The following is a 56,319-nucleotide window of genomic DNA, read 5'->3' as shown; positions in this document are numbered from 1 at the left end:
ATGGGCTTTGGCAGCGCCGCGTACTTCTCGACGCGCTTTCGTGCGTTCGTCGGCGTGGCGCCAAGCACCTACCGCCGCATGCGCTGAACCGCGCAGCGACTTGCGCAAAAGCGCGCCACTTTCGACATCCCGTGCTTCGTTCGGGCCAACAGGCCATGGCGTGAGAAGCCGCTCCTAGACTGGCTTCGCAGGCCGATCCCGGCCGCATCACCCACGGAGACACCATGACCCTGACCGCCCTGAAAGCCACGCCGCCCGCCAGCGCCGCCCACGCGCGCATCACGCTGCCGTACCCGCATTTCCAGAAGCTCGAGCGCTATCCGTGGAAGCCGTGGGTCATGCCCGGCGTGGCCTACAAGCTGCTGAGCATCAACCGGCGCAGCGGCGGTTTCACCTGCCTGCTGAAGGTCGATCCCGGCACCGAGGCGCCGGTGCACCACCACCTGGGTGCCATCGAGGTGATCGTGCTCGAAGGCGACATCTACTACGAGCGCAACGACATCGGCCGCCCGGGCGACTACATGCACGAGCCCGCCGGCGACATCCACCAGCCGCGCTCCGACGGCGGCTGCGTGCTGTTCTGCGTGTTCGAGGGCGCCATTGCCGGGTTGGGCGAGGACGGCAACGTCGTCGGCATCGTCGACGGCCGCAGCATGCTGGAGATGGCCACGCGCGACGGCGCGGCGCAGCACGTGCACAGCTGAGGCCCGGCCCGCGGTGCGGGCTAGAGGTCGCGCAGGCGGTTGGCCAGCTCCACCGCCGACTTCACTTCCATCTTCTCGAACACGCGCGCCCGGTGGACCTCCACCGTGCGCACGCTGATCGCGAGCTGGTCGGCGATGAGCTTGTTCGGCAGGCCCTCGACCACGAGGCGCATCACGTCGCGCTCGCGGTCGGTCAGCTCGGCGATGCGGTCGGCCAGGCCGCGGCGCACGCGCTGCACCTCGAGCGCGCGCTGCGACATGCCCAGCGCCTGCTCGATGCGGTCGACCAGCGCGTTGTCCGAGAACGGCTTCTCGCAGAAGTCGAAAGCCCCGCGCTTGACCGCCTCGACGGCGGTGGGCACGTCGGCATGGCCGGTCAGGAAGATCACCGGCATCTCGGCCAGCAGGCCGCGTTCGGCCAGCCGGTCGAACAGCACCAGCCCGCTCATGCCGGGCATGCGCACGTCCAGCAGCAGGCAGCGCGGCTGGTCGGGCAGCGGCGCCTCGTCCAGGTACTGCTCGAAGGCCTCGGCGCTGCCGAAGTGCTCGCTGGCCAGGCGGCGCGAACGCAGCAGCCAGGCCAGCGCCTCGCGCACGCTGGCGTCGTCGTCCACGATAAAGATCAAGCCATCGATCAGCGGTTGCATGCCATGAGGTCCAGCGGAACAGAGAAAACGAAGAAGAAGAAAAAGGCGGCTATCCCGCAGCCGGGAGCGTAAACCTGAAGACGGTGCCCCGGGGGCGGTTGGGCTCGAACATCAGCGCGCCGCCATGCTGCTCCACCACGGTGCGGCACAGGCTCAGGCCCAGGCCCATGCCGTCGGGGCGCGTGGTGAAGAAGGGCGTGAACAGGCGCGCCGCCACTTCCTCGCTGATGCCGCAGCCCAGGTCGGCCACGGAGAACTCGAGCCAGCGTCGGCCGTCGGCCGGCACGGTGGCGCCCACCGGCAGGGCGCGCGCCACGCGCAGGCGCAGCACGCGGCTGCCGGGCGCGTGGTCGGCGCCGTCCATGGCCTGCATGGCATTGCGCGCCAGGTTCAGCAGCACCTGCTCGACCAGCGTGCGGTCGCACACCACGGCGGGCAGGCGCTCTTCGCACACGATCTCGATCGTCACGTCGAGCTTGCGCGCCTGCAGCCGCACCAGCGGCAGCACGGCGTCGATCAGCGCCTGCGGCGCCACGGCCTCGCGCATGCGGTCGCGCCGGCGCACGAAGTCGTGCACGCTGCGGATCACCTGGCCCGCGCGGTCGGCCTGCTCGGCGATGCGCTTCACGGCCATGGCCACCTCGGCCTGCTCGCCGCGCGCCTCGGGCCCGATCAGGTTGAGCGAGCCGGTGGCGTAGCTGGCGATGGCGGCCAGCGGCTGGGTGAGCTCGTGGCTCAGCAGCGAGGCCATCTCGCCCACGGTGGCCAGGCGTGCGCTGGCCTGCAGGCGCTCCTGGCTGGCGCGCGAGAGTTCCTCGACACGGCGCTGCTCGCTCACGTCGATGAAGGCGCTCATCCAGCCGGTCTGCACCTTGTGCGCGTTGATCAGCGGCGCCTCGAAGATGAGCACCGGAAAGCGCGTGCCGTCCTTGCGCATGAAGACCGACTCGAAGCCCTCGCGCGGCGGCAGGCCGCCGGCGAAGCGGCGCGTCTGGCGCAGGTGGTACTCGTGCGCCAGCTCGGTCGGCCAGTAGGGCGCCTCGACGCTGTCGGCCATGAGCTCTTCGGGCGTGAAGCCGACCATCTCGCAGAAGGCCGGGTTGACGTAGGTGATGCGCCCCTGCAGGTCGCGCGCGCGCAGGCCGGTAATGACCGAGTCTTCCATCGCCTTGCGAAAGGCCAGCGCGTCGGCCAGGTCACGCTCGGCGCGCAGGCGGCGGCGGGTGTCGCGCGCCAGCAGCACGAGCACCGACACGAGCGCGATCGAGATCGCCGTGACCAGCGCCGTGAGCATGTTCGGGAACAGGTCGGGCGCGGCGCGCCAGCCGTCCACGCGCAGCATGAGCGAGGCGCCCGGCAGGTCGATGCGCTGCTGCGAGGTGAACACGCGCGTGCCGATGCGCCGCGAGGTGCCCAGCGCCACCAGCCGCGTGCCGTCGGCCTCGGTGAAGGCGACCTCCTGGCCGCGCGTGAGCGTGGGGCCGACCAGCTCGACCAGCGTGTCGCGCAGCGAATAGCTGGCCACCAGGTAGTCGCCGGCGTCCATCGGCAGGCACAGCTCCATCACCTCGACGCCGCCGCCGCCGGCCACGGGCACGTAGTGGCTGGGCGAGTAGGCGGGCGCGCCGGCCTTGCGCGCGGTGGCGCAGGCCTGCGCCACGTCGGCCTGCGCGGGACCGCGGTTGCTTTCTTCGAGGATGCGCGTGCGGTAGGGCGTGTTCACAGCCTCGATGGGTTGCAGCTGCGCATCGCGCCATTCGAGCCGCAGCCATTCGCGGTGCTCGCGCAATTGCGCCGCCGCGCGGTCGGCCCAGTGCGTGCGCTCCATGCCCGGCGCGAGCGTGGCGCGCAGGCTCTGGGCATTGCGCTGCAGGCCGCTGCGCAGGTCGACGACGGCGTCGGCGGTGTCGCGCTCGAGCGCGGCCTGCACCTGCTCGACCTCGTGCCGGCCGGCCAGCCACACGACGGTGACCAGCAGCGCCGACACCAGCACCGCCAGCAGCAGCCACAGAAACCAGCGCTTCCACAGCGAGCGCAGGCGCGCGAAGGCGACGCCCCATCCCCGGCGCTGCGGCTGCTGTTGCGGCGGCGGCGGTGCAGGAACGTCGAGCGCCTCGTCGGCCATCGTCAGGCGAGCACGCGGTGCGACAGCGCGGGCAGCTGGGCGCGCGTGCGCTCGACCTGCCGGGCGTCGAGGTCGAACAGCACCACGCCCTCTTCGGCGGCCTGCTGCGCCACCACCGTGCCCCAGGGGTCGATGACCAGCGACTGGCCCCAGGTCTGGCGGCCGTTCTCGTGCGTGCCGCCCTGCGCGGGCGCGACCACCCAGGCCAGGTTCTCGATGGCGCGCGCGCGCAGCAGCACCTCCCAGTGCGCGGCGCCGGTCGTGCGCGTGAAGGCGCTGGGCACCAGCAGCAGGTCGGCGCCCTGCCCTGCCAGCGCGCGGTACAGCTCGGGAAAGCGCAGGTCGTAGCACACGCTCATGCCCACGCGCCAGGCGTGGCCGTCGCGCGAGGGCAGCTCGAACACCACGGGCTCGGCACCCGGCGCGATCACGCGCCGCTCGTCGTAGCGCTCGGTGCCGTTGTCGAAGAAGAACAGGTGGATCTTGTCGTAGCGCGCCACGCACTTGCCTTCGGGCGAGAAGGCCAGCGAGCTGTTGAAGACGTGGTCGGCGTCGTCGCTCTCGATGGGCAGCGTGCCGCCCACGATCCACAGGCCGAACTCGCGCGCCGCGTCGGCCAGGAAGCCCTGCACCGTGCCGGCGCCGGCGGTTTCGCGCAGGCCGAGCTTGTCGGTGTCGCGCGCGCCCATCATGCAGAAATACTCGGGCAGCACCGCGAGCTCGGCGCCGTCGCGCGCCGCCTGCCCGAGCAGCGCGTGGGCGCGCACGAGGTTGGCTTCGCGGGCGATGGCGGACACCATCTGGATGGCTGCGACTTTCATTGCGTGGTCTCCGTTTTCTTGCCTTCGCTGGCGCCCGTGGATGTCGATCCACCCGGCAGGCCGGGCAGCAGCTGCAGCGAGCGCGGCACCTTGGCGATCTTGGGGTCGGCCCAGGTGCCTTCGACGTGGAACTCCTGCGTGGCGGCCGCGGCGAGCGGCTTGCTCAGCACCCACTGCGCGAGGAAGGTGCCCAGGCCGATGGCCGGATTGATGGCGGTGGCCACCAGCGCGGCCGTGCCGGCGTTGATCTCGGGCACCACCACCACGCGCAGGTTCTGCGTCTCGCGCACGATGTCGGCCGAGCCGTCCATGAGCGCGGCGGCGTTCACGCCCTTCATCTGCAGGTTGTTGGTGCTGGCGATGCCCTTGTTGATCTTGGCGTCGCCGCGGATGAAGTCGAAGGCGAAGCCCTGGCTGAACACGTCGCGGAAATCGAGCGTGAGCCGGCGCGGCAGCGCCTGCAGGCTCAGCACGCCCAGCAGCTTGGCCAGGCCCGGGTCGGCCTTGAGGAACTGGCCCTGCTCCACGTCGACCTGCAGCTGGCCGCCCAGGCTGGGGTAGTCGAGCGAGAACGGCGAGCCGCGCCAGTTGACCTCGCCCTCGAGCCGCCCCTTGCCGCGGCGCAGCACGCCGGGCATGCCGAAGCGCGTGAGCAGGTCGCCGGCGTCGGCGATGTCGAGCTTGAAGTTCATGGCCGTGGTGCGGCGCTGGCCGGCGCTTGCGCCGCCGCCCGCCGGCGCGGCCCAGGTGCCCTTGGCGGTGAAGGTGGCCTCGGGCACGCTGAAGGCGAGCTTGTTGAGCAGCCATTCACGCCCGCCGCGGTTGACGGCGTCGATCTCGGCGCGGCCCAGGCGCTTGCCGAGCAGCTCGAAGTCGTCGACCACGATGTCCAGCGCCGGCAGGGTGCCGGGTTGCTCGTCGAGCAGGGTCTCGACCTGCGTGGCCTCGGCCGGCGCGATCTTCAGGCGCGCGAGCCGCGCATAGAGCCGGCCGGCCTGGCTGTGGCTGTACTCGGCGTAGCCGCTCAGCTCGGAGGCGTCGACGTTGGCGCGCCACAGCGCGCCTTCGCGCGTGCCGCCGAGCACCACGTTGTGCAGGGTGCGCCCCGCGATGCCCAGCTGCTGCGCGCGCACCGCGATGCGCGTGGGCAGGTAGGCCAGGTCGGGATCGTCGGCGCGCTCGCCGCCGCCGACCACCGCGGCGGTGCCCACCAGCGTCTGCCAGGCGCCCATGTCGAGCTTGGCGACGTTGACGTTGGCGAACACGCCGCGGTCGGGCGGCAGCGCCGTCTCGCCCGGCGCCAGCCCGATGCCGATGCCGCCGCGCAGCACGTGCGCCTGGCCGTTGGCCGACAGCTCGCGCACGTACTGCACCGAGCCGACGCGGCCGAGTTCGAGCGTCAGCTGGTCCTGCGTGGCGCGGCGGGCGTCGCGCGCCAGCACCTTCTTCTCGATGCGCAGCGGCATCAGCTCTTCGGCCGTCTTGACCAGCGGCGTGGGCAGCTGCAGCGCCAGCCCCTGCAGGCTGCTGGTGAGCGAGAACTCGGGCGTGTCGTCGCGCATCGAGAAGGTGGCGGCGTAGGGCGTGCTGCCAGTGGCGTGCTTGGCCAGACGCGCGAGCCAGTCGACCTCGCGCGCGCCGCGCAGGCCTTCGGCGCTGGCCGTGCCCTGCGCCTTCAGCGCCAGTTCGCGCTGCGGCCCGCTGAAGCGGCCCTTGCCTTCGACGCGCACCTCGCCGCCCAGCAGGCGGGCCTGCACGCCGGCCAGCGAGAAGCCGGTGTCGGTGAAGTTGAGCGTGCCGCGCGCCTGCGTGAACGGCGGCGCCTCGGGCACCACCTGCAGCTCGTTGTCGGCCAGCGTCACGGTGGCCTGCACCTTGGTGTTGTCGACGTTTTCCAGTGGCAAGTCGAGGCGCAGCTTGTAGTCGGCCGAGCCGGTGGCACGCGCGCGCTGCAGGAAGGGCCCGGCCTCGCCGGCCAGCGGCGCACCGGCGCGCAGCACCTCGCCCAGCGGGCCCTTGGCCTGCGCATCGACGCGCAGCAGCGCGGCGTGGTGCGACATGTCGGCAATCTGCGCCTCGGCCTTCGTGACCTCGACGCCGGGCGCGCCGGCAATGCGCCCGCGCGCATTGCGCACCAGCATGCCTGCGCGCTCGAACACCAGCTCGCCCGACACGCCCGTGAGCGCCGGCCACACGGGCGGCGGCGCGGCGGGCGGGCCGGTGCGCGACGCCGGGGTCGCGGGCGCGGCGGTGGCGGCCGCGAGCGAGGGCGGCACGTAGGCGTAGTGCACGTCCGACACCTTGGCCGCGATGCGGAACTCGCCCTGCTTCGGGTCCATGAAGGGCATGTCGTGCAGGTCGCCGCGCACGCGGAAATCGACCGTGCTGGCGGTGCCCTTGACGACCGACTCGCGCACGTAGTCGCGCGTGTGCTGCGGAATGTCGAGCGGCAGGTAGCGGAACACGCGGGTGCCGTCGGCGCGCGTGAGCTTGCCCTGCAGGTCGAGCACGCCGGGGTGCTGCGCGCGGCTGCTCGAGGTGGCCGGGTCGCTGGTGCGCCAGTGGGCTTCGGCCTCGCCCTCGGCGTCGGCGTTGGCAAAGCGCAGCTTCGACACCTGCACCTGCATGGCGCCGTTGTCGAGCTTCCACTGCAGCTGGGTCGAGAGCCGGTCGATGGGAATGACCGGGTCTTCGAACACGCCGGGGAACTCGAGCGTGCCCTTGGCCATGGCCAGCGTGGCGGTGCCGCCGGTGTGGCTGGCGTCGAAGTCGAGCGTGGCGCCGCTGAGGCCTGGGGTGCCGGGATGCACGCGCGGCGGCGCGGCGGGGGCGCCGGCCGGTGCCGGGGTGGTCGGGGCGGTGACTGCAGGCGCCGGCTGCGAGGCCACGCGCAGGCCGCTGACCCGGCCCTTGGCCTGGTAGCGCGCGATCGCGTCGGGCGCGCCCTGCCAGTTCATGTCGATGCGCTCGACCAGCCCGCGCGGCGCATAGGCGCCGAGCACGCGGTGCGTGGCCTCGCCCAGCGGCAGGCGGTCGGCGATGAGCGCCAGAGCCGCGAGGTCGAGCCGGTCGGCCTTCAGCGCGCCGTGCTCGGGCGTGCGGCCCTTGGCCGGCGTGTGCTGTAGCCACAGGTTGCCGCCCGGCCAGCGCAGGCCGTCGACGGTGTCGAACTGCAAGGCGGTGGTCGAGAACTCGAAGGTGTCCGCGTTCATCTGTCCCGCCAGCCGGCCGGTGACGGCGCGCAGCACCAGCGGCTGCAGCCCCTTGCCGAGCGAGGCGTCGATGCGGTTCAGCCCCAGGTCGGCGGCGCCGCCGACGATGCGCCCGTCGTCCACGTCGGCCCACAGGCGCAGCGCGCCGTTGCCTTCGCGGATGCGCGCGTCGAGCGAGACGTACTGGCCCAGGCGCGTGACGTCGATGTAGGGCAGGTCGGCGTAGAGCTGGCCGTCCCAGGTCTGCCAGTGGCCGCTGCGGATCGACAGCAGCGGCTGGCGGAACTGGCCGCGCAGCGTGAAGCGTTCGCCCCAGCCGGCCGGCGGCGTGGCGTCCAGCCGCAGGCCGTGGCGGCGCGCGCCGTTGCGGGACACGAAGCGCACGTCGGTCAGCAGCAGGGGTTCGGCGCGGCGCTGCTCGTCGGTCCAGCGCACGGTGCCGCCTTCGATGACGAACTCGCGCTGCGCGAAAAACCAGTCGGCGGCGCGGGTTTCTCCGGTCGTGTCGGTCTCCATGTGCAATCCAGCCACATGGAGTTTTCCCTGAGTGTCGCGGCGCACGTCGAGCTGCGGGCCCTCGATGTAGAGCTGCTCGAAATTCAGGCGCCACAGCGAGCGCGGCGACACGCTCGCCACCACCCGCACGAGGCGAAGGGCCTCGCGCTGGTCTGCGTCCTGCAGCACCACGTCGCGCAATTCGAAGGCCGGAAATAGCCCTTCGGAACGGGCGGTGATGGCGCCGATGCGCACCGGGACACCGATGGCCTTGCTAGCCTGCGCCTCGAGTGCACCGCGAAAATCGCCGATTCGCGGCACAATCCACGCGTGCAGGACCACGACTGACAGTGCCAGCAGAAGCCACGCAGCGAAGAGCAGACCCAATAGCCAGCGCGCTGTCACAGCGGTGATTTGGAGCAGACGTGAAGGGGAAGACGCCGTGTCGTTCATTGAGGATCGCGCTGTGTCGGGAATTATGACCGCCAGCCTTGAGCCGGGTTCCGCGCCAACCCACACCAGTGTGAATCAGTTGCCATCCAATCCGACGCCTCCCGCGTTTTCTTCCAGTTCCCGATTCGTCCAGCGGCTGCGCCGCCGCTATGCGGCCGAGCTCGAATTGCTGCCGCCCGGCGAGCCCCGGCGCGAATCGATGACCGTCGCCTATGACGCCCTGCGCGCACGCGGCGTGGCCGTGGGCGATGCGTTGCGCATCGTGCGCCAGCTCACGATGGAACGTCTGGTCACACTCGACTGCGACCAGCAGGCCCCGCTCGCGGTGGTGACCACCGCCGTGACCGAGCTGGCCGAACTGGCCCTGGACATCGCCTGCCAGGACGCCTGCCATGAACTCGACGCCCAGCACGGCGCGCCGCTCGGCCCCGAAGGCCAGCGCTCGCAGCTGTGGGTGATCGGCATGGGCAAGCTCGGCGCGCGCGAGCTCAACGTGTCCAGCGACATCGACCTCATCTACCTGTACGACGTCGACGGCGACACGGCCGGCGATGCCGACGGGCGCGGCAAGCTGTCCAACCAGGAGTACTTCGCGCGGGCCGTGAAGCGCATCTATGCGCTGGTGGGCGACGTGACCGAGCACGGCTTCGTGTTCCGCGTCGACCTGGCGCTGCGGCCCAACGGCAACTCGGGGCCGAGCGTGGTCTCGCTCGACGCGCTCGAAGAGTATTTCCAGGTGCAGGGCCGCGAATGGGAGCGCTTTGCCTGGATGAAGAGCCGCGTGGTCGCGCCGCGCGCCGTGGTGCTCGGCGGCCAGGCCCAGGCGCTGCGCAACGTGGTGCTGCCCTTCGTGTTCCGCCGCTACCTCGACTACAGCGTGTTCGACTCGCTGCGCATCCTGCACCGCCAGATCCGCGAGCAGTCGGCGCGCCGCAGCGCCGGACGCCCCGAGCGCGCCAACGACGTGAAGCTCTCGCGCGGCGGCATCCGCGAAATCGAATTCACCGTGCAGCTGCTGCAGGTGGTGCGCGGCGGCCAGTTCCCCGAGCTGCGCACGCGCCCCACGCTCGACGCGCTGCAGCGGCTGGCGCGCGCCAACCTCATGCCGCAGGACACGGCCGACACGCTGGCCGCGGCCTACGAGTTCCTGCGCCGCGTGGAGCACCGCATCCAGTACCTGGACGACCAGCAGACGCACGTGCTGCCGGTCAACGACGACGACCTGCGCTGGATCGCGCAGTCGATGGGCTACGCCGACTGCTGCCCCTTCCTCGAACAGCTCGACACCCACCGCGAGTTCGTGGCCCAGGAGTTCGACAAGCTGCTGGGCGGCGAGAAGCCCTGCAATGGCAAGTGCAACGGCAAGAAGGCCGCCGCGCCCGCCGACCTGGCCGACCTGCTCGACGACCTGCCGCCCGTGTTCGCCGAGCGCATCCGCGACTGGTGCGAGACGCCGCGCGTGCTTGCCCTGCGCGAGGAAACCCGGGGCCGCCTGCGCCAACTGGTGCAACGCACCGGCCAGTGGCTGAAGGAGCCCGACGGCGAGGGCGCGGGACAGACGCCGCGCCACGTCGATGCCGCCATGCGCTGGGCCGACTGGATCGAGCCGCTGATGCGCCGCGAGAGCTACCTGGCGCTGCTGGTCGAACGCCCCGCCGTGCAGGAACGCCTGCTGCGCCTGCTGGGCGCCGCGAAATGGCCGGCGCGCTACCTCATGCAGCACCCGGGCGTGATCGACGAGCTCGCGAGCGACGAGATGCTTTCGGGCCGCTTCATCGCCGAGGAATTCGAGCGCGAGCTCGAAGCGCGCCACACCTCGCTCACCCGCACCGGCGAGGCCGACGAAGAGCGTTTGCTGAACCTGCTGCGCCACGCCCACCACGCCGAGGTGTTCCGCACGCTGGCGCGCGACGTGGACGGCCGCATCACCGTCGAACAGGTGGCCGACGACCTCAGTGCGCTGGCCGACACCACGCTGCGCGTGACCGCGCGCTGGTGCTGGCCGCACGTGCGCAACCGGCACCGCGAGGTGCCGCAGTTCGCGATCATCGGCTACGGCAAGCTGGGCGGCAAAGAACTGGGCTACGGCAGCGACCTGGACATCGTGTTCGTCTACGACGATGACGACGAGCGCGCCGGCGAGGTCTATGCGGCCTACGTGCGCAAGCTCATCAACTGGCTCACGGTGAAGACGCGCGAGGGCGACCTGTTCGAGATCGACACCGCACTGCGGCCCAACGGCAACTCGGGCCTGCTCACCACCAGCTTCGAGGCCTACGAAAAGTACCAGCTCGGTCGCGGCAGCAACACCGCCTGGACCTGGGAACACCAGGCCATGACGCGCGCGCGCTTCGTGCTGGGCAGCGCCGACCACGGCGCCGAGCTGGGCGCGCGCTTCGACCAGGTGCGCGAAGCCGTGCTGGTGGCGCCGCGCGACCGCGAGGCGCTGAAGGCCGAGATCATCGGCATGCGCAACAAGCTGCGCGGCGCCCGCCCCGTGAAGGCCGACCGCTTCGACGTGAAGCACAGCCCCGGCGGCATGGTCGATGCCGAGTTCGCGGTGCAGTTCCTGGTGCTGTCGGCCTCGGGCGCACACCCCGAGCTGATTCCCAACCTGGGCAACATCGCGCTGCTGCTGCGTGCCGAGCAAGCCGGCCTGCTGCCCGACGGCGTGGGACGCAACGCCGCCAAGGCTTACCGCGAGCTGCGCCGCGTGCAGCACACCGCGCGCCTGAACGAAGAGCCCACGCAGGTCACACCGCCTGCCCTGAGCGCCGAGCGCGACGCCATGCTGGCGCTGTGGAAGGCGGTCTTTGGCTGACGGCGTCCTCGCTTCCCGCGCGCTGACGGCCTGCGCCCTGGCCGCCGCGCTCGTGCTGGCCGGCTGTGCCAGCGGACCGCGCAGCAGTGGCGGCGGCGTCGCCAGTGGCCGCGACGGCCCCGGCAGCAACATCCCGTCCGACCTCGACCGCGTGCCCGACGCCGAACCCCGCATCGAGGCGATCCGCAGCAGCGGCGGCACCAGCAAGCCGTACACGGTGCTGGGCCGGGGCTACGTGCCGATCACCGACGACCGGCCGTTCCGCGAATCGGGCATCGCCTCGTGGTACGGCCGCAAGTTCCATGCGGCCTCGACCGCCAGCGGCGAGCCCTACGACATGTACGCCATGACGGCCGCGCACAAGACGCTGCCGCTGCCGAGCTACGTGCGGGTGCGCAACCCGGCCAACGGGCGCGAGGTGATCGTGCGCGTGAACGACCGCGGCCCCTTCGTGGACGGCCGCGTGATCGACCTGAGCTACACGGCGGCGCTGAAGCTCGACCTGCTGCGCGGCGTGGCGCCGGTGGAGATCGAGCGCATCACCAACGAAGACATCCGCACCGGCGCCTGGCGCCGCGACGCGGGCACGGCCTATGCCGCGGCACCTGCGCCGACACCGGCCCCCGCGCCCGTCCGGGTGGCGGCGGCGCCGGTGGCCGTGCCGTCGGCCTGGATGGCGCCGGTCGCGATGACGGCCGCGGCAGCACCCGCCGCGACGATGCCCGTGGCACCGCAGACGCCGGTGATGGCCGCCGCGGCACCGTCGGAACCCGAGGCCCCGGCCGGGCCGCGCGAGGCGATGGTGGTGACCGACCTTGCGCCGCTGACCCCGCTCGCCGCACCTGCCACGTCATCGACGCCCTCTTCCGCTGCCACCGGTTTCTGGGTGCAGCTCGGCGCGTTCCGCGAACGCGACGGCGCCGAGACCCTGAGAAGCCAGGCCGCGCGCGGCCTGCCCACGCTGGCACCGCAGCTGCGCGTGTTCAGCGAAGCCGGCACGCACCGCCTGCAGGCCGGGCCGTTCCCGTCGCGCAATGCGGCGGGCGAAGCCGTCACGCAGCTGCGCGACAGCCTGCGCATCGCGCCGATGGTGGTCGAGCGGCGCTGAGGTTCAGGGCATCGCCTTGGCCACGACCTGCGAACGCAGGCCCACGCCGAGGCGGTTCCACGCATTGATCTGCGCCACGGCGAGCGAGAGTTCGACGATTTCCTGGTCGCTGAACATGGCCTTCAGGGCTTCGAACTCGGCATCGCGATCGGCGTGGTGGTCGGCCAGGCGCGTGAGCGTTTCGGCCCAGTCGAGTGCCGCACGCTCACGTTCGTTGAAGAGGCTCACTTCGCGCCAGGTGGCCAGGCTGTTGATGCGCTGCCAGTCTTCGCCCTGCACGCGCAGGTCGCGCACGTGCATGTCCAGGCAGTAGGCGCAGCCGTTGATCTGCGAGACGCGGGCAAAGACGAGGTCGATCAGCACCTTGCCGAGCGTGCTCGACTCGAAGCTGCCGTTGACGGCGATCATGGCCTGGAAGGACTTGGGGGCGAACTTGGTCCAGGCGAGACGGAGGGCGGGGGCTTGGCTCATGGGATGTACTCCAGGGTGGTTGAAGGAAACAAGCGAAATCCGCTTGCTACACCCTGAAGACGCGCCAGCCATCGGCCCTGTGACAGGCCGCGCGAATTTTTTCTTCAAGCGCCCCGTTTGGCCGCGAACAGCTGCGCGATGCGCGCCAGCTTGTCGGGGTTGCGCTGGGCGCGGATGCGCACGATGCGTTCGCCCTCGATCTCGAAGGTCTGGGCCGATTCGAGTTCGCCGTCCAGAAAGCGCAGCATGCCGGGCTCGCCGTTGAGCTCGACCAGCTCCATGCGCACGCCCGCGCCCATGCGGCGCCAGAGCGAGAAGTACAGCTGCGCCAGCCGCTGGCTGCCGCGCAGGATCTTGCTGAAGGTCTGCACCTTGCCGCCGCCGTCGCCGATGAGTTCGACGTCTTCGGCCATCAGCGCCTTCAGGTCCTGCATGCTGCCGCGCGCGGCGGCGTCGGCAAAGGCGCGCAGCAGGCGCTGGTGGGTCTCGCGCGAGACCTGGAAGCGCGGGCGGGCCTCCTGCACCTGGGTCTTGGCGCGGTGCACCAGCTGGCGGCAGGCGGCCTCGCTCTTGCCGAGGGTCTGGGCGATCTCGTCGTAGTCGGCGTCGAACACCTCGCGCATGAGGAAGGCGGCGCGCGCCTCGGGCGCCAGGCGCTCGAGCACGGCCAGGAAGGCGACGGAGATGTTGTCGACGCGCGCTAGCGTTTCCTCGGGCGTGTCGGGCGACCCGGTGAGCGTGGGCTCGGGCATCCATGGGCCGATGTAGTGCTCGCGCTGGACCTTGGCGCTGCGCAGCCGGTCGATCGACAGGCGCGTGACGACGGTCACGAGCCAGGCTTCGGCGCTGTCGAAACTGGCCTTGTCGGCCTCGTGCCAGCGCAGCCAGGCGTCCTGCACCACCTCTTCGGCCTCGGCCACGGAGCCGAGCATGCGGTAGGCGATGCCCTGGAGGCGGCGGCGGTGGCTGTCGAAGGTGAGGGTCGGGTCGTCCATGCCCGATTAGACGTTTGACGCCGCCGCGTTGTGACAGCCCGCGCCCAAAAAAAATCGCCCCGGCGTGCGGGGCGATTTCGTCGAGCTCTTGGGGGCAGCTCAGGCGCCCTGGTATTCGGGCTTGGGGCCCAGCGTGGCCGAGACTTCCTTGCGGTAGCGGTTCAGCTCCTGCACGGTCTTGAAGCTGCGGTTCATCAACAGGCTCAGGTTGTGCAGGATGCGCTCGCCGACCTTGGTTTCCCAGCCGGCATCGAACTTGATCTGCTTGTCCAGCCAGTGCTCGAGCCAGTCGGGATCGGGCATGCGGCTCTGGATGGTGTCGTTCGGGAACAGCGCCTTGTTCACGTGCAGGTTGGTCGGGTGCAGCGCCTGGGCGGTGCGGCGCGCGCTGGCCATGAGCACGCCGACCTTGGTGAAGGCGGCACGGGCTTCGTCGCCGAACTTTTCCATGGCGCGCTTCATGTAGCGCAGGTAGGCGCCGCCGTGGCGGGCTTCGTCCTGGCTCAGCGTGGTGTAGATGTGCTTGATGACCGGCTCGGTGTGCCACTGGGCGGCGCGGCGGTACCAGTGGTTGAGGCGGATCTCGCCGCAGAAGTGCAGCATGAGGGTTTCGAGCGGGGGCGCGGGGTCGAAGTCGAAGCGCACCTCGTGCAGTTCCTGCTCGGTGGGCGCGTGCTGCGGGCTGAAGCGCTTCAGGTACTCCATGAGCACCAGCGAGTGCTTCTGCTCTTCGAAGAACCAGATCGACATGAACGCCGAAAAGTCGCTATCGTGCCGGTTGTCGCGCAGGAACATCTCGGTGGCCGGCAGCGCCGACCACTCAGTGATGGCATTCATCTTGATGGTCTGCGCCTGCTCTTCAGTCAGCAAGGAAGCGTCGAACGACTGCCAGGGGATGTCCTTGTCCATGTCCCAGCGGACGGATTCGAGTTGTCTGAAGAGTTCCGGGTAGAGCATCAAAGTCTTTCAATGGCCGCCGATTTTAGTCGGGCCGTTTGGCGCGCCCGTGACAGACGCGCGATGATGTGCTTACGCGCGCGCTTGCGCCATAGATGCACACCCCCTTTTCGATCCAGGAGCCCGTCATGCGAACCCCCGCCCGATCGTCGATGCTGCGACGTTGCGCCACGGCCTTTTCCCTCGTGGCGGGCCTGTCCGCCGCCCTGTCGGCGGGTGCCCAGACGGCCCCCGCCGCCCCTGCCGCGCCCGCGGTGGGCAGCGCCGCCGGGTGCCCGGCGATCCTGCAGCACAGCTTCCCGCGGCTGCAGGATGAAAAGCCCCAGAACCTGTGCCAGTACTCCGGAAAAGTGGTCCTGGTGGTTAACACGGCCAGTTTTTGCGGCTTCACCCCGCAGTACAAGGGGCTGGAGGCGCTGGACATGAAGTACCGCGCCCGCGGCCTGGTGGTGCTGGGCTTCCCGTCGAACGATTTCTCCCAGGAATCGGGCTCCAACAAGGAAATCGCCGATTTCTGCGAAAGCACCTTCGGCGTGAAATTCCCGATGTTCGCCAAGTCGTCGGTGCGCGGCACCGCCGCCAACCCGCTGTTCAAGCAGCTCGCGCAGGCCTCGGGCACGACGCCGAAGTGGAACTTCTACAAGTACCTGATCGGGCGCGACGGCAAGGTGGTGCAGGCGTGGTCGAGCATGACGGCGCCCGACGAGAACGGCTTCATCCAGGTCATCGAGAAACAGCTCGGCCCCAGCGGCGACTGACCGCCCTGCAATGTGAACTTTGAGTCACAAACGTTTACCACTCGAACGGGAACCGTGCGGCGGCACCGCGCTCATACTTGAGCGTGGGCGGCCAAGGCCCACAGGTTTTCATGTTGCGAGGTCTTCCGGGCGCCTGCCGTCCGGTTGAAATCCCGAGGCGATTCTTCTCCTCCTCCCTCCCTCCCTCCTTCGTGTCGGGGCGCCTCGCAGCATTTTTGTCTTCCCGCCGACAGCGGGGCCCGCGATGACGCAGCGCCCCCTCGGCCTTCCCGCATGCGGTGGCCCGAACGGCCCCAAGAAAAAAGCGCCCCGCGGGGCGCTTTGTCGTTTCAGGGCTGGGTGTCGATGAAGCTCGGCCGCAGCATGAGCTTGTCGTACAACTTGGCCAGGTTGGCGTGGTCGCCGCGCCAGTCGATCTCGGGAAACCGCAGCCCCAGCCAGCCCAGCGCGCAGCCGACCGCGATGTCGGACAGGCTCAGGTGGATGCCGCTGCAGAAGGGCTTGTCGCCCAGGCCCTTGGCCATGGCGGCCACGCCGGCCTGGACCTTGGCGCGCTGGCGCTCGATCCAGGCGGCGCTGCGCTCGGCGTCGGCGCGGCCGGACCAGGTGGCTTCGAGGCGCCAGAGCACGCCGGCGTCCATGACGCCGTCGGCCAGCGCTTCCCAGGTCTTGACCTCGGCGCGCTCGCGGCTTTGCTGCGGAATGAGCTTGCCCACGGGCGACAGGGTGTCGATGTATTCGACGATGACGCGCGAGTCGAACATCGCCTCGCCGCCTTCCATGATCAGGCACGGCACCTTGCCCAGCGGGTTCGAATGGGCGATCGTGGTGTCTGCGGACCAGACGTCTTCGATCACGAACTGGTAGTCGAGCCGCTTTTCGGCCAGCACCACGCGCACCTTGCGCACATACGGGCTGGCGGCGGATCCGATCAGTTTCATGAAGGCTCTCTCCCCATCGCTTGTTAACGTTTGTTCGCAGGCATTTTAGGTGAAGGGAAAAAGACAGCGCCCGAATTCCCCCGCGGCGCGGCCACCCGGCGGCCGCCTAAAATTCGGGCATGAGCTTTTCCACCGTCTCCGCCCTCTCCCCCCTTGACGGCCGCTATGCGGCCAAACTCGCGGCCTTGCGCCCGCTGATGAGCGAACAGGGCTATATGCACCGTCGCGTGCAGGTGGAGGTGGCCTGGTTCATTGCGCTGTCCGACTGCGGCTTTGCCGAGTTCAAGCCCCTCACGGGCGGCGCCCGCAAGTACCTGATGGGGCTGGTGTCGCACTTCTCCGAAGCCGACGCCCTGGCCATCAAGGACATCGAGAAGACCACCAACCACGACGTGAAGGCCGTCGAATACTGGATCAAGTCGAAGTTCGAAGCCCGGCCGGAGCTGCTGGCCGCCGCCGAGTTCGTGCATTTCGCCTGCACCAGCGAAGACATCAACAACACCAGCCACGCCCTGCAGATCCAGGCCGCGCGCGACACCGTGGTGCTGCCGGCCATCGACGGCCTGATCGCCAAGCTGCGCGAGATGGCGCACCAGTTCGCCGACGTGTCGATGCTCTCGCGCACGCACGGCCAGACCGCCAGCCCGACCACCGTGGGCAAGGAAATCGCCAACGTGGCGGTGCGCCTGACCAAGGCCCGCGCGCAAATCGCCGCCGTGCAACTGCTCGGCAAGATGAATGGCGCGGTCGGCAACTACAACGCCCACCTGGCCGCCTGGCCCGAGTTCGACTGGGAAGCCTTCAGCCGCAAGGTCGTCGAGACGCCCGCGCCGCTGGGCCTGGGCCTGAGCTTCCAGCCGTACAGCATCCAGATCGAGCCGCACGACTACATGGCCGAGCTGTTCGACGCCGTGGCGCGCGTCAACACGATCCTGGTCGACTTCTCGCGCGACATCTGGGGCTACGTGAGCCTGGGCTACTTCAAGCAGCGCCTGAAGAAGGGCGAGATCGGCTCGTCGACCATGCCGCACAAGGTCAACCCGATCGACTTCGAGAACGCCGAGGGCAACCTGGGCCTGGCCAACGCGGTGCTGCGCCACCTGAGCGAAAAGCTGCCCATCAGCCGCTGGCAGCGCGACCTGACCGACAGCACGGTGCTGCGCAACATCGGCGTGGGCTTCGGCTACGCCACGCTGGCCTACGCGAGCCTGGCCACCGGCCTGGGCAAGCTCGAGATCAACCAGGAAGCGCTGGCCGACGACCTCGAGGCCTCGTGGGAAGTGCTGGCCGAGCCGATCCAGACCGTGATGCGCCGCTTCGGCGTGCAGGGCGCCTACGAGCAGCTCAAGGAAGTCACGCGCGGCAAGACCGTGACGGCCGAGGCGCTGCACGGGCTGATCCGCTCGCTGGCCATTCCTGAAGAGGAAAAAGCCCGCCTCCTGGCCATGACGCCCGCCAGCTACACCGGCAAGGCGGCCGAGCTGGCCCGTAGAATTTAGGCTTCCCCCCGCGACGATCCGCCGGCCCGTGCCGCCCACGGCCGGTGCGCCTCGTTCGCCATTCGATACCCACCAGCCAACGTGCCCTGTGCAGGGCACGCCAGCCGACAACCCTGACGGGACGCCCCGACGTCCCCGTTGTTCATGCTGCGCGCCCCACTGAGACGCCTCTGGCTCACGCTCCACCGATGGATCGGCCTCACGCTCGGGCCGCTGCTCGCCCTCACGGCGCTCCTGGGCGCCCTGCTGGTGGTGGCGCTGCCGCTCGACCGCGCAGCGCATCCTGAGCTCTTCGTCGCGCACAGCAACAGCAGTGCGGCCCCGGCGCCGCTGGAGCCGCTGCGCCAGCGCCTGCTCGCCGAGTTCGGCCCCGACACCAACTTCACGCTGCGCCCGCCACGCCAGCCCGGCGACACGCTCTGGGTGCTGGTGCGCGGCCCGTGGGACGGCACGCTCTACCTCGACCCCGCCACCGGCGCCGAACAGGGCCGCCGCGGCACGCACGAAGGCGCCTACAACCTGCTGTTCGAGCTGCACAGCAGCCTGCTGCTGGAAGACACGGGCAAGGGCATCCTCGCCATCGCCGCGCTGGCCTACCTGTTCCTGCTGGTCACCGGCGTGGTGCTGTGGTGGCCGGCGCGCTGGCCGCCCTCGCTGGGCATCGTGCTGGACCGCGGCCTGCTGCGCGGGCTGTTCGACCTGCACCGCACGGGCGGCGCCGTGCTCGGACTGCTGATCGCGGTGTCGGTCTTCACCGGCGCCTACATGGCCTGGCGACCGCTGGGCGGCTTCATCTCGACCGCGCTCGGACAGACACCTGTCAAGGCACCCGTCGTGACCAAGGGCACCGCCGCCGGCCCTCGCCTGCCGCTCGACGACCTCGTCGCCCGCGCGCAAGCCGTGTTCCCCGGTCAGCCCATCGGCTACGTGCAGGTGCCCGGCCGCGCGGACCGGCCGCTGCGCGTGCGCTTCCGGCTCGCCGACGACCCGCACCCGAACGGCATCAGCTCGGTGTGGGTGCATCCGGTCACGGGCGAGCTGCTCGGCGTGCGCCGCTGGCAGGGCATGGACACCGGCAACGGCGCGGTGGCCGTGATCTACCCGCTGCACACCGGCGTGCTCGGCGGCGTGATGCACCAGGCGGTCACCGCGCTGCTGGGCCTGGCGCTGGCCGGCCTCGGCCTGAGCGGCGTGTGGCTCTGGTGGCGCCGGCGCGCCGTGGCTGCGGCTGCGCGCAGCCAGGCGCTGTCCCGCGGCACGGCGCCCTGAACGACGCACACATCCCATCCCTTCATCCATCACAAATACACCGAGGAGGACTCCCTTGTTCCCGCACAGAAAAACCGCCATCGCCCTGGCCCTGCTGCCCCTGAGCCTGCACAGCTTCGCGGCCGACGCCGAGCCGTCGAAGTCGCTCGAGGCCATCACCGTCACCGGCGACTGGCTCGGCACGCCCACCGAGACCAAGGTGCTCGAGCACGCCGGCGCGCGCAGCATCGTGGAGCGCCAGCAGATCCAGGAAAGCGGCTCGGCCAGCGTGCGCGACGTGCTGCGCCAGGTGCCCGGCGTGCAGGTGCAGGAGAGCAACGGCACCGGCGGCAGCGACATCTCGCTCAACGTGGGCGTGCGCGGCCTGACCTCGCGGCTGTCGCCGCGCTCGACCGTGTTGCTGGACGGCGTGCCGCTGGCCTACGCGCCCTACGGCCAGCCGCAGCTGTCGCTGGCACCGGTGTCGCTGGGCAGCCTCGAGGCGGTCGACGTGGTGCGCGGCGCGGGCTCGGTGCGCTACGGCCCCCAGAACGTGGGCGGCATCATCAACTTCGTGACGCGCTCGATCCCCAAGCAGTTCGCGGGCGAAGTCGGCGTGGGCGTGGAGAGCGCCGGCCACGGCGGCGGCACCAAGAGCACGCCCAACCTGTTCATCGGCGGCACCAACGAGAACGGCCTGGGGCTGGCACTGCTTTATTCGGGTACGCACGGGGACGGCTTTCGCCAGAGCAACGACAAGACCCGCATCGACGACCTGATGCTCAAGGGTGCCTACCGCCTCTCGAAGACCGACGACATCGCGATCTCGCTGCACCACTTCGAAGGCAAGGGGCGCATGCCCGGCGGCCTGACGACGGCGCAGTTCGCGGCCAACCCGTTCCAGTCGGACCGCCCCTACGACGAGTTCACGGGCCGCCGCACCGACGGCTCGCTCAAGTACACGCACAACGACGGCGTGAACAAGTTCGAGATGCTGACCTACTACACGGACTCGTACCGCAGCAGCTACCTCGAGCAGGAAGGCACGGGCGCCAACGCCAACCGCCGCCGCCTGACCACCGCGCCGCGCAACTACAAGACCTACGCCTTCGAACCCCGCTACTCGCGCCTGATCGACTCGGGCAGCGTGGTGCAGGAAATCAGCATCGGCGCGCGCTACCTGAAGGAAGAGGCTTCCGAGGTGGCCACGCGCAGCAGCTACTACCGGCCGGCGCCGGGCTTCGACGCCTACGCGCTCGCGCAGCCCGCGTACCAGACGAGCAAGGGCGGCACGACCGCGCACGCGTTCTACATCGACGACCGCATCGACTTCGGCAACTGGACGGTCACGCCCGGCGTGCGCTACGAGTCCTTCCGCTCGCACAACGACGTGTTCACGGTGACCAACAACCGCATCACCAACGCGATCTACCCGAAGATCGATTCCAACGAGGTACTGCCCACGCTGTCGGTGCTCTACCGCATGAGCGAGCGCTGGACGCTGTTCGCCAATGCCGGCGTGTCGTTCGGGCCGCAGCAGTACGCCCAGCTCGCGCAATCGACCACCAGCCTGCACCCCGAGAAGGCCAAGACCTACGAGATCGGCACCAAGTACAAGGGCGAATCGTGGAGCGGCGAGCTGACGTTGTTCAACATCAACTTCGACAAGGAGCTGCAGCTGGCGCGCTCCATCACCGGCGACGTCGGCCAGTGGACCGACCTGGGCGCCACGCGCCACCGCGGACTGGAGTCGGCGCTGCGCTACGACCTGGGCAGCCTGAGCGACGCGCTCAAGGGGCTGTCGGTGTCGGGCACCTACACGTACACGCAGGCCACCTCGAAGGCGGGCGTGTTCGCGGGGCGCGACCTGCCCTTCTACTCGCGCCACGTCGCAACGCTCGGCGCGCGCTACGAGCGCGGGCCGTGGACGCTCAACGCCGACCTCTACGCGCAATCCAAGCAGCGTTCGCCGGGCTCGCCGGACGACGGCGCCAGGTACATCACCGTGGAAGACCCGAGCGGGCGGCTGGGCGACATCCCGGGCTACGGCACGGTGAACCTGCGCGCCGCCTACGACTTCGGCCCCTCGCTGAGCCACCTGAAGCTGGCCGTGGGCGTGAAGAACCTGTTCGACCGCCGCTACTACAACCGTTCGGTCGACAACAACGGCGGCAAGTACGTGGGCCAGCCGCGCACGCTGTACCTGCAAGCGTCGCTGGCGTTCTGAGGCCGAAGGGGCGCGCGCATACACTCGCGCACCCATGGCTCTCAAATCCACCATCTTCAAGGCCACCCTCGCGGTGGCCGACATCGACCACGGCTACTACGCCGACCATGCGCTGACCCTGGCGCGCCACCCCAGCGAGACCGACGAGCGGATGATGATCCGGCTGGTCGCGCTCGCGCTCAACGCGCACCAGCTGCAGGACATCTGCAACGGCGACGGCACGCTGGCCTTCGGCGCGGGCCTGTCGAACGTCGAGGAGCCCGACGTGTGGCTGCGCGACTTCACGGGCCAGACCAAGATCTGGATCGAGGTCGGCCAGCCGGAAGACAAGCCCATCATCAAGGCCTGCGGCAAGGCCGACGAGGTGATCGTCTACTGCTTCAACCACGCGGCCGAGATCTGGTGGCGCGGCATCGAGAGCAAGCTCACGCGGCCGCAGAACCTGAAGGTCTACCGCGTGCCCACCGAGGCCTCGCAGGCGCTCGCCAGGCTGGCGCAGCGCAGCATGCAGCTGCAGGCGACGATCCAGGAAAGCACGCTGACGCTGGGCGACGGCGTCAACAGCATCGACGTCGAACTGCTCAAGTGGAAGTGAAGGGTCCGCGCGGCTAGGCCGCCGGCATCATCTCGCCGCACTGCCAGCACTGCTCGAAACCGCCTTCGACCTGCTCGCCGCACACGCACAGCCAGCTGCGTTGCGGGCGGTTCTGCAGTTCGTGCAACAGGCGCTTCGCGAGCTCGTACTGCGATTCGTCGTCGATCCAGATCTCGGGCAGGCACTGGTCGGGCGGCAGTTGGCCCATGACCGCGCCGAGGAATTCGCGCTGCACGGTGGCGGCCACGCCCTCCTCGCACAAGGCGTGCGCCCACACGGTCGCGATCGCGAGGTTGGGGGCTTGCGCGAGGCGGCGCATGGTCAGGGGGCCCAGTTTTTCTCGTCGTCCGGGTCGAACTCGGTCTCTGCAGCGGTCGGCTCGGCTTCGCGTGCGCGCTCGGCATAGCGGTTGAAGCGCCAGGCCGAGTCTTCCATGGTGATGCGGCGCCAGGTGACGCGCTTCTCGACCGGCGTCATGGCCGGCCAATATTGCACCTCGTCGAAGGTGCGTCCGCAGCCCTTGCATTCGTCGTCGCCCTGGCTGGTCGAGCAGATCGCGATGCAGGGCGTGTCGGGCGTGCTGTGGTACCAGTCGAGCCACGCGGCCCAGGCCTTGGCGGGAAAGCCGACCTCGTCGACCTCGTCTTCGTGGTGGAAGACCATGAGCGCGTAGACCTCGGCCAGCGCGCGCAACTCGGGCGCCAGCGTGATGCCGTCGGGCGAGGGAGACTTCTCGCGCCAGTGGTTGATGGCGGCCTCGATGTCGGTGATGTGGATGGCGGCCATGGAGAGTGAAAAAACAGCGAGCGGCGATCATAGTCCCGCAATGTCCCGCCCCTTCCTAGGGCCATATGCGCTCCCAAAAATGGAGCATCCAATGCCCGCTGCATGCGCCCCTCCGGACATTTGCCCTTAAATGTAAAGAAAACTTTTGGTTGCCTCGGCGCGGTCTTCAATGATCTAATCCCGCCCACGAAGGGGAGTAGCTCCCGATCGCTGTCCCCGGGCAGCGTGAATCGTCAGGTCGTCAATACGAAGCACAACACTTCCGGCCTGTCGGGCGACACACGCGCGGACGCAGGTCGGCGCGCTTGCTGTTGTCGAGCGAGACCTTCGATTTGAACCTGCGCAGGTTTGGTCGAAGCGTTCGCAAGTCCCCGGTGTCACCCGGCCTTCGCTCCCCCGCTTTCGACCGCACCCACGCAGGGTGAATCGAAACGCATCGGCATGCCGCTGCCCGTCGTGGTCCCCATCAGGGAGCTGCGGGCGTGGCGCCAAGACAAAGAGGAATCTATGGAACAGTTCATGGCCCCGGAATTCTGGGTCGCGGTCGGTCAGATCATCATGATCGACATTCTTTTGGGCGGCGACAACGCCGTCGTCATCGCGCTGGCCTGCCGCAAGCTGCCGCCCGCGCAACGCACCCAGGGCATCCTGTGGGGTACCGCCGGCGCCATCGTGCTGCGCGTGATCCTGATCTTCTTCGCGCTCACGCTGCTCGCGATTCCGTTCCTGAAGCTGGTGGGCGCAATCCTGCTGCTGTGGATCGGCGTGAAACTGCTGGCCCCCGACCATGACGACGCGCACGGCAACATCGCCGGCAGCGACCGCCTCTGGGGCGCCGTGAAGACCGTGATCGTGGCCGACCTGGTCATGAGCGTGGACAACGTGATCGCCATCGCCGGTGCCGCACAAGGCGCGGGCGACGGCCACCAGATGCCGCTGGTGATCTTCGGTCTGCTCGTGAGCATCCCGATCATCGTCTGGGGCAGCCAGCTGGTCATCAAGCTGATGGACCGCTTCCCGATGATCATCACGCTGGGCGGCATGCTGCTGGGCTGGATCGCCGGCACGATGGCCGTGTCCGACCCCGCCCTGGCGAACCCCGCCAACTGGACCTGGGTGCCGAAGGTGCCGCAGACCGACACCATCAAGTACGCCGCCGGCATCATCGGTGCACTGCTGGTGCTGGCGATCGGCAAGTGGGTGGCCTCGCGCAAGCCGGCCCCCGCCACCCCGGCCCACTGAGCGTTCGTTGAACGATAAACGCCCCGCACTGAAACTTCTTGCATCAATCCGGTCTCTGTCACTCTAACTATCAAAGGAGAGCACTCATGGAAAAGATCATTCTTTACGTCGACGACGCCGTCTATGCCAGCGAGCAGTTCGCCGAACTGGCGCCGGATGCCGACAACGTCGTGGCGCGCCATTGGGTGCTCGTGGCCTGCGCGCCGCGCATGACACACCGGATCAGCAAGTGGGTGAGCCACAGCGCGCGCGAGAACTGGCGCGCCAAGTGGTTCAGCAAGGTGCAGGCGCAGATGCTGCCGCTGCTCGAACGCAACGGCGGCCAGGTGACGGCGGTCCTGGCCAAGGGCCCGCTGACCGACCTGACGCAGCAACTCAAGCGCGAGCACGCGGCCACCCACGTGGTCGATGCGCGCCGCCCGAAGATCGGCGTCGACCTGGAACCGGTCACGCCCGACCAGACCCCGGCCAAGCAATCGGGCTGGGCCTTTCCCGGCGCCGTGATGGGCATGGGCGCGCTGCTGGTGCTGGCCAACGAGCTGGCCGAATAAGCCTGATCAGGGCCGCACGCCCTCCCGAACCGACACAAGCCCCGCTGCGGCAACGCAGCGGGGCTTGTTCTTTTGTGCGGGCCCGTGGGGTATCCTGCGGCGCATGCGCATCCTCCTCAAATGGCTGCTCAGCGCCGTCGCGCTGCTCGCGGTCGCCTACCTCTACAGCGGCGTCCAGGTCCAGAGCTTCGGTTCGGCGCTGCTCGCGGCGGCCGTGATCGGCCTGCTCAACATGGTCGTGCGGCCGGTGCTGGTGATCCTCACGTTGCCGGTCACCATCGTCACGCTCGGGCTGTTCCTGTTCGTGATCAACGCCCTGCTGTTCTGGGCCGCCTCGGGCCTGCTCGGCGGCTTCCATGTGAACGGCTTCCTCGCCGCGCTGCTGGGCTCGCTGATCTACTCGCTGCTCGGGCTGCTCATCGAGAGCGCGCTGGGCGGGCTGCTGTCCTCCCGGCGCTGAGCGCCGCCCCTCGTCGCTTCACTACTTCAGCGGCGGCTCCTCGGCCTGCTGCTTGACCAGCACGTCGACGGCGCGCGCGCGCGTGTCGATGATCGATGCCTCGTAGTGGTCGATGGGCGCGCCCGACTTGCGGACCAGCTCCTGCGCCGCCTTGAAGCGGTCGCGCGCCGCCGGGTAGTCGAGGATCGCCACGTTGGCCTCGGCATCGGCGCGGATCGCGCGCAGCGTGTCGTTCTGCGCGCCGTACAGATTGGCCAGCGTGCGCCAGGCCGTGGCGTCCCGCGGATGAACGGCCACCCAGTCGCGCAGCACGGGCACCATCGGCGCAGGCTGGCGCTGGGCGATCGCCGCTTCGGCCGCGAGGATCATCTCAGGCCGCTCCTTCGACTTGGCGTCGAGCAGTGCCGCCGCGCGAGAGGCGCCACCGGCCGCGAGTTCGATCTCGGCCTGCAGCCAGCGCGCCTGCTTGCTTGCGGCCGCATCGTCGGCCGTGCGGGCCACGAGCCGCTCGGCCAATGCGCGCGCCGCCTTGAAATCGCGCAGCTCCTTGGCCGCCATCGCCGCCGCGTAGAGCGTGCCCGCCTGCTGGGCCGGTGAACTGCCCGCGAACTCGCCGCTCGACGCCGCATTGACCCACAGCCGCAGCACGTCGACACCCGGGCGCGTCAGCACGCGGGCGCGCGAGGCGACCATCGCGTGGTCCATCACCAGCGGCACCGTCGGCGGTGCCGCTTCGGCACGGAACTGGAACCGGCCCTGCATGTCCGAGATGCGCTCGGTCGTCAGCGGGTGGCTGCGCAGGTAGGGGTATGAGCCGTTGTCGTTCAGGCGCGAGGCGTACTGCAGCTTCTCGAACATCGCCGCGGCGCCCTGCGGCGCAAAGCCCGCCTGCGTCATCACGCCGAAGCCGATGCGGTCGGCCTCGCGCTCCATGTCGCGCGAGAAGCTCAGCTGGTTCTGCATGAACAGCGCCTGGCTGCCCATGATCACCGCCTGGCCGGCGTCGGAATTGCGGCTCTTGCTGGCCGCGATCATCCCCAAGATCAGGCCGGCGATCATCAGGGGCATCTGCTTGCCCTGCTTGCTCATGATGCGCGAGATGTGGCGCTGCGTGACGTGCGACAGCTCGTGCCCGAGCACCGTCGCCAACTCGTCGCGGCTGCCGACCGCGGCCAGCAGCCCCAGGTTCAGCCCGAGGTAGCCGCCCGGCAGCGCGAAGGCGTTGATGTTTCGGTCGCGCCCCAGCAGGATGGTCCAAGCGAAACGCTCGTCGAGCTCGGGCGTGAGCTCGCCGCGCGAGCGCGCAGCGGCCAGCAGCCGCTGCCAGATGTCCTGCACGTAGGCGGCGATCACCGGGTCGTCGATGTAGTCGGTGTCGCGGTACAGCTCGCGCACGATCTGGTCGCCCAGCCGGCGCTCGGCGCTGGCCGTCATCTCGCCGCCGTCACCGAGGCCCGGCAGGATCTGCTGCACCTGCGCCAGCGCGGGGGCCGGCAACAGCACCTGGGAAGCTATCAAAAAGGTAGCGCACACCGCATGCCGGAGGGGCGTCGGGCGCGTTTTCTTGTGGGAAGAGGGAGTCAAGCGCGGCATTCCTCGTCTGTGGCTCGGGCTCGTATGATGCATCTTCAAAACGAACGTTCACCGATGAGCACCCTCACCCATTTTGACGCCCAGGGCCAGGCCCACATGGTCGACGTGGCGGCCAAGCCCGCCACCCACCGCGTGGCTGTGGCCACCGGCCGCATCGAGATGCAGCCCGCGACGCTGGCGCTGATCGAATCGGGCACCGCCAAGAAGGGCGACGTGCTGGGCATCGCGCGCATCGCCGGCATCCAGGCGGCCAAGAAGACCAGCGACCTGATCCCGCTGTGCCACCCGCTGGCGCTGACCCGCGTGGCCGTGGCCTTCGCGCTCGCCGAGGGCGGCCAGGCGCCGCAGGTGGCCTGCACCGCGACCGTCGAGACCGTCGGCCCGACCGGCGTGGAAATGGAAGCCCTGACCGCCGTGCAGGTCGCGCTGCTCACCATCTACGACATGTGCAAGGCCGTGGACCGCGGGATGCGGATCACCGACGTGCATGTGCTGGAGAAGCACGGCGGGAAGTCGGGCAGCTACGTCGCGACGGCGGGCTGAAATCCAGCGGCTACAGTTCGGGCGCGTCGTCCGGGCGGTTGTCCAGCCAGCGGGCGAACGCGGCTGGAAACGCTACACGGAAGCGCTCGGCCAGCGCGTGCGCTTCTGCATCGCGCCCCAGCAGCTCGGCGCTTTCGATCAGCTTCACGATGACACGCGGCTCGGGCGAAAAGTGCAGCACGCGCCCGGCCAGTTCGAGCATGTTTGCGGCATTCGCCGGCGTGACGGCTGTCAGCGTCACCTCGGCGAAGTCCACCTGGCGTGAGAACAGCCATGAGCCCTGGAGCTTGGCGAGCGTGTCGTCGCGGTAGGCCGGCATGCGGGCGTCGCGCGGCAGGTAGATCTGGCTGATGCGGGTGTAGTCCCAGGCGGCGTAGCCGATGACGACGACCCAGGCCGCGGCGGCTGCGAATGCAGCGAGTTTTCTGCCGTTCGCTTCCGGGCGCTTGGGCGATGCCGGCCACAGGATGCCGAGGCACAGGCCGAACACTAACTGGAACGGGCCGTACCAGAGCGGGTACTCGAGCAGGCTGTGCACGAGGATGACGCCGAGCAGGCCCCACGCCATCAGCCGCAAAGGATCGCGCTCGCGCCAAGGCTTTGCCGCCCCCACCATCCACAGAAAGCCGCCGCAGATGAGCAGCGCCGCCGGAATGCCCAGCTCGACCGCGAGGTGCAGCGGCAGGTTGTGGGCGTTGTCGAGGATCACGGGGAAACGCGGGCCGCCGTACAGCGTGGCGAAATGCGCGAAGCTGAGCTCGCCCCAGCCCCAGCCGGTGAGGGGGCGCTGGGCGATCAGGGTCAGGACGTTCTGCCAGAGGACGATGCGGCTGTCGGTGGTGACGACGGCGGGTTGCAGGCGGTGGAGCATGCCGGTGCCGGAAACCGCAGTGCCGGCACTGGCCAGATACGGCAACAGCCAATGAAATGCGACATACAAGGGAATCGCGCCGAACAGGACCCACGGCGCAGGAAGACCGAAACGCTCGCTCTGCGCGCCTCCTTGCGATCCGCGGCGCTCCCGCCATGCCATGACGGCGGCGATGCTGGCGATCAACAGCAATTGCAGCAAGCCCGTGCGGGATACTGACGCCGCCACGGCTGCGACCAGCAGAACGGCTGCGACACTCAACGCCCATCCAGTGCGTCGAGATCGCCGCGACGCATACAGCCATAACGCCGCGACCAAGGCAAGGTTGATCAGCGTCGCGAACTGGTTGCGCTGGCGAAGATTCCCCCAGGCACGTCCTTCGGAGGGAGAGGTGGTCAGGTGGCCAAGAAACTCCGTCCAGCCGTAGTACTGGAGCAGGCCAAGGACCGCGGTCAGCAAGCCTGAGACGAGCAGGCCCATCGCCACTGAACGGGCATGCGACCCTTGACCGCTGACCGCCCCCGCGCCAATGGAGGCTGCAGCGCCTATTCCCACGAACACGCCCAATGTGGGCCACAGGATCGCGGTGACTCGGCCCACGTCTGACAGCACGACGAAGAACGCACTTGCGGCCAACCAGATCCACATCTTTCGTTGCAGAGGGCCTGTTGGCATCAGCACCAGCAGTCCTGCAAGGCATGCCCCTGTGACGAACGACTGCCAAGTATTGACTGAGGGTCCCGCGACCAGCGGGCTCAAGAAAGGGAATGCCACCAGCCCCGCAAGCACCACGAGACTTGCGCGGTCGGCCACAGGTGCGGGGGCGCAGGCAATGTCAACGGTCATCCGTTGACATTGTGCCCTTGGCCCGAATTTCCGAACGGCGGCCCGGTCGGGCCAGAGAGCAACGCCCGACAACCCTGCCGGCGACAGCTTGCCGTACCGTCAGGATCTCAGAACGGTGGCGAAACCACCGGCCTCCAGGCGCGGCGCCAGACCTTGGGCGCCGAGCAGCCGTCACCGGCCTTCTGCGTGCCGCCCACCCCGGTCAGATAGCCAGTCTCGTTGGTGCAATCGACATCGGGCCTCAGGTCCGGCCGGCCTTCGTTCGGCTGGCCGATCATGTTGCGCGAACTCACGTTGCCACGCGTGAAGCCACCAGCAGGAATGGAGACGATCGAATAGAAATCGAAGCTGCCATTGGAATCGACGTCGAAGGAATACTTGTTCTTGCCCGTCAGCGCGTCGAGCACATAGATGATGTTGGGCAGGCTGCCGGTGGCCGTGCAGGACTCGAGGCCCAGGTTCCGGTCTTCCGGCAGGAATGACGTGATCATCACGCTGCTGCCCAGGTTGGCCAGGTCGCCCACAACGCGTTCACCATTGGCCATGGCCCCGGTGTAGTTGATCACCCCCAGATTCAGCAACCACCCCTTTTTGGTTTTCCAGTCCACGGGGTTGGCGCTGACTTGGTAGAAATTCTTGCCATTCTCGATGCCGGTTCCCAGTTTCGCCGACCCCGTGTCGATGGTTTGCGCCACCAGATCCGCGAGCACGACCTTGTTGAAGCCCGTCTTGTCGTTGCCCCCGATCGGCGTCTGGTCCCAGATGCCGTAGATGGCCTGCTTTGTTGCAGGCGTCGTCAGGTCGTCCTCGTCCAACAGGATGCCGGTGCCCACCACCACGATGGCGCCGCACTGCGACGTGGTGCTGTACGTGCAGGCGCTCGCGTCGCCGGGGTGGACCTGCCATGTCGGCGCCGCGTAGATGGGCTGCGTCTTGCCACCCGGCGTGGTGAACAGCGGCCGGTCATAGGACACCACGAACTTCGAACTACGCAGGTCGAAACGCCACAGATTGCCGTTGGCGTCACCGGCATAGGCGGCAACGATCTTGCGGGTGGTGTCCCGCACGGCGACTACACCGCCCAGGCCGCGGTTGCCGCCGGTGACGGCGTTGCCAAACGCGGCTGGCAGCGGGATGAATTTCTTGAGTTTTCCGGTGATCGCCTCCACCACATACAGGCCGACCTGCTTGCCCGTCGCCGGGTAGTGGCCGCTGCCCGTCAACACAACCCAAGTGCCGTCGTCCAGCTGACCTGCGGTGGGGTTGTTGGTCACATTGGTCAGGTTGTCGTATCCCTCGGTCTTGTTGTTCAATTCCCAGAGAAAGTGATCCTTGGTCGGGGTCCGGTTCCCCGAGTTCATGGGTGACTCCAAGCCATACATGAAACTGCCCGCGCGCCCACCCGTGCCGAACACCAGTTGGCGCCATGCGGCGGCTCCGCCCGCAGGGGTCAGGTTGTTCGTGTCGTACACGTCGTGCTCCACCAATGGCCCGTCAAGCGTGTAGCGGAAGCGGAAATTCGAGTTGGCCAGATCGATCTGTGAGGCCATGGCCCCCTTGGGCATGAATTCGGCCAGTTCCGTACCGGCCGGAATGCCCGACAGCGTGGTGTCGTTCTTGGCGGCGTTCAGCACATGGACCTTGCCGTTGTTGGTGGCCGCAAAGATGGTCGGAGGCAGCGATGTCTTGTTGCCCTTATAGGCGGCATAGGTGTCCTTGCCATCGACCGAGCCATAGATGTTGTAGCCCATGTCGATACGTCCACCCACGAACACCGGCGGCGAATTGACCGAGGCGCCGATCGGCTGCTTGCGTGAGCGATAGACGGTGTTGTTGATGTCCTTCTGCGGGTCCTCACCCAACAGGTAGCGGATGAAGCTGCTGTCGGTTTTTTGCAGGTTGTCCGCATTCAACAGCGCCTTGAAGTCGAGCGGCAAATTATTCAGCGTCGTGTTGTAGTTCAACTCCACACGCTTGGTGGCGAGTTTGCTGGGCGCATTGGCGTCGTAGTCCGACAGGGAAAAAATCTTCCGGCTCGTCAGGGCCGGCATCTTGGCATTGGCGGACCATGCGGGAACTGCCTTGCCGGACGAATCCACGGAAAGATAGCCGCCGCTGGCATTCAGCTGGAAAGCCTTGATGTCGCCGCTGTTGTCGGCCGTTTGATATTCCGTCGTGTACTTGTATTGGTTTTCCAGTGTCTGGAATTCGCTGCTGTTGCCTGACACGGCCACACCGGCATCGTTGCCCGAACCCACCATGCTGCTGAGCGCATTGTCGAGAGCTTGGCGAACATCTTCGCCCGAATAGACGCTGTACGCGCGACCACCACCAGTGAAGCCGGCGCGGATGAAGTCATCGACGCGCCGGGCATCGGCCGCACTGCCAGAGGTCGAGTTCAAATCGCCAGATGCCCACTTGGGACGCGTTGTTGAATTACCGGCAAGCCAATCGTTGTTGTATGCATTGATTTGTGCCCAGGTCAAACCGTTGGCCGTTCCAGACTCCCCCGACGGCGTCAACCCCCAGCCAATCGTGAAGGTTGTCATGTTCTGCCAGAAAGTGGGGTTGTGCTGGCCTTCAATGGGAGGGACGTTATTAGGCAGTGTGTCGGAGAAGTCCGTGCGCCAGAAGTAACGGGCCGTCAGGTCGGCGAAACCGTAGCTGCTGGCCTCTCCATCGCTGTAAGGGATGTAGAGATTGCGGGCTGCGAGCCTGGTTGCCAGATTGGTATTGGTATTGCTGGACCCCGTGGCTCCGCTCGGGTTGAATTGAAGCGCGGCGGGGTTGCCAGACGGATTTCCGCTGTAATTCGTGCCCTGCGTGCTGGCATATTTGATATCGGCGTTTTTTGTGGTTGCAGAATTCCACGCGCCATCGGACAACACGATTGAATAAGCGCGCCGGCAGCTCAGATCGTTGGCTGCGCTGGTTTCACCCGTGCTTGTTGGATCATTTTTCCAGGGATTTCCGTAAGTCGATTTGACGTCACCATTGTAATAGCTGGCTGCGAGGGACAGCGTATTATGGCTTGGCGTTCCTTGAGCCGGAATGATTCCATAGATCCAGTTGTAGAACTGTGTTTTCCACTTCTTATTGGCATCATCTTTGTCGTCGATGAAATACCGAACACCTCGTACGATGCTGGTTGCCGTTCCGCTTTTTTCGGTTGCCGTGTTGGTGTAGTTGTATTGAACATATCCCACACGAAACTTGTTGTCATAGTTTTGCATCGCCTGACCCACGGCCGTACTGACCGCGAGGGTGCGAGTGCGATACCAGCGATACCAATTGAGAATGTTTTGAAGTTCTTTTGCTTTGGTGCACTCGGTCGCATTTGCTCCGCAATCTGTGCGCTTGTGCCCGGTGGGCAACGTCACGCTGCCTGATGTCGGAGTGATATCTGTCGTGGTATTGGAGGAGCAGCTGGTGTTCGTGCATCGAACATAGGAAAATTTCGCATCACTGTCTATGCTGCCCGCCGTCGTGTACGTGACATAGGACGGGACGTAATTATCGTCATTGATCGTGTAATCGATGCCCGGCGCCGAATACGTAAATTTTCTGGATGATTGGTTGTCTATGAAAACAAGCGGATTGACTTCTGCGACACCGTTTGAATTGACTCGAGGCGAATAAGTAATCGAAGGGTTGTAGTACTGCGTGTTGACGCTGCTCGATCGCATGCGATACCACGCGTAATCACACGAACTGCCTTTGCATCTTTCAGGCATCGAATACCCTTCCTGGTATTCGTACGCCATCGATCCTGAATTGTCCAGTACGAACATCAGGTTGGGCTTGGCGCCCGGCACTGCACTGAACAATGGCGCTTGGCTGGGCGAGCCGGCAGCAAACGCGCCGACCACAGGAAAAGCTGCAACAACGAGCGCAGCGATCAAACGGTGCGCGATCCGTCGAAAAGCTCGCCACGCGCAGGTTGTCTGCGTGGTCGGTGCAAGGGTCTGGAATGCAGTGTTCATCGCTTATTTCCCCGGGCGATCTGGTGTTTCTTCAAGGGTGCCGTGAGGCCGGTGACGTGGTGCGACGCTCGTGGTGCGCAACCAACCGGATCTCAGGCACTGCTATTTGTTTGAGCGAACCGTTGCGTTCGCTATTTCCAGCAATCCGCAACGTCGATGCCCGTGGCGGGGCTCGCTACCCCCTTCACGCCTTGGCTGTTCAGGGTCAACGTGCCGCACTTGTCTGCGCTCATGCTGCCGGTGCGGGTGGCCTTGAGGGTGTAGCTGTGCGTGGTGTCGGGCGCAAACACGGCAATGGTGTAGTTGGCGGCGCCCGTCTTGGGCGAATTGCGCAGGTTCGCGGGAAGCATGCTGACGTCGCCGTTCTTCTGTTCGACTTCGCTGGCGCTTGTGCCTCCCGCACTGGCGGTGTAGCGGTCATTGGCCGAGTAATAGCGCTGCATGAACTGCGCGGCTTCCATCAGGATGCCTTGGGCTTCGGCACGCTTGGAACGACGCACATGCTCCTGGTAGCTCGGCAACGCGACGGCCGCAAGGATGGCAACGATCGCGACGACGATCATGACTTCGATCAAGGTGAAGCCGCGACGGGACCGATGGGAATCGAAAGGTAGGTATGTCATAGCGGAGAGAGGCGGGTGCATGGAATCAACTGCTGCGCGACAGCACGGACTGCATCCATGATTCGGAGCCCCGGGTGGATTTCCCGGTCGAGCTGTCGAACTTGGCGTTGTTGGCGAAGCCCCGGGCGGTGATCAGGTAGCCCGTGAGCTTGGGCGTGGACGTGCTTTCGATCTTCTGAATGAGGCAACGCGGCGCGATGTCCAGCTGTGCGGAGTCGACGTCGGTGCCGGAGGGCTTCTTGTTGTAATAGTCCGACGGAAGGCTGATCACGTTATTGCCGGTCCAGCTGGCGCTCTTGCGCCACTCGGCGGCGAGGTCGAACTCCGAACCGATCGTGGTGGTAATGATCTTGCCGCGCAGGCCCGTGGTGGAGTACTCGGTGTAGTCCTTGCCGTCGCCATCGAAAATGGCCACCTGCTCGCAGAAACGCAGCGCGGTTTCCGCGGCCTCCCGAGCTACTTCGGTGGAGCGGATGCCGTTGATGCTGCGCTCGCTCTGGGTCGCATTGCGGATGGCGAATGTGCCCAGCAGCGACATGATCACGATCAGGATCAGGGTGATGACCAGCACCGCACCACGCTCTCGCCGGACAACAGGGGTACGTCCCAACAGTATGTGCGGGCAGCGATGAATAAAAGGCGTGGTGCTCATTGGATGATCAGGCGGTTTCTCAACAGCACCGTGGTGATGTAGGCCCTGCGCAGATAGCCATCGTTGTTCGTGATGTCAACGTTGCTGCAGTTCTTGTAAGACGTCCCGCCGGCGGGCACGTCCTTCACGGTCCGATCGCTGCGCATGAGCAGGCACACGCGCACGCTCAGCACACGGCTCCAGCGGTCTTCAGTGAGATCGGGAAGGACACCGCTGCTGGCCAACGCGTCGACCCCGGACGCACCCAGGTACTGGACGATCTGGTGCCGCATGGGATCGTAGGTAGAGGCCAGTTCGGCGCTGGGGCGATTGGCCACGCCGTAGAGGATCTGCATGTCTTCGACATTGGCCAGCAGCGGCTGCGCGGTGCCGATGATGTTGGCCGTTGCGCCGCTTTTCTCCGATCCGCGGCAGGACAGCATGGGCTGCGTACTCGCGTCAGTCACCGAGTAGCGGTTGTCTGCCAGGGTGTAGTTTGGCGCTGCAGACGCGGGCGTCGGAGGTGGGGCCACCTGCGAGGGGGTCGCCGCGAAGATGCCGGTGCCCACGCAATTTGTCGCCAACGGCGTGCTGTCGGTCGAGGGCGTCGTGTTGTCCGTGGTGGCCTCGTACCGGATGGCGATGGCGTCGCTGCCGCCGCCCGGTTTGCACGCTAGGCTGCCAAAGGCGCCCGCAGCGGTGGCATCGGTAAAGCCACCGTCGCACCCACGCACAGCCGGGCCCGCGTAGTTGCCCATCACAGTGGCACCGCTGCCTGGAATGATCTGCCGCGAGTAACCAGCTTGCTTGAGTTGCTGCTGGATCAGGTTGAGCGCGAGGATGCCGTCCTCGTTCATCTGCGTTTCGACCTGGGACATCTGGCTGCCCCGACTGGATGCGACATAGATCGAGAGGCTGGACGCCAAGATCACCAGCCCGAGCGTCAGCGCGATCAGCAATTCGAGCAGGGTGAAGCCGGCGATGTGCTGCCGGCGCGCACGGGGCGAGAAGGTTGCGGTGTTCCTCATAGCGTGACCCGGAAATACATGCAGGTCAGCGAAGCCTCGGTCGTCTCGGAAATGTTGGCGCCCTTGGGACACGGCTGCGACTGACGAAAGCCATCGCCCTCCTGGATCGAGGTCCAGATCAACCAGATGTTCAGCACGCGGGTGGCTGGCAGGCCGTTCACGCCCGCCGGTGCGTCCGTCAGGTCTGCGGTGACGTAGGCGGTGCCGCCCGGCAACCGATTGGCGACGTTGGTGAGCCACTGGGACTTGTCGTAGTTCGCAATGGCCGCGCCGCAGGTATTGATGGGATTCGTGGGATTGGAGGTATCGACCTGGCAACTGGCCGGTGCCTCCGTGGGGTCGGTCGTAGCGGCCGAACGCGTGCTGGCGGTGTACGCCGTGGTGTTGGCGTAGTTCGCAAAGCCGGAGAGATTGGCTCGGGCGCGCTCCGTGTAGTCGGTCACGAGGCTCAAGCCGGTGGCCCGCATGCGGGAGAACTGGTTGTACTTGATGGCCGAGGATGTGAGCCCCGCCATGCCGAACAGGGCAACGGCCAGGATGACGATGGCCACCAGCACCTCGATGAGGGTGGCGCCTCGTTGTCTGTTGTGGGTTTTCATGTCCGTGAAAAGAGGGCGGGGCTGTCCAGGTACGGCCGAGCTGTCGGGCGACCTCATCCCTCGTTGCTATCGCAGTCGGACGCGTTCGCTACGGAACGAACACGGCCGGGCTTGGTGATACAGAGGGCCTTGCGCGCCCACGGCGTGGCGCTGGCACTGCTGAAACCGGTGGCGTCGATGTCGATGCCGTTGGCAGCGCCGTTCAGCAGACCGTTGGGCATGAAGACAAAGCGCCCTGCGGTCTTGAGCTTGATGGACGCGATGCCGGAGGGCTCCACCTGACGAAGCAACAGTTCATCGCCGTTCGTCGAAGAAAAGTCGTTGTTGGCGTCGCGATCGTTGTTGACGAACACGATCCAGCCGCTGGCGTAGCCTTTGGCGCCCGCGGCGGTCTCACAGGCGGTGGCGGTGCTGGACGCCACCCGGCACACAACAACCGGGCGTCCACGCGCAATCGCCTCGGTGCGCGCAATGCGCAGCGAGCCAGTCAGGGCATTGACGGTATTGGAGGCGCGCCACTGATTGATGAAGCGCGACATCGACGGGGCGGCGATGCCGACCAAGATCGCGAGGATGGCGAGCGTGACGAGCAGCTCGATGGCCGTCAGGCCGCGCTGACGCTTCCTGGCGACGAGCGTTTGCATTTGTTTTGTAATGTGTCCATATGTGAATCGAATGCTATCCATTCTTGGAGGACACAAAGCCGCCGCTCATCGCTCCCAAGCGACCATCTGGCAGAGACATGCCAGCTTGCGCTGGCTCTTTTTGCACCAACTTTATCGACGGTTGCTGCGGCCTCGCGAAGGGCGCCTAGGCTTATGGCGACACGAGTTACCACAACTCACGACATTGCACCGAGTCAATAGTTTGATCGATTTCGCGCGTGACCCGACTCAAAATCACCGACTCAAAAGTGTTGACGCTGGATCGATGAATTCCGAACTAATTGGCACCATCACTCGAATATTAGCCAAAGCAAAGCCTCGGATTTTCATTGTTGAGATTGACAAATGAATTGCAAACCCTCAAAGGCAGCATCTTGCCTACGCAAAAATTTCAAGATCCACGTCATTGAATTTCTCCAACTCACAAAATCACTACTCAATCGCGCTCTCGGCATTGAAATTAATGCTTGGCAAGTTAAGATTCCTTTTTGCTAGGGCACCCCAATTTTCAATAGCTTCTTGGCACATTTTTCTTCCGTGAATTTTGCAAATTCTAAGAATCACGGCTTGAGCAGCATCACTTTTGTCATTCATCCCCAACGCAAGAGCATATCGAAATAAGACAGGAGGATATCCATACCGCAACGCTGTCATTTTCATTGAATTCAACTCATCCACTGTCATATTCGGCCGCGCCTCTTTGGCAGCGAATTTTTGAAAACTCTCTAGCTGATTCAATACGATAGCATTCGGAGTGGAGATCACCATCGCTTCCGCCCCTATCCCAGCCGCCTCCAGTCGAAATTCTCGAAAGGATTCTTCAAAGCGAGCATAGTCAAACACAATCACAAGAAAAAATGGGAATGTGAGAGCAAGAATACAACACAGACTCTTCCCTTTTTTCATTTTCAAATCAACCCCTCCCCCCCTCTGAAGCCATCCCATCAAAATTCCAAGCGGAATTAAAAAATACGCATAGTCAAAAGGGTATTCCAGCATCGAATGAACAAAGAGCCCGACAATTATGGCAAATACCCACAACTCCGATGCATCCCTCAATTTAAAAAATACCCCAAAACACCAAATGGCCAAGGCCAACACAAGAGCAGCACCCAAAAAAACCCCATTCCAGAGCATCAAGTCAAGAATAAGATTGTGACTGTGTTCAAAATAAGCTCCGACGCTAGGATGATCAGGTGCAATCGCATATTGCGCCGCCCCGACCTGTTGCCATCCGTAACCCCAGAGCGGCTCGCGTCTTAATGCATCGACCATTGATACCCAATAAGACAGCCTTATTTCTTGTCCAACTGAGCTTTGGAAATTACGCCCGCCACCAAGAAGCAGAAAATCGTTTATTTCACGAAACTTGAAGACGCCAATCAATGCAAGCACGCACAAGAGCAATAACAGAACTCCTGAAATTCGAATTAGAAATTTCCCCTTCTTCATCCATAGCAAAATCACAAGAATGGCCAACTGAAGCAAACCAGTCCGTGACTGAGACAGTACCATGCCAATGACAAAAAAGCAGGCAAAAAGAAAAAATGGCAGCCTCCCGACCAATTTTCGCTCATAAATATAAAGCGCAACGCACAGCCCCACGAAACAAATAGTCCCAAAATGATTGGGCTGTGCAACGTTCGCAAATGGGCGCCCCCCCGGTTTCAGCTCCGCAAAATAAACGCCCAACTCCTGGGAACCGGTCCACTGAAGCAATGCAATAGTGACACTCAGAATCGAAAATCCGGCAAGCCCGCCCAAGAAAGCCAACAACCACTCATTTCCCAATTTATCTTTTGCAATAGACCCAACAATGACACAACCGAGCCAAATCAGTATGTAAAAGACAGAAACAAGTGCATCACCGCTATATATTATTTTCCCGAATGCAACCTGAAAAACAACAACAACAACCGAAACGCACGCGACAAACATCAGCAACGCCGACTGTTTTCCTCGATCTATTATTTTGACTTCGGCAAGAATCAGAGCCGCCATCAAGAAAAAGACCAGAATTGAGGCTCCGTCGCTCCATGCAGATACCCATGGCGCGTAATGATTGGGAACAAGCCAGCCAACCCCAATCAGGCTCGACGTAATAAAAATCAGGACTTGCCGAAGCGAAAATTTGGACATAAAAAAAGGCAGCCGAAGCTGCCCATTTCTTTCAGAGAATTATTACCCGCGGCATGAACCCGGACGGAACTTGGGATCGATGGTGCCGTTGCAGACCCAACGACCGATAACCGAACCGGCAGTGGGAACAGTCGTTCCAGTGGCGCCTACGTACGGCGTCAAGGTAATGGTTCCGGTAACGCCCGGAATATTCTGAGCCGTGACGGTAACCACGCCGGCATTGCTGGTTGCCACACTGGCCACGTACTGGGAAGTGGCAGAAGTCGATTCGCACCCCCATGCACCTGCGTTCGGCAATGAGGTGCCTGTGGCCGATTGCACGACTTCGCTAATCGTCGTGCGGCACGCCGACGCAGCCAAAATCAGCTCCGTCACCTTTGCGCGCTTGGTGTAATCCTGATACGCCGGCAGAGCCACAGCAGCCAAGATACCAATGATCGCCACAACGATCATCAATTCGATCAGGGTGAAACCCTTTTGCACATTGCGTGCGATAGAACGACGGTTCATTCATTAACTCCAGGTTGGTTTGTAGAGCCCGGGAACCAGCCCGGAGCGGGGTAACTTCCGCAGCATCCGTGCCACCCGGTTTCCCCACCCTGCAGCCCTCGATCAGGCCGTCTTTGGTCACAAGATGGTTACATGATGTGACACAACTCGCACTCAGATGCCAATTGTGTCGACAAATTTGTCATGCCCGACCGGGCCCTGTCAGAAGGTCAGCACTCCATCCGCCTTGAGCCAACGGATGTCCCGCTGCGCCAACCCAGCCACCTCCCGCCCCGCCAGCATCTCGATCTGGCTCATGATTTCCTCGGTCTCGGCCGGCTTGGTGTGGGTGATGTAGATCGGGTACTGCTTGCCCGGATCGATATGCGCCAGCTCGTGCGCCAGCGCCACCGGCGACAGGTGCAGGCTGCGTTCGGCCAAAGCCTCCTCGCGGGAGCTGAAGGCCGTCTCGATGACCAGCATCGCCACGTCGATCGCGTTGATGCGCTCCCAGAAGGGCGGGTTGCGTTCGGTGTCGCCGCTGAAGACCCAGTGGGCGCCACCTTCGGCCCGGCGGATGGCGAAGCCGCAGGCCGGCACGGTGTGGACGGCCGGCAGCACTTCGATCAGCTTGGGGGCGTCGCTGCCCAGTTCGAGGCGTTGCCCGACCGCGATCTCGTGAAAGCTCACGAACGGCGATTCGGGGCTGGGAATGCGTTCGAAATTCGGCCAGATGACGTTGTTGAACACATGCGCCCGCAGCGCGTCGATGGTGGCGGCCAGGGCATGCACGCGCAGCGGCCGGGCGCGGCGGCTGCCGACGGCGTCGAGCATCAGGGGCAGGGCGGCGATGTGGTCGAGGTGCGAGTGGGTGAGCACCACGTCGTCGATGGCGGCCATCTCGTCGAGGGTGAGGTCGCCGACGCCCGTGCCGGCGTCCACGAGCAGGTCCGCATCGACCAGGAACGAGGTGGTGCGGCAGTCCTTGGCGATGGCGCCCGAGCAACCCAGCACGCGAACCTGCATTGTGGAAGACCCCTTGTATGCGTCTGTCGTCATTTGGTGTCGAACCGGGTGGCGCCGTCCCAGTCCGGGTCTTGCGGGCGAAGCGCCATCGAGGCTAAACGCTGGGCGTAGAGCTGGTAAAGGACTTTTTTCGCATCCGCGGCGAGCAGGGGAGCCAGCAAGTTCCGGCCCAGCGCCCAATCCTGGCGGCGGTAGGCGGCGAGCACCTGGCTCCAGCGGTCGAGTTGCTGCCGTGTCGGGTCCTGCGCCTCGGCGTCGGCCTGCGGCGCGAGCGGGGTGTAGATGGCGACGGCCTGGGCCTTGCCCTTAACGCGCACGCTGTCGAGTTCCTGCCAGACGAACCCGGACGCCGCCTCGCGGGTGGCGCCGCTGGCCACGATCTCGACCCCGTAGTGTCCGCTCAGGCCTTCCAGCCGCGACGCGAGATTGACCGCGTCGCCGACCACGGTATAGCTGCGGCGCGCGGTCGAGCCCATGTCGCCGACGCTCATGAGGCCGCTGTTCAAACCGATGCCCGCGCTGATTTCGGGGCGGCCGTTGGCACGGTGCTGGCGGTTGATGTCGTGCACGGCGGCCGCCATGTCGATCGCCGCCTGCACGGCGAGCGCGGCATGGCCGGGCGTGTCGATGGGCGCGCCCCAGAAGGCCATGACGCAGTCGCCCATGTATTTGTCGACGGTGCCGCGGTGTGCGCTGATCACCTCGGTCAGCCGGCTGAAGACGGTGTTCAGGAAGGCCTGCAGCTCGGCCGGCGCCATCTGCTCGGACAGCCGGGTGAAGTCGCGCATGTCGCAGAACATCACGGTCATTTCCTTGCTCTCGGCGCGCATGCTGTAGCGGCCGGGGCGCACGAGCATTTCGTCGACCAGCTGCGGCGGCACGTAGGTGCCGAAGAGCCGCACCAGCCCGCGCCGCGCGCGCGATTCGACGAAGTAGCCCCAGCTCATGTTGAGCGCGAAGGCCAGCGCCACCATGACGAGCGCCGACGCCAGCGGGAGCACGAGGCTGTGGCCGACGTAGAGCCAGGTGTTGAGGCCGACCAGCGCGGCGACCACGCCCGCGCCGAGCAGCACAGCGCGCGATGCGGACAGCAGCGACAGCCCGAACGCGAGCAGCAGCCCCGCCGTCAGCACGGTCAGCACTTCATAACCCGGCGCGTAGTCGGGCACGGCCAGCAGGCGCCGGTCGAGCAAGCCCGAGACGATGTTGGCGTGCACTTCGACGCCCGGAAACGCCGCGCCGACCGGGGTGGCGCGCAGGTCCTGCAGGCCGGGCGCGGTGGCGCCGAGCAGCACGATCTTGTCCTTCAACTCGCCCGGCGCCAGTCGGCCCTCAAGGACGTCGGCAGCGGCCACGTAGCGGAACGACCCTGCGCGCGGCCCGCCGGGGCCGCGGAACGGCACCTGCAGGCTGGCACTCTGGTCGACCGGGATGCGCAGCGACCCCAGCACCAGCGCCTGCAGGCGCGGAAAGTTGCCGTCGCCGGCCACGAGCGCCGGCCGCACGGGCGGCGAGCCGTTCGCCAGCCGGTACACCGCCAGCGCCAGCGACTCGTAGTGCCCGGGCGACGCATGCTCGCCTTCGTAGCGGGCGATGAGCGGCACGCTGCGGATCACGCCGTCGTCGCTGCCGTCACCGACCAGGGTATTCAGGAACCCCGCGACCGGCGCCGCGCGCCCCAGCACCGGCAGGCTGGCGCCGAAGCCGTTCCAGAGCGTGACGAAGGAAGCATGGGGCGGAAAGGCGTCGGGTGGCAGCACGGGCGTCGCCGGCAGCAGCCCCTTGGCGCTGGGCTGTTCGGTGCGGGTGAAGTAGTAGCCGAGCGCCACGGGCTGGCCACGCAGGGCCTGAGCCAGTGTGGCGTCGTGGTCGAGGGTGGGCGCGAGCTGGTCGATTTCGGCAGCGAGGCCCGGCACGCCGCTCAATGGCCCGGCTGCGATCTCCTTCAGGCGCCCGAGGCCCGAGCTGCGATCGGGCTCGAGAAACATCACGTCGAAGCCGAGCACGGCCACGTGCTGACGGGCCAGCAGTTCCGTCGTGAGGCTGGCGATCTTGTCGCGCGGCCAGGGCCACTGGCCCTCGCGCGCCAGGCTGGCGTCGTCGACATCGACAATCACGACCCGCGTGTCGGGCGTGCCGGGCATGGTGGCGCGCAGGCGGGCGTCGTAGATCAGGTGGTCCAGGTGCTCGATCACGCCCAGCCGCCAAACGCCGGTGGCATGGAGCAGCGCCAGCAGCACCGGCAGCAGCGTGATGGCGATGCGCGGCCAGTGCCGCCGCAATGCGCTCATGGCTGGTCAGCCTTGGACAACGGATGCCTGTCGGCAAAAAAACGGGGAGCGGAGAAGGGCGCCCGCGCCGACTCAGATCCGGACGAACTGCATGCGCGAGGCGCCGCCGAGTTCGAGCACGTCGCCTTCCTGCAGCGCGACGGCCTCGGCGCCCAGCGGGGCGCCGTTGAGCGTGACGCTGCCGACGACGGTGGCCGCCACGTAGCCCTGGCGGCGGCGGGTGACGACGGCCACGGCGACGCCGGGCTTGCCGATGGTGGTGACCACCTTCTGCAGCGGGACGTCCTGGCCTTCGTTGGTGCCCGAGAGCACGCGCAGCACGGGCACGCCCAGCTCGACCAGCGCGCCCGATTCAGTGGGTGCCGACGAGAGCGGCATCGGCGCCGAATACTCGGAGAGCGAGGCCCGCACGGAGCCAGGGCCGGCCATGAGGTTGCTGTGCGAGCGGAAATGAATGCGGCAGCCGCCGACCTCGATGACGTCGTTGTCCTGGAGCGCCTGCTTCTGGACGGCCAGCGCATTGACGTAGGTGCCGTTGGTGCTGTTGAGATCTTCAATTTCGACTTCGCCACCGCTCATGTGCAGCACGGCATGCTCGCCGCTGACGGCGAGATTGTCGATCACGATGTCGTTGTAGGCGCGCCGGCCCAACGTCGTGCGGTTCTTGGCGAGCGCCACTTGGCCGATGACGACGCCATCGACCGAAATGATCATCTTCGGCATGGCCGATTACTCCCCGTTTGCAAAGATCCAGCACCGTCAGGCGGCGCAAACGGTCCGCCGCCTGGGTTGGCTGCTACATGGCCCCGCGGGTCGCTTCGCTGACGCCCGCCTTGGCCAGAACAACTGAAATGTTATCCCGTCCGCCATTGTCGTTTGAAATTGCAACCAAAAGTGAAGCCATCTCCTTGAGCCCCAGATCACGGCTCAAAAGCGTGAAAAGCTGCGCATCCGGCACCATCTCGCTGAGCCCGTCGGAGCACAGCATGTACAGGTCGCCCGGCCTGGCGCTGTGCTCGTGCATCTCCAGCAACACCTGGGCTTCCACGCCCACGGCCCGCGTCACGAGGTTGCGGGTGGGGGAGTTCAGGGCCTCTTCGGGCGTGATGGCGCCCGCATCGAGCTGCTGCTGGCGCAGTGAATGGTCGCGCGTGAGTTGCTCCAGCTTGTTGTTGCGCAGGCGGTAGCAGCGCGAATCGCCGATGTGGCCGACGACCACGCGCTGCGGACGGAACGCCGCTAACACCAGGGTCGTGCCCATGCCCCGCAGTTCTTCGTGGGTGATGCCCGCCTGGAGGATGGCGCCGTTGGCCTCGTCGGTGGCCGCCTGCAGCGCACGCCGGACCACGCGGGCCGGCGCCTGCATGCCGGCCTGGGCGAACCAGCGCCCGAAGCTCGCGTGCATCAGCGAAATGGCCATGGCACTGGCCACCTCGCCGCCCTTGTAACCGCCCATGCCGTCGGCCAGCAACGCCAGGCCGAGGGCCGGGTCGACATGCACCGCGTCTTCGTTGTGGGCGCGCAGGCGCCCGACATCGGTCAGCGCCGCAAACTCCCAGCTCAGCGCCGGTCGACTGGAGAAAAGGGAAACGCCAACACCTGCCATCGTTTGTCAGCGCTCGCTTTTTGAAGGGATCAGTGCGCAGCAGCGCGTGCGCGCCGTTGCAGGAAGCGGCCCAGGGCCACGACGAGCACCGCGCCGGCGATCGCGCCCACGTAGTGCATCCAGGGGTTGGCCGCCAGCGCCTCATGCAGCGACACGTCGCTCACGATGGTCTCGCCGCCGACCCAGCCGATCAGCGCGGCACCCAGCATGACGATGATCGGGAAGCGTTCCATGAGCTTGATCATGAGCGTGCTGCCGAAAATCACCAAGGGGATGCTGATGGCCAGACCCAACACCAGCAGCACCATGCTGCCTTGCGCGGCGGCCGCCACCGCGATCACGTTGTCCAGGCTCATCACCAGGTCGGCCAGCAGGATGGTCCGTACGGCCGCGAACATGCTGCCGTACTCCTTGGAGTCGCCGTCGCCTTCGTCTTCCTCGCTGAGCAGCTGCAGGCCGATCCACAGCAGCAGGGCGCCGCCGATGATCTGCAGGTAGGGCAGCGCCAACAGCTTGGCCGCCACCACCGTCAGCACGATGCGCAGCACGACGGCCGCGCCCGAGCCGAACAGCACGGCTTTTTTCTGTTGCGCGGGCGGCAGCGATCGCGCCGCCATGGCGATCACGACGGCGTTGTCGCCCGAGAGGATGATGTTGATCCAGACGATCTTGATCAGACCGATCCAGAAGTCCGTGCTTTGAAGAAGTTCCATGTCTCTGATTCCACTGTGTTGTAGTTAAAAAAGCGCCCGCAACTCAATGCGGGCGCTTTTTCATTTCTGCGTGGTAATGCGAGCGGCGGGAATGCCGCCAGCGGTGGGTGTGCTTTTTACAGCTTGCCCTTGAGCAGCTTGGCCAGCTCCGAGAAGTTGCGCGTCACGGTGAAACCGCACTCTTCCATGATGGCGAGCTTGGCTTCGGCCGTGTCGGCGCCGCCCGAGATCAGCGCGCCGGCGTGGCCCATGCGCTTGCCGGGAGGGGCGGTGACACCGGCGATGAAGCCGACGACCGGCTTCTTCATGTTGTCCTTGCACCAGCGGGCTGCGTCAGCCTCGTCGGGGCCGCCGATTTCGCCGATCATGATGACGGCGTCGGTGTCCGGATCGTCATTGAAGGCCTTCATCACGTCGATGTGCTTCAGGCCGTTGATCGGGTCGCCGCCGATGCCGACTGCCGACGATTGGCCCAGGCCGATTTCCGTCAGTTGAGCCACGGCTTCGTACGTCAGCGTGCCCGAACGCGAGACCACGCCGATGCGGCCCTTGCGGTGGATGTGGCCGGGCATGATGCCGATCTTGATTTCGTCGGGCGTGATCAGGCCGGGGCAGTTCGGACCCAGCAGCAGCGTCTTCTTGCCGCCGGCCGCTTCCTTGGCCTTCATCTTGTTGCGCACTTCGAGCATGTCGCGAACCGGGATGCCTTCGGTGATGCAGATCGCCATGTCCAGGTCGGCTTCGACAGCTTCCCAGATGGCGGCCGCGGCGCCTGCCGGCGGCACGTAGATCACCGACACGGTGGCGCCGGTCTGCGTGGCGGCTTCCTTCACCGAACCGAAGATCGGGATGTTGAAGATCGACTCGCCGGCCTTCTTCGGGTTCACGCCCGCCACGAAGGCGTTCTTGCCGTTCGCGTATTCCTGGCACTTCTCGGTGTGGAACTGGCCGGTCTTGCCGGTGATGCCTTGCGTGATGACTTTGGTGTCTTTGTTGATGTAGATCGACATGACTTGTTCCTTAGGCCTTCTTGACTGCTGCCACGACCTTCTGGGCCGCGTCCGCCATGGTGTCGGCGCTGATGATCGGCAGGCCCGACTCGGCCAGCAGCTTCTTGCCTTCGACTTCGTTGGTGCCCTTCATGCGCACGACCAGCGGCACTTGCAGGTTCACGGCCTTGCAGGCTGCGATCACGCCGGTGGCGATGGTGTCGCACTTCATGATGCCGCCGAAGATGTTCACGAGGATGGCTTCCACGTTCTTGTTCTTCAGCATGATCTTGAAGGCTTCCGTGACCTTCTCGGGGGTGGCACCGCCGCCCACGTCCAGGAAGTTGGCCGGCTCGCCGCCGAACAGCTTGATGGTGTCCATGGTGGCCATGGCCAGGCCGGCGCCGTTCACCAGGCAGCCGATGTTGCCGTCCAGCGAGATGTAGGCGAGGTCGAACTTCGAGGCTTCGACTTCGGCCGCGTCTTCTTCGTCCAGGTCGCGCAGGGCCACGATTTCGGGGTGGCGGAACAGCGCGTTGCTGTCGAAGTTGAACTTGGCGTCCAGGGCGACGACGTTGCCCTTGCTGTCACGGTTGAGCGGGTTGATCTCGACCAGCGAGGCGTCCGTCTCCATGTAGCAGGTATAGAGCTTCTTCAGGATGTCGACCGTCTGGGCGGTCGAATCGGCCGGCATGCCGATGCCGTCGGCGATTTCCTTGGCTTGCGCGTCGGTCAGGCCGTCCTTGGGGTCGGCGTAGACCGTGATGATCTTCTCGGGGGTGGAATGGGCCACTTCCTCGATGTCCATGCCGCCTTCGCTCGAAGCGATGAACGCCACCTTCTGGGTGGCGCGGTCGGTCACGGCCGAAATGTAGTATTCCTTGTTGATGTCGGCGCCGTCTTCGATGTAGAGGCGACGCACCTTCTGGCCTTCAGGGCCGGTCTGGTGGGTCTTGAGCTGCATGCCGAGGATCTCGCCAGCCAGCTTCTTGACGTCTTCGATCGACTTGGCGACCTTGACGCCGCCGCCCTTGCCGCGGCCACCCGCGTGGATCTGGGCCTTGACGACCCAGACCGGGCCTCCAAGCTTCTGGGCGGCCTCGACCGCCTCCTGAACCGTATAGGCCGGGATGCCGCGCGGCACCGGCACGCCGAACTTGGCAAGGATTTCCTTGCCTTGGTACTCGTGAATCTTCATGAGGGATGTCTCTCGGAAGGAGGAGGTTGAGAACGGGAGATCGGGAGTGAGACTGTTGTTTCTGCTCTGTTGTTCGCGGGCGACGGCAGCCTGACGGCTGGGGGCGGCGAACAACCGCGGACTGTATCATGGTGCGCCGCACCAATACTTGATGCGCGGTTGCGGTCAATACGTACTTTCTTCTAGCCACCCTACGCATACTCCGATATGGCCAAGGTTTTCATCGACGGCGAAGCCGGCACCACCGGCCTGCAAATTCGCGAGCGGCTGCAGACGATGCCGCAGATCGAGCTCGTGAGCATCGCGCCCGAGCTGCGCAAGGACGTGGCCGCCAAGCGCGAGCTGATGGCCGGCGTCGACCTCGTGGTGCTGTGCCTGCACGACGACGCGGCGCGCGAGTCGGTCGCGCTGATCGACCAGCTCCCGGGCAAGAAGCCCAAGATCATCGACGCCTCGACCGCCCACCGCATCGCGCCGGGTTGGGTCTTCGGCTTCCCCGAACTCGTCGAAGGCCACTGGCAGGCCGTGGCCCAGGCCGACCGCGTCGGCAACCCCGGCTGCTACGCCACCGGCGCGATCGCCATGGTGCGCCCGCTGGTCGACGCGGGCCTGCTGCCGGCCGATTTCCCGGTGTCGCTGCCTTCGGTGAGCGGCTACTCCGGCGGCGGCCGCACGATGATCGAGGACTACGAGGGCGGCAAAGCGCCGCTGTTCGAGACCTACGCGCTGGGCCTGAAGCACAAGCACATCCCCGAAATCATGACCTACACCGGCCTCACCCGCCGCCCGGTCTTCATTCCGTCGGTGGGCAATTTCAAGCAGGGCATGCTGGTGCAGTTGCCGCTGCACCTGGACCTGCTGCCCGGCAAGCCCAAGGCCGGCGACCTGCAGGACGCCCTGGCCGCCCACTACGCCAAGAGCAACACGCCCGAGCAGTTCGTGAAGGTGCTGCCGCCGACCGACGACGGCAAGCTCGACGCGCTGGCGCTCAACGACACCAACCAGCTGGAGATCCGCGTGTTCCCGAACGAGGACCACCGCCACGCCGTGGTGATCGCGCGCCTGGACAACCTGGGCAAGGGCGCCAGCGGCGCCGCGGTGCAGAACCTCAAGCTGATGCTGGCGCTCTGAGCCCCCGCTTCAAGCGCTGACAAGAGAAAGGCCGGCCCGCAAGGACCGGCCTTTTTGCTTTCAGTCGGGCCGCATCGTGCCCGTGTCGCGGTAGCGCACGTGCCACGAAAAGGCCTCTTCGAGCCGGTGCGGCGTGTGGCCGCCGCAGGTCGCCACAGCACGCGTGTAGTAGTCCTGCAGCATCGCGCGGTACGGCTCGGCCGCGCAGTTCGCGATGATCGCCGCCGCCCGTTCGCGCGGCGCCAGCCCGCGCAGGTCGGCCAGGCCCACCTCGGTGACCAGGATGTCGACGTCCTGCGGCGCATGGTCCACGTGCGACACCATCGGCACGATGCTCGACACCGCGCCCTGCTTGGCCACCGACTTGGTCGCGAAGATCGACAGATAGGCGTTGCGCGCAAAGTCGCCCGAGCCGCCGATGCCGTTCATCATGTGCGTGCCCAGCACGTGGGTCGAATTGACGTTGCCGTAGATGTCGGCCTCCAGCGCCGTGTTCAGCGCGATGATGCCCAGGCGCCGGATGATCTCCGGGTGGTTGCTCACCTCCTGCGGCCGCAGCACCAGCCGGTCCTTGTAGCGCGCCAGGTCGCCGAACACCTGCCGCGCCTTCGCGGGCGACAGCGTGATCGACGAGCCCGAGGCGAAGTCCAGCTTGCCGGCATCGAACAGGTCGAAGGTCGAGTCCTGCAGCACCTCCGAGTACATCGTGAGGTGCTCGAACGGCCCCGCGCCCAGCCCCGACATCACCGCGTTGGCGACCGTGCCGATGCCCGCCTGCAGCGGCAGCAGCCGCTCGGTGAGCCGGCCCTGCGCCACCTCGTGCTCGAAAAACGCCACCAGGTGCGCCGCGATGGCCGCGGTCTCGGCGTCCACTGGCAGCACGGTCGAGGTGCTGTCGGCCTTGTCGGTGATGACGATGCCCAGGATCTTCTCGGGCGGGATCTCGATCGCGCTGACGCCGATGCGGTCGTGCGGCGCCACCAGCGGCATCGGCTCGCGCTGCGGGCGGTGCTTGGGAATGAAGATGTCGTGCAGCCCTTCGAGCGCGGTCGACTGCGAGGTGTTGATCTCGACGATCACCTTGTCGGCCAGGATCGCGAAGCTCGCGCTGTTGCCGATCGAGGTGCTCGGCACCAGCGCGCCGGTCTCGGTGATGGCCACGGCCTCGATGATCGCGATGTCGATCGGCGGAATCTGACGCGTGCGCAGCATCTCGACCGTTTCCGACAGGTGGTGGTCGATGAACATCACCTCGCCGCGGTTGATCGCCTGGCGCAGCACGGTATCGACCTGGAACGGCATGCGCCGGCTGATGGCGCCGGCCTCGGTCAGCTGGCGGTCCACGTCGCCGCCGAGCGAGGCGCCGGTCATCAGCGTGATCTTCATCGGCTCGCGGCGCGCGCGGGCCGCGAGCGCCAGCGGGACGGCCTTGGCGTCGCCGGCGCGCGTGAACCCGCTCATGCCGACCACCATGCCGTCGCGAATCCATTCGGCGGCGGCCTCGGCGGTGGTGATCCTGCTGCGCAGGGCGGGCAGGCGGATGCGGTCTTCGTGCGGCATGGGGGACAAAACGTCTTTCTTTCGTCAGGCAGGAAAAAGAAAAGCCGGCACCGCGCGCGCGGCGGGTGTCAGCGCAGGAAGTAGTCGACCGGCACCAGCGGCGCCGGCGCCGGGGCGCCCACCGACTGGCACAGGTCGATCTCGAGCGTGCGGCACAGGGCCTCGAGCGGCAGGTCGTTCGACTCGGTGCCGAAGGGCTCCTCGATCTCGTCGCCGAGCGCGTCCAGGCCGAAGAAGGTGTAGGCCACGATCAGCACCACCACCGGCGTCATGAACCCGACCGAGTCCACCAGCCCGAAAGGCAGCAGGTAGCAATACAGGTACGCCGTGCGGTGCAGCAGCAGGGTGTACGAGAAGGGAATGGGCGTGCTGAGGATGCGCTCGCACGACGCGGCCGCCGCGCTCAGCGCGGACAGCGTGCCGTCGACGCCCGCCGCCAGCGCCGGGTCGATGCGCCGCGCGCGCAGCGCTTCGCGCAGGTCGGCACCCATGTGCATCAGCAGCGCATGCGGCCGGTTGGCGACCTGCGTCAGGCCCTGCCACTCCGCTTCACGCAGGAAGGGCTTGGTGTCGCTGGCGGCATCGGTGCCGCGCAGCTGGTGGCGCAGCGCATGGGCGAAGGCTGCGGCGCGCAGGGTCATGCGCACGCGCAGGTCGTCCAGGCGGCGGACGGTGTCGGCGCCGGCGTTCACGGGCGCATCGCCGTCGATGAGGCTCTGGCACTGGCGCGCCAGGTTGCGCGAACGCAGGATCACTTCGCCCCAGAGCTTGCGCGCCTCCCAAAAGCGGTCGTAGGCCGCGGTGTTGCGAAAGCCCAGGAAGATCGCCAGCGGCAGGCCCAGCAGCGCGAAGGGCACGGTGCCGAGCGGAATCTTGATGGAGCCGAAGCGCCCGTGCAGCACCGTGACGACGATGGCCACGATCACGTTGAGCGTGAGCGCCGCGGCGATGCGCGGCAGGACGGAGCCCCGCCAGGACAGAAACAGCTTGAGCCCGGACGGGCGTTTCCGGACGATCATGAAAGCGGGGGGCAGGGGAGACAGGCAGGCATGGAGGCCGCGCACACCGCAAGGCCCGCGCGGGCGCTGATTGTCGCCGAGGCGTCAACGCGAGGGCGGCCACGCGCCTCAAGACCAACGAAGACGGTCGGGCTCAGCGCACGAGCCACAGCCCTATGCCCAAGAGGACGGCCTGCGCCGCCAGCGCGATGTAGAAGAGCTTGCGCGAGGGCGTCGCCATCTCCTGCAACACCTCGTGGATGCGACGCGTGAGCAGGGCGCGCAGGGCAGGGTCTTCGCCCGTCGCCGGCGTCGTCGCACCGTGCGCGGCACGCTCCTGCTGCCACTCGGCCAGCATGTCGCTCAGGGGCAGGCGGCCCAGCACGAAGCCGACCACCGCGCGCACGGCCCGGCCTTCGCCGAGCACCGGGGCGAGCTGCTGGCACAGGGCGTCGGGCGAGAGCCAGTCGGCCACGCGCTGCAGGCCGCCGTGGGTGCGCGGCATGGCTTCGATGCGGCCCGCGATCGCGTCGCCCAGCCGCTGCGACACGGCCTCGCCGCGCGCCGCGACCAGGTGCTGCATCGCGCGGGCGCGGCCCCGCTGCACGCCGAGCAGGAAGTACACACCGACGAACAGCGACAGCAGCACGGCCACCAGCAGCGGCGGCGACATGATCAGCGCCAGGATGGCGCCCGCGCCACCGGCGCGCGCCGCCGGGATGCCCGGGCCCTGCAGCTGGCTCAGGTAGTAGAAGAACACGCCGCCGCCGAGAAACAGGCCGATCAGCGCGCCCTTGATGGCCGAGCCGGCGAAGGCGAAGCCGGCCTTGGCGCCGGTGCGAACGAGGGACTGCGGGTGGGCGGGTGGCGACGACATGAAGGGTTCCTCCGGTTTTTTTGGAAAGCCGCCTCCTGAGAGGCCGGTCGCTGGCGATCATGCCACCGCCTTCCCGCACCATAATCGCGCCACACAACAACGAGGAGGATCGTCATGGGAACCGTCAAGTTTCAGAAACCGACCGGCGCATTCGTCGCCGCATCCTGGGCCGCGCTGATCATCGGCGCCATCGTGTACCTGCTCGGGCTGTGGAATGCCGCGATGCAGCTCAACGAGAAGGGCTACTACTTCACCATCCTCATGTACGGCCTGTTCTCGGCCGTGTCGCTGCAAAAGACGGTGCGCGACCGGCTCGAGGGCATCTCGGTCACCGGCATCTACTTCGGCCTGTGCTGGGTCTCGCTGCTGCTGTCGGTGGGCCTGCTGGCCGTGGGCCTGTTCAACGCCTCGCTGGCCGCGAGCGAAAAGGGCTTCTACGCCATGGCCTTCCTGCTGAGCCTGTTCGGCGCGGTGGCGGTACAGAAGAACGTGCGCGACATCGCCGCGTACAAGGCCGAGAACCCGCTGGCCGACGACGTCACGGCCACCGAGTAAGCCAGGCCGGGCTCAGCCCGCCTCGAGCAGGCGGCGCAGAGCCTGCAGGTCGCGCGCGATCCATCCGGCATCGCGCGCAAAGGCCGCGTCGTCCATGTGCGGCTGGCGCAGCAGCGTGAACTGCAGCTCGCACACGCCGGGCGCCACGCCGATCACGCGAAACGGCAGGTAGACCTCGGGCACACCTTCGGGCGCCACCCAGTGGTCGAGCACGCCCAGGTCGTTGGGCGGCGCAAAGCGCATGCGGGCCTCGCCGCTTTCGGGCGTGCGCACGATCCAGTGGTCGCCATGCGGCACCAGCGCGCTCTTCGCGAGGCCGCTGGCCCAGTCGGGCAATCGCTTCGGGTCGGAGGCGAGCGCATAGGCGTCGCGCCATTCGCAGTGCACGCGCTGCGTGATGACGCGGGACAGGGCCGCGTCGCCTTCATTCGCCGTTGGGGTCGTCGCTTGTGTCATCGAAGTCGCTCCTGAGCACCTTGGACACGACGGCGCCCGAGAAACCGCGCGCCATCAGGAATCGCATCTGTTTCGCGCGCTCCTTCGCATCGGCGGGCGGCGCGTCGAAGCGGCGGCGCCACAGGGCCGTGGCGCGCTCGACTTCCGTTTCTTGCAAGCCGGCCACCGCCTGCGCGATGGCTTCGGGCGCGATGCCCTTGGCCTGCAGTTCCTGCTTCACACGCAAGGCGCCCGAGCGGGCAGCACGCTGGTGCAGCACCGAGGCGACGACGCGCGGCTCGCTGATGAAGTCCTTGGCCGCCAGCTCGTCGAGCGCCTTCGCCAGCGTGCCGGGCTCTTCCTCGTGCTTGGCCAGCTTGCGCTCCAGCTCCGCGCGCGAATGCTCGCGCTGGCTCAGGAGGCGCAGGGCGCGGCCTTTGAGGGAGGGGGCGCTGAAGGCCATTCGGGGGTGGTGGGTCGCTCAGGCGGCCCACGCAACACGCGAAGGCCGCCTTATCGAACTTACTCCGCCGCCTTGTCGGCCTTCGAGGCCTTGGCGGGCTTCTCGGCCTTCTCGGGTTCGCTGCCGGCATCGGCCGCGAGCAGCGGGATGCCCAGCGACTCGCGCACCTTGTTCTCGATCTCGCGCGACAGGTCGGGGTTCTCGCGCAGGAACTCGCGGGCGTTGTCGCGGCCCTGGCCGATCTTCTCGCCGTTGTAGGCGTACCAGGCGCCCGACTTGTCGATGATCTTGGCGTTCACGCCCATGTCGATGATCTCGCCCTCGCGGCTGATGCCTTCACCGAACAGGATGTCGAACTCGGCCGTCTTGAACGGAGGGCTGACCTTGTTCTTCACCACCTTCACCTTGGTTTCGTTGCCGATGGCTTCGTCGCCCTTCTTGATGGTGCCGATGCGGCGGATGTCCAGGCGCACCGAGGCGTAGAACTTCAGCGCATTGCCGCCGGTGGTGGTTTCGGGCGAGCCGAACATCACGCCGATCTTCATGCGGATCTGGTTGATGAAGATGACCATGCAGTTGGTCTTCTTGATCGTGGCCGTGAGCTTGCGCAGCGCCTGGCTCATGAGGCGGGCCTGCAGGCCGGGCAGCGAGTCGCCCATTTCGCCTTCGATTTCAGCCTTGGGCGTGAGCGCGGCGACCGAGTCGACCACGATCAGGTCGACGGCACCCGAGCGCACCAGCGAGTCGACGATTTCGAGCGCTTGTTCGCCGGTGTCGGGCTGGCTGATCAGCAGGTCGGACAGGTTCACGCCGAGCTTCTGGGCGTACTGCACGTCGAGGGCGTGCTCGGCGTCGACGAAGGCGCAGGTGCCGGCCTGCTTCTGCATGGAGGCGATCACCTGCAGCGTGAGCGTGGTCTTGCCCGAGGATTCCGGGCCGTAGATTTCAACGACGCGGCCGCGCGGCAGGCCGCCGACGCCCAGGGCGATGTCCAGGCCCAGCGAGCCGGTGGAGACCACCTGGATGTCTTCCAGCGCCTCGCCTTCGCCCAGGCGCATGATCGTGCCCTTGCCGAACTGCTTTTCGATCTGGGCCAGCGCGGCCTGCAGGGCCTTGGCCTTTTCACTGTTGGCGACCGAGATGCTTGCGCCCTTGACGACTGCGTCCATGTGGAAATCTCCTTGAATATCAACGGTTTGTGTCGGGATTCATCCATCTGCTTTTAACCACAGGCTGGATGCTTGAACAGTAGTGTAGGGGCTCATGGCGTTTCGCAAACCCACTTTAAAGTCAGTTTGCCTTACCATCTGAAGCCATGGCCGACCCCGCCTTTCCCACCGATCCCGACGCCTGGCGCCAGACCCACCTGGGCCGCCTGCTGGGCCATGCGATGCGCCGCTTCGACGAGCGCGTGCTGGCGCTCATGGCGCACGACATCGACGTGCCGCTGGCGCTGTCGAACCTCGCAGCGCGCGCGCAGGTGAGCGCGGCGCACATCCACATCACGCGGCACCTGGCGCGCGAGGGCTCGCGCCTGACCGAACTGGCCGAGCGCGCCGGCATGACCAAGCAGGCCATGGGCACGCTGGTCGACCAGTGCGAGGCCTGGGGGCTGGTCACGCGCGGCCCCGACCCGCTCGATGCGCGCGCGCGACGCGTGCTCTTCACGGCCGACGGGCTGGCCTGGCTGGACGCCTTCCGCCGCGCCGTGACGCAGACCGAGCGCGAGTTCCGCGCCAGCGTGGGCGACGAGATCGCCACCGTGGTAACCATCGGACTCGAAGCCTATACAGCGGGCTAGACTCGCGTTGAGACAAATGTGAACTGCGCCGGCATGGCGCCTGAATCCGCCGGAGGTGGCTCATGCGAATACTGATTGCCGAAGACGACCAGGTGCTGGCCGATGCCCTGCTGCGCAGCCTGCGCACCTCGGGCGCGGCGGTCGATCACGTGGCCAACGGCTCGCAGGCCGACACCGCGCTCATGACCCACAGCGAGTTCGACCTGCTGATCCTCGACCTCGGGCTGCCCAGCCTGCACGGCATCGAGATCCTCAAGCGCCTGCGCGCACGCGGCTCGCAGCTGCCGGTGCTGGTGCTCACGGCGGCCGACAGCGTGGAAGAGCGCGTGAAGGGCCTGGACCACGGCGCCGACGACTACATGGCCAAGCCCTTCAGCCTGCAGGAGCTCGAGGCGCGCGTGCGCGCCCTCACGCGGCGCGGCATGGGTGCCACCAGCAACGCGATCCGCCACGGCCCGCTGGTCTACGACCAGGCCGGCCGCGTGGCGACCATCGACGGCAAGATGATCGAGCTGTCGGCGCGCGAACTGGGCCTGCTCGAGGTGCTGCTGCAGCGCGCCGGCCGGCTGGTCAGCAAGGACCAGCTGGTGGACCGGCTGTGCGAATGGGGCGAAGAGGTGAGCATCAACGCCATCGAGGTCTACATCCACCGCCTGCGCAAGAAGATCGAGAAGGGACCGGTGCGCATCGCGACGGTGCGCGGGCTGGGCTACTGCCTCGAGAAGATTCCCGGTTGAGCGTGCCCTGCCCGCGCGAAATGCCGTCAGGGCTGCTTGCGCAGGTTGACGAGCAGCGTGGCGCCGGTGTTCGAACGGATCAGGAACATGAGGCTGCGGAAGTAGCCGTTGCTGTCGTACACGCCCGCCGGCACCAGCCCGATGATGGCCGGCCCGGCATAGCTGCCGGTGGCGGCGGGGGTGAGCTTGCAGTCGTTGGTGCTGGCCGTGGCGGCATTCACGGCCTTCAGCGTGAGGCTGTACATGTTCTTGGCCGAGCCGGGCTGCGCCAGGGCGACAGTGCCCGAGAGCGTGCACTGGCCGATCTGCACGCCGCTCGTGCTGCCAGTGAACACGCCCTGGCCATCGACCTGCACCGTCACGCCCAGGCTCGGGCTGCTGTCGGTGTTGGACCACGTGCCGGTCATGCTCGCCTGCGACACCGCCAGCGCGTTCTCGATCGTGTAGGCCAGCGGGCCGACATCGGACGGCCTGCGGTTGTCGTAGGCGTAGGTGCCATCCACCGACTTCTTCGGCGTGAAGGTGCCCGAGCCCGTCACCGGATATGCGTTGGGCGGAACATACAACTCGGTGTCCGGGTTGAACGACCAGTCGAGCCCCGTGACCTTCAGCGAACCCCACATCGTGCCCCCGAGGAAGCTGCCTGCCAACGAACCGTTGGTGCCGACGAAGGCAATGCCTCGCACGCCCGCGTAAATACCTTCGCTGTCGTTGCCCACCGCGGCGGTGGAGCCGGGCTGCGGCGCACTCAGCGAGGGCGACGGCTCGGAGCCCGGCACGGCGGCGCGGTTCTCGGCGGGTGCAGGCGCGGGG

At 66.7% G+C, this 56,319-nt stretch carries 51 protein-coding genes (1 of these 51 only partly in view); 17 read left to right on the top strand and 34 right to left on the bottom strand.

The window, feature by feature from the left end; translation table 11 throughout:
• Positions 1-87 carry the end of a helix-turn-helix domain-containing protein gene (locus AC3WQR_RS21650; RefSeq protein ID WP_492743527.1) on the top strand. The gene continues 840 nt to the left of window position 1, outside the view, so only the last 87 of its 927 coding nucleotides appear in the window; its start codon lies beyond the left edge, outside the window; its stop codon occupies positions 85-87.
• Positions 88-224: 137 nt separating this feature from the next.
• A complete protein-coding gene (locus AC3WQR_RS21645) occupies positions 225-704 on the top strand; it encodes a 2,4'-dihydroxyacetophenone dioxygenase family protein (protein ID WP_062480797.1) in 480 nt (159 codons plus the stop codon).
• Between the two features lie 20 nt (positions 705-724).
• Here the strand turns inward: AC3WQR_RS21645 and AC3WQR_RS21640 are convergent, their stop codons facing one another.
• Genes AC3WQR_RS21640 through AC3WQR_RS21625 form a run of 4 tightly spaced genes read right to left on the bottom strand, consistent with a single transcriptional unit; the run spans position 725 to position 8,457 of the window.
• Positions 725-1,351: a response regulator transcription factor gene (locus AC3WQR_RS21640; RefSeq protein ID WP_062480799.1), complete on the bottom strand. Its 627-nt coding sequence runs from the start codon at positions 1,349-1,351 to the stop codon at positions 725-727.
• A 49-nt stretch (positions 1,352-1,400) separates the two neighbouring features.
• Positions 1,401-3,476, bottom strand: a complete 2,076-nt coding sequence (locus AC3WQR_RS21635; protein WP_159279178.1) for a sensor histidine kinase — start codon at positions 3,474-3,476, stop codon at positions 1,401-1,403.
• Positions 3,477-3,478: 2 nt separating this feature from the next.
• The gene (locus tag AC3WQR_RS21630; RefSeq protein WP_070063267.1) at positions 3,479-4,297 is read right to left on the bottom strand and encodes a carbon-nitrogen hydrolase family protein; all 819 of its coding nucleotides are present in this window, start codon (positions 4,295-4,297) and stop codon (positions 3,479-3,481) included.
• Positions 4,294-8,457, bottom strand: a complete 4,164-nt coding sequence (locus AC3WQR_RS21625) for a YhdP family protein (RefSeq protein WP_492743524.1) — start codon at positions 8,455-8,457, stop codon at positions 4,294-4,296. The genes AC3WQR_RS21630 and AC3WQR_RS21625 overlap by 4 nt, the downstream gene beginning before the upstream one ends.
• 25 nt (positions 8,458-8,482) lie before the next feature.
• Between AC3WQR_RS21625 and glnE the strand changes: the two genes are divergently transcribed.
• Together glnE and AC3WQR_RS21615 are read left to right on the top strand one after the other, a co-directional pair.
• On the top strand, positions 8,483-11,278 hold the full coding sequence (glnE, locus tag AC3WQR_RS21620; protein ID WP_492743522.1) for a bifunctional [glutamate--ammonia ligase]-adenylyl-L-tyrosine phosphorylase/[glutamate--ammonia-ligase] adenylyltransferase: 2,796 nt from the start codon (positions 8,483-8,485) through the stop codon (positions 11,276-11,278).
• Positions 11,271-12,386, top strand: a complete 1,116-nt coding sequence (locus AC3WQR_RS21615; protein WP_492743520.1) for a septal ring lytic transglycosylase RlpA family protein — start codon at positions 11,271-11,273, stop codon at positions 12,384-12,386. The genes glnE and AC3WQR_RS21615 overlap by 8 nt, the downstream gene beginning before the upstream one ends.
• Before the next feature lie 3 nt (positions 12,387-12,389).
• Here the strand turns inward: AC3WQR_RS21615 and AC3WQR_RS21610 are convergent, their stop codons facing one another.
• The 3 genes from AC3WQR_RS21610 to AC3WQR_RS21600 form a co-directional block, all read right to left on the bottom strand.
• Positions 12,390-12,857, bottom strand: a complete 468-nt coding sequence (locus tag AC3WQR_RS21610; protein ID WP_492743518.1) for a carboxymuconolactone decarboxylase family protein — start codon at positions 12,855-12,857, stop codon at positions 12,390-12,392.
• Positions 12,858-12,961: 104 nt separating this feature from the next.
• A complete protein-coding gene (locus AC3WQR_RS21605; protein WP_139705064.1) occupies positions 12,962-13,852 on the bottom strand; it encodes an RNA polymerase sigma-70 factor in 891 nt (296 codons plus the stop codon).
• A gap of 99 nt (positions 13,853-13,951) precedes the next feature.
• Positions 13,952-14,809, bottom strand: coding sequence for a ferritin family protein (locus tag AC3WQR_RS21600; RefSeq protein WP_062475258.1), 858 nt, complete (start codon positions 14,807-14,809; stop codon positions 13,952-13,954).
• Positions 14,810-14,937: 128 nt separating this feature from the next.
• On the opposite strand from AC3WQR_RS21600, the gene AC3WQR_RS21595 reads away from it, so the two are divergent.
• Positions 14,938-15,567: a glutathione peroxidase gene (locus AC3WQR_RS21595; RefSeq protein WP_492743516.1), complete on the top strand. Its 630-nt coding sequence runs from the start codon at positions 14,938-14,940 to the stop codon at positions 15,565-15,567.
• A gap of 329 nt (positions 15,568-15,896) precedes the next feature.
• Here the strand turns inward: AC3WQR_RS21595 and AC3WQR_RS21590 are convergent, their stop codons facing one another.
• Complete coding sequence (locus tag AC3WQR_RS21590) at positions 15,897-16,508, bottom strand: glutathione S-transferase N-terminal domain-containing protein (RefSeq protein WP_159279173.1); 612 nt, start codon at positions 16,506-16,508, stop codon at positions 15,897-15,899.
• A gap of 119 nt (positions 16,509-16,627) precedes the next feature.
• Here AC3WQR_RS21590 and purB point away from each other — a divergent pair, with 119 nt between their 5' ends.
• The 4 genes from purB to AC3WQR_RS21570 all read left to right on the top strand — a co-directional run bounded on the left by purB (position 16,628) and on the right by AC3WQR_RS21570 (position 22,077).
• Positions 16,628-18,007 carry an adenylosuccinate lyase gene (gene purB / locus AC3WQR_RS21585; protein WP_492743514.1) on the top strand — a complete coding sequence of 460 codons (1,380 nt, stop codon included), beginning with the start codon at positions 16,628-16,630 and terminating at the stop codon, positions 18,005-18,007.
• A 144-nt stretch (positions 18,008-18,151) separates the two neighbouring features.
• Entirely contained in the window at positions 18,152-19,276 is a 1,125-nt protein-coding gene (locus AC3WQR_RS21580; protein ID WP_492743512.1) for a PepSY-associated TM helix domain-containing protein, read from the top strand.
• A gap of 55 nt (positions 19,277-19,331) precedes the next feature.
• Positions 19,332-21,482: a TonB-dependent receptor family protein gene (locus AC3WQR_RS21575; protein ID WP_492743510.1), complete on the top strand. Its 2,151-nt coding sequence runs from the start codon at positions 19,332-19,334 to the stop codon at positions 21,480-21,482.
• A gap of 34 nt (positions 21,483-21,516) precedes the next feature.
• Positions 21,517-22,077: a YaeQ family protein gene (locus AC3WQR_RS21570; RefSeq protein WP_159279170.1), complete on the top strand. Its 561-nt coding sequence runs from the start codon at positions 21,517-21,519 to the stop codon at positions 22,075-22,077.
• Positions 22,078-22,090: 13 nt separating this feature from the next.
• On the opposite strand, the gene AC3WQR_RS21565 is transcribed toward AC3WQR_RS21570, so the two are convergent.
• Positions 22,091-22,396, bottom strand: a complete 306-nt coding sequence (locus AC3WQR_RS21565) for a putative signal transducing protein (RefSeq protein WP_095747296.1) — start codon at positions 22,394-22,396, stop codon at positions 22,091-22,093.
• 2 nt (positions 22,397-22,398) lie between these two features.
• Positions 22,399-22,863, bottom strand: a complete 465-nt coding sequence (locus tag AC3WQR_RS21560; RefSeq protein WP_139705076.1) for a DUF3717 domain-containing protein — start codon at positions 22,861-22,863, stop codon at positions 22,399-22,401.
• A gap of 507 nt (positions 22,864-23,370) precedes the next feature.
• Between AC3WQR_RS21560 and AC3WQR_RS21555 the strand changes: the two genes are divergently transcribed.
• The 3 genes from AC3WQR_RS21555 to AC3WQR_RS21545 all read left to right on the top strand — a co-directional run bounded on the left by AC3WQR_RS21555 (position 23,371) and on the right by AC3WQR_RS21545 (position 25,116).
• Entirely contained in the window at positions 23,371-24,105 is a 735-nt protein-coding gene (locus AC3WQR_RS21555; protein WP_062475282.1) for a TerC family protein, read from the top strand.
• Between the two features lie 86 nt (positions 24,106-24,191).
• Positions 24,192-24,656, top strand: coding sequence for a hypothetical protein (locus tag AC3WQR_RS21550; protein ID WP_070063278.1), 465 nt, complete (start codon positions 24,192-24,194; stop codon positions 24,654-24,656).
• Between the two features lie 103 nt (positions 24,657-24,759).
• Complete coding sequence (locus tag AC3WQR_RS21545) at positions 24,760-25,116, top strand: phage holin family protein (RefSeq protein ID WP_095747298.1); 357 nt, start codon at positions 24,760-24,762, stop codon at positions 25,114-25,116.
• Between the two features lie 21 nt (positions 25,117-25,137).
• On the opposite strand, the gene AC3WQR_RS21540 is transcribed toward AC3WQR_RS21545, so the two are convergent.
• A complete protein-coding gene (locus AC3WQR_RS21540) occupies positions 25,138-26,709 on the bottom strand; it encodes a M48 family metalloprotease (protein WP_492743508.1) in 1,572 nt (523 codons plus the stop codon).
• A gap of 54 nt (positions 26,710-26,763) precedes the next feature.
• Here AC3WQR_RS21540 and moaC point away from each other — a divergent pair, with 54 nt between their 5' ends.
• Positions 26,764-27,252 (top strand): cyclic pyranopterin monophosphate synthase MoaC, encoded by a 489-nt coding sequence (gene moaC, locus AC3WQR_RS21535; protein WP_062475294.1) that lies wholly within the window; start codon positions 26,764-26,766, stop codon positions 27,250-27,252.
• Positions 27,253-27,262: 10 nt separating this feature from the next.
• Here the strand turns inward: moaC and AC3WQR_RS21530 are convergent, their stop codons facing one another.
• The 16 genes from AC3WQR_RS21530 to sucC all read right to left on the bottom strand — a co-directional run bounded on the left by AC3WQR_RS21530 (position 27,263) and on the right by sucC (position 46,949).
• Complete coding sequence (locus tag AC3WQR_RS21530) at positions 27,263-28,969, bottom strand: PglL family O-oligosaccharyltransferase (RefSeq protein ID WP_492743506.1); 1,707 nt, start codon at positions 28,967-28,969, stop codon at positions 27,263-27,265.
• 107 nt (positions 28,970-29,076) lie between these two features.
• A complete protein-coding gene (locus tag AC3WQR_RS21525; RefSeq protein ID WP_492743504.1) occupies positions 29,077-32,952 on the bottom strand; it encodes a pilus assembly protein in 3,876 nt (1,291 codons plus the stop codon).
• A gap of 131 nt (positions 32,953-33,083) precedes the next feature.
• Positions 33,084-33,527: a type IV pilin protein gene (locus tag AC3WQR_RS21520; RefSeq protein WP_307695250.1), complete on the bottom strand. Its 444-nt coding sequence runs from the start codon at positions 33,525-33,527 to the stop codon at positions 33,084-33,086.
• A 73-nt stretch (positions 33,528-33,600) separates the two neighbouring features.
• The gene (locus AC3WQR_RS21515; protein ID WP_492743501.1) at positions 33,601-34,227 is read right to left on the bottom strand and encodes a pilus assembly PilX family protein; all 627 of its coding nucleotides are present in this window, start codon (positions 34,225-34,227) and stop codon (positions 33,601-33,603) included.
• Complete coding sequence (locus AC3WQR_RS21510; RefSeq protein ID WP_492743499.1) at positions 34,224-35,234, bottom strand: PilW family protein; 1,011 nt, start codon at positions 35,232-35,234, stop codon at positions 34,224-34,226. The genes AC3WQR_RS21515 and AC3WQR_RS21510 overlap by 4 nt, the downstream gene beginning before the upstream one ends.
• Positions 35,231-35,833, bottom strand: a complete 603-nt coding sequence (gene pilV / locus AC3WQR_RS21505) for a type IV pilus modification protein PilV (protein ID WP_307637715.1) — start codon at positions 35,831-35,833, stop codon at positions 35,231-35,233. Before pilV ends, AC3WQR_RS21510 begins: the two co-directional genes overlap by 4 nt.
• A gap of 53 nt (positions 35,834-35,886) precedes the next feature.
• Complete coding sequence (locus AC3WQR_RS21500) at positions 35,887-36,477, bottom strand: GspH/FimT family pseudopilin (protein ID WP_492743497.1); 591 nt, start codon at positions 36,475-36,477, stop codon at positions 35,887-35,889.
• 453 nt (positions 36,478-36,930) lie between these two features.
• Entirely contained in the window at positions 36,931-38,637 is a 1,707-nt protein-coding gene (locus AC3WQR_RS21495) for a PglL family O-oligosaccharyltransferase (RefSeq protein ID WP_492743495.1), read from the bottom strand.
• Between the two features lie 42 nt (positions 38,638-38,679).
• Positions 38,680-39,147 carry a pilin gene (locus tag AC3WQR_RS21490; RefSeq protein ID WP_492743493.1) on the bottom strand — a complete coding sequence of 156 codons (468 nt, stop codon included), beginning with the start codon at positions 39,145-39,147 and terminating at the stop codon, positions 38,680-38,682.
• Positions 39,148-39,348: 201 nt separating this feature from the next.
• Positions 39,349-40,152: a 3',5'-cyclic-nucleotide phosphodiesterase gene (locus AC3WQR_RS21485; RefSeq protein ID WP_492743531.1), complete on the bottom strand. Its 804-nt coding sequence runs from the start codon at positions 40,150-40,152 to the stop codon at positions 39,349-39,351.
• A 29-nt stretch (positions 40,153-40,181) separates the two neighbouring features.
• A complete protein-coding gene (locus tag AC3WQR_RS21480; protein ID WP_492743490.1) occupies positions 40,182-42,443 on the bottom strand; it encodes a CHASE2 domain-containing protein in 2,262 nt (753 codons plus the stop codon).
• 72 nt (positions 42,444-42,515) lie between these two features.
• A complete protein-coding gene (locus tag AC3WQR_RS21475; RefSeq protein ID WP_062475325.1) occupies positions 42,516-43,166 on the bottom strand; it encodes an FHA domain-containing protein in 651 nt (216 codons plus the stop codon).
• Positions 43,167-43,239: 73 nt separating this feature from the next.
• Positions 43,240-44,049 carry a Stp1/IreP family PP2C-type Ser/Thr phosphatase gene (locus AC3WQR_RS21470; protein WP_070063289.1) on the bottom strand — a complete coding sequence of 270 codons (810 nt, stop codon included), beginning with the start codon at positions 44,047-44,049 and terminating at the stop codon, positions 43,240-43,242.
• A 29-nt stretch (positions 44,050-44,078) separates the two neighbouring features.
• A complete protein-coding gene (locus AC3WQR_RS21465; RefSeq protein WP_487847654.1) occupies positions 44,079-44,762 on the bottom strand; it encodes a TerC family protein in 684 nt (227 codons plus the stop codon).
• 116 nt (positions 44,763-44,878) lie between these two features.
• A complete protein-coding gene (gene sucD, locus AC3WQR_RS21460) occupies positions 44,879-45,772 on the bottom strand; it encodes a succinate--CoA ligase subunit alpha (RefSeq protein WP_056575184.1) in 894 nt (297 codons plus the stop codon).
• Positions 45,773-45,782: 10 nt separating this feature from the next.
• A complete protein-coding gene (gene sucC, locus AC3WQR_RS21455; protein WP_062475330.1) occupies positions 45,783-46,949 on the bottom strand; it encodes an ADP-forming succinate--CoA ligase subunit beta in 1,167 nt (388 codons plus the stop codon).
• 207 nt (positions 46,950-47,156) lie between these two features.
• On the opposite strand from sucC, the gene argC reads away from it, so the two are divergent.
• Entirely contained in the window at positions 47,157-48,080 is a 924-nt protein-coding gene (gene argC, locus AC3WQR_RS21450) for an N-acetyl-gamma-glutamyl-phosphate reductase (protein WP_062475332.1), read from the top strand.
• A 60-nt stretch (positions 48,081-48,140) separates the two neighbouring features.
• Here the strand turns inward: argC and scpC are convergent, their stop codons facing one another.
• From scpC to AC3WQR_RS21435, 3 genes are all read right to left on the bottom strand, one after another.
• Positions 48,141-49,640 (bottom strand): succinyl-CoA:acetate CoA-transferase ScpC, encoded by a 1,500-nt coding sequence (gene scpC, locus AC3WQR_RS21445; protein WP_492743486.1) that lies wholly within the window; start codon positions 49,638-49,640, stop codon positions 48,141-48,143.
• Between the two features lie 68 nt (positions 49,641-49,708).
• Entirely contained in the window at positions 49,709-50,659 is a 951-nt protein-coding gene (locus AC3WQR_RS21440) for a bestrophin family protein (protein WP_095950436.1), read from the bottom strand.
• A 133-nt stretch (positions 50,660-50,792) separates the two neighbouring features.
• A complete protein-coding gene (locus tag AC3WQR_RS21435; protein ID WP_492743483.1) occupies positions 50,793-51,515 on the bottom strand; it encodes a hypothetical protein in 723 nt (240 codons plus the stop codon).
• Positions 51,516-51,629: 114 nt separating this feature from the next.
• On the opposite strand from AC3WQR_RS21435, the gene yiaA reads away from it, so the two are divergent.
• A complete protein-coding gene (gene yiaA / locus AC3WQR_RS21430) occupies positions 51,630-52,070 on the top strand; it encodes an inner membrane protein YiaA (RefSeq protein WP_062482786.1) in 441 nt (146 codons plus the stop codon).
• 12 nt (positions 52,071-52,082) lie between these two features.
• Here yiaA and AC3WQR_RS21425 read toward each other — a convergent pair whose 3' ends face one another.
• From AC3WQR_RS21425 to recA, 3 genes are read right to left on the bottom strand one after another with little or no spacing between them, the layout of a single operon-like run.
• Complete coding sequence (locus AC3WQR_RS21425) at positions 52,083-52,526, bottom strand: polyketide cyclase (RefSeq protein ID WP_095747316.1); 444 nt, start codon at positions 52,524-52,526, stop codon at positions 52,083-52,085.
• The gene (recX, locus tag AC3WQR_RS21420; protein ID WP_492743480.1) at positions 52,495-52,968 is read right to left on the bottom strand and encodes a recombination regulator RecX; all 474 of its coding nucleotides are present in this window, start codon (positions 52,966-52,968) and stop codon (positions 52,495-52,497) included. Before recX ends, AC3WQR_RS21425 begins: the two co-directional genes overlap by 32 nt.
• Before the next feature lie 59 nt (positions 52,969-53,027).
• Positions 53,028-54,137: a recombinase RecA gene (gene recA / locus AC3WQR_RS21415; RefSeq protein ID WP_062482792.1), complete on the bottom strand. Its 1,110-nt coding sequence runs from the start codon at positions 54,135-54,137 to the stop codon at positions 53,028-53,030.
• A 146-nt stretch (positions 54,138-54,283) separates the two neighbouring features.
• On the opposite strand from recA, the gene AC3WQR_RS21410 reads away from it, so the two are divergent.
• Positions 54,284-54,769: a MarR family winged helix-turn-helix transcriptional regulator gene (locus tag AC3WQR_RS21410; protein WP_062482795.1), complete on the top strand. Its 486-nt coding sequence runs from the start codon at positions 54,284-54,286 to the stop codon at positions 54,767-54,769.
• Between the two features lie 62 nt (positions 54,770-54,831).
• Positions 54,832-55,506 (top strand): response regulator transcription factor, encoded by a 675-nt coding sequence (locus AC3WQR_RS21405; protein ID WP_056575150.1) that lies wholly within the window; start codon positions 54,832-54,834, stop codon positions 55,504-55,506.
• A gap of 26 nt (positions 55,507-55,532) precedes the next feature.
• Here AC3WQR_RS21405 and AC3WQR_RS21400 read toward each other — a convergent pair.
• Positions 55,533-56,319, bottom strand: a 787-nt coding sequence (locus AC3WQR_RS21400) for a hypothetical protein (RefSeq protein ID WP_492743478.1), incomplete at its 5' end; no start/stop codon positions are given.

It is taken from the genome of Variovorax sp. FW305-3-2-15-B-LB1, assembly GCF_058787635.1.
Note: the sequence above shows the minus strand (reverse complement) of the source record. Positions and strands in the feature narration are given on the sequence as shown.

Bases quoted from the DNA above. Each gene is read 5' to 3' on its own strand.
- AC3WQR_RS21645 (WP_062480797.1), top strand. From the start codon at position 225: ATGACCCTGACCGCCCTGAAAGCCACGCCGCCCGCCAGCGCCGCCCAC.
- AC3WQR_RS21640 (WP_062480799.1), bottom strand. From the start codon at position 1,351: ATGCAACCGCTGATCGATGGCTTGATCTTTATCGTGGACGACGACGCC.
- AC3WQR_RS21635 (WP_159279178.1), bottom strand. From the start codon at position 3,476: ATGGCCGACGAGGCGCTCGACGTTCCTGCACCGCCGCCGCCGCAACAG.
- AC3WQR_RS21630 (WP_070063267.1), bottom strand. From the start codon at position 4,297: ATGAAAGTCGCAGCCATCCAGATGGTGTCCGCCATCGCCCGCGAAGCC.
- AC3WQR_RS21625 (WP_492743524.1), bottom strand. From the start codon at position 8,457: ATGAACGACACGGCGTCTTCCCCTTCACGTCTGCTCCAAATCACCGCT.
- glnE (WP_492743522.1), top strand. From the start codon at position 8,483: ATGACCGCCAGCCTTGAGCCGGGTTCCGCGCCAACCCACACCAGTGTG.
- AC3WQR_RS21610 (WP_492743518.1), bottom strand. From the start codon at position 12,857: ATGAGCCAAGCCCCCGCCCTCCGTCTCGCCTGGACCAAGTTCGCCCCC.
- AC3WQR_RS21605 (WP_139705064.1), bottom strand. From the start codon at position 13,852: ATGGACGACCCGACCCTCACCTTCGACAGCCACCGCCGCCGCCTCCAG.
- AC3WQR_RS21600 (WP_062475258.1), bottom strand. From the start codon at position 14,809: ATGCTCTACCCGGAACTCTTCAGACAACTCGAATCCGTCCGCTGGGAC.
- AC3WQR_RS21595 (WP_492743516.1), top strand. From the start codon at position 14,938: ATGCGAACCCCCGCCCGATCGTCGATGCTGCGACGTTGCGCCACGGCC.
- AC3WQR_RS21590 (WP_159279173.1), bottom strand. From the start codon at position 16,508: ATGAAACTGATCGGATCCGCCGCCAGCCCGTATGTGCGCAAGGTGCGC.
- purB (WP_492743514.1), top strand. From the start codon at position 16,628: ATGAGCTTTTCCACCGTCTCCGCCCTCTCCCCCCTTGACGGCCGCTAT.
- AC3WQR_RS21580 (WP_492743512.1), top strand. From the start codon at position 18,152: ATGCTGCGCGCCCCACTGAGACGCCTCTGGCTCACGCTCCACCGATGG.
- AC3WQR_RS21570 (WP_159279170.1), top strand. From the start codon at position 21,517: ATGGCTCTCAAATCCACCATCTTCAAGGCCACCCTCGCGGTGGCCGAC.
- AC3WQR_RS21565 (WP_095747296.1), bottom strand. From the start codon at position 22,396: ATGCGCCGCCTCGCGCAAGCCCCCAACCTCGCGATCGCGACCGTGTGG.
- AC3WQR_RS21560 (WP_139705076.1), bottom strand. From the start codon at position 22,863: ATGGCCGCCATCCACATCACCGACATCGAGGCCGCCATCAACCACTGG.
- AC3WQR_RS21555 (WP_062475282.1), top strand. From the start codon at position 23,371: ATGGAACAGTTCATGGCCCCGGAATTCTGGGTCGCGGTCGGTCAGATC.
- AC3WQR_RS21550 (WP_070063278.1), top strand. From the start codon at position 24,192: ATGGAAAAGATCATTCTTTACGTCGACGACGCCGTCTATGCCAGCGAG.
- AC3WQR_RS21545 (WP_095747298.1), top strand. From the start codon at position 24,760: ATGCGCATCCTCCTCAAATGGCTGCTCAGCGCCGTCGCGCTGCTCGCG.
- AC3WQR_RS21540 (WP_492743508.1), bottom strand. From the start codon at position 26,709: ATGCCGCGCTTGACTCCCTCTTCCCACAAGAAAACGCGCCCGACGCCC.
- moaC (WP_062475294.1), top strand. From the start codon at position 26,764: ATGAGCACCCTCACCCATTTTGACGCCCAGGGCCAGGCCCACATGGTC.
- AC3WQR_RS21530 (WP_492743506.1), bottom strand. From the start codon at position 28,969: ATGACCGTTGACATTGCCTGCGCCCCCGCACCTGTGGCCGACCGCGCA.
- AC3WQR_RS21525 (WP_492743504.1), bottom strand. From the start codon at position 32,952: ATGAACACTGCATTCCAGACCCTTGCACCGACCACGCAGACAACCTGC.
- AC3WQR_RS21515 (WP_492743501.1), bottom strand. From the start codon at position 34,227: ATGAGCACCACGCCTTTTATTCATCGCTGCCCGCACATACTGTTGGGA.
- AC3WQR_RS21510 (WP_492743499.1), bottom strand. From the start codon at position 35,234: ATGAGGAACACCGCAACCTTCTCGCCCCGTGCGCGCCGGCAGCACATC.
- pilV (WP_307637715.1), bottom strand. From the start codon at position 35,833: ATGAAAACCCACAACAGACAACGAGGCGCCACCCTCATCGAGGTGCTG.
- AC3WQR_RS21500 (WP_492743497.1), bottom strand. From the start codon at position 36,477: ATGCAAACGCTCGTCGCCAGGAAGCGTCAGCGCGGCCTGACGGCCATC.
- AC3WQR_RS21495 (WP_492743495.1), bottom strand. From the start codon at position 38,637: ATGTCCAAATTTTCGCTTCGGCAAGTCCTGATTTTTATTACGTCGAGC.
- AC3WQR_RS21490 (WP_492743493.1), bottom strand. From the start codon at position 39,147: ATGAACCGTCGTTCTATCGCACGCAATGTGCAAAAGGGTTTCACCCTG.
- AC3WQR_RS21485 (WP_492743531.1), bottom strand. From the start codon at position 40,152: ATGCAGGTTCGCGTGCTGGGTTGCTCGGGCGCCATCGCCAAGGACTGC.
- AC3WQR_RS21480 (WP_492743490.1), bottom strand. From the start codon at position 42,443: ATGAGCGCATTGCGGCGGCACTGGCCGCGCATCGCCATCACGCTGCTG.
- AC3WQR_RS21475 (WP_062475325.1), bottom strand. From the start codon at position 43,166: ATGCCGAAGATGATCATTTCGGTCGATGGCGTCGTCATCGGCCAAGTG.
- AC3WQR_RS21470 (WP_070063289.1), bottom strand. From the start codon at position 44,049: ATGGCAGGTGTTGGCGTTTCCCTTTTCTCCAGTCGACCGGCGCTGAGC.
- AC3WQR_RS21465 (WP_487847654.1), bottom strand. From the start codon at position 44,762: ATGGAACTTCTTCAAAGCACGGACTTCTGGATCGGTCTGATCAAGATC.
- sucD (WP_056575184.1), bottom strand. From the start codon at position 45,772: ATGTCGATCTACATCAACAAAGACACCAAAGTCATCACGCAAGGCATC.
- sucC (WP_062475330.1), bottom strand. From the start codon at position 46,949: ATGAAGATTCACGAGTACCAAGGCAAGGAAATCCTTGCCAAGTTCGGC.
- argC (WP_062475332.1), top strand. From the start codon at position 47,157: ATGGCCAAGGTTTTCATCGACGGCGAAGCCGGCACCACCGGCCTGCAA.
- scpC (WP_492743486.1), bottom strand. From the start codon at position 49,640: ATGCCGCACGAAGACCGCATCCGCCTGCCCGCCCTGCGCAGCAGGATC.
- AC3WQR_RS21440 (WP_095950436.1), bottom strand. From the start codon at position 50,659: ATGATCGTCCGGAAACGCCCGTCCGGGCTCAAGCTGTTTCTGTCCTGG.
- AC3WQR_RS21435 (WP_492743483.1), bottom strand. From the start codon at position 51,515: ATGTCGTCGCCACCCGCCCACCCGCAGTCCCTCGTTCGCACCGGCGCC.
- yiaA (WP_062482786.1), top strand. From the start codon at position 51,630: ATGGGAACCGTCAAGTTTCAGAAACCGACCGGCGCATTCGTCGCCGCA.
- AC3WQR_RS21425 (WP_095747316.1), bottom strand. From the start codon at position 52,526: ATGACACAAGCGACGACCCCAACGGCGAATGAAGGCGACGCGGCCCTG.
- recX (WP_492743480.1), bottom strand. From the start codon at position 52,968: ATGGCCTTCAGCGCCCCCTCCCTCAAAGGCCGCGCCCTGCGCCTCCTG.
- recA (WP_062482792.1), bottom strand. From the start codon at position 54,137: ATGGACGCAGTCGTCAAGGGCGCAAGCATCTCGGTCGCCAACAGTGAA.
- AC3WQR_RS21410 (WP_062482795.1), top strand. From the start codon at position 54,284: ATGGCCGACCCCGCCTTTCCCACCGATCCCGACGCCTGGCGCCAGACC.
- AC3WQR_RS21405 (WP_056575150.1), top strand. From the start codon at position 54,832: ATGCGAATACTGATTGCCGAAGACGACCAGGTGCTGGCCGATGCCCTG.